This is a genomic window from Acerihabitans arboris, assembly GCF_010131535.1.
GTDB lineage: Bacteria > Pseudomonadota > Gammaproteobacteria > Enterobacterales > Enterobacteriaceae > Acerihabitans > Acerihabitans arboris.
In genome coordinates this window covers 1-56,222 of record NZ_WUBS01000023.1, presented here as the reverse complement: position 1 = coordinate 56,222, position 56,222 = coordinate 1, and the positions used below count along the sequence as shown (strand labels likewise).

The window sequence follows — 56,222 nt, the reverse complement described above, 5'->3', positions numbered from 1 at the left end:
ATACGGAGGAAGAAGTTTAGCCAGTGTGGCCGCCTTTCGCTCCGGTGAAATGCGCTTCATATCGCGTCCCCATCGCCCCATTGGAGTTTTTGATGGGGGTGACATCTATCCTGACACTAGGGGTATAGCGGATCATCCCATCAATAAAATCAAAGAGCTCCTGCCATGGAACCTCGACATCCCTGCTGAATAACTGTCAATACGGTGCTGGGCAGCCGCTTACGATTATTGTTTGGTCAGTACTATTTTGGGTGTGGCCCCCTAATCTGCTGATTTATGTTAGTAGGGCGATAGGCTGCTTCGATAACGGGATAAGATGGGGCGTTTTCATTTTTGTTCCGCAGTGGAAAAACGCACACCAGGAAAACGTCCGCACCCCCTCTATGCTCCTTCAGAATAGTGAAGACAAGTGCATTGAATGGTCTTCTTCCTGACAAAATTAAACGTTTGCCGTAAGGCTCGTTTCCAGCGCTTTCAATGCCATGCAGAATCTCATCGCCATTTCTTCTGCGGTTGGTTCGTCGATATTCAGTGGAGGAGAAAAAGCCAATGTATCTCCACCTTGTGAACGGATGATCAGTCCCTGTTTAAGGGCAAATTGCTCAAACTGCTTTCCAACCTGTTTGTCCGCGGAGAAGGGCGCTCGGGTGGATTTATCAGCAACTAATTCCACCCCTATCATCATGCCCGCGCCGCGAATATCGCCAACCAACCCGGAGTTTCGTGTACCTTCGATTAAAACATCGCGTAAATGATTACCAATGTGGGACGCGTAATTGGGTACATCCATTTCTTCATATATGTCCAGAGCTTCGAGTGCGATAGCAGACCCGACAGGATGCCCTGAATTTGTGAATCCATGCCCAAAATTGGTACCGTCTTTATTTATAGAAGCAATAGATTCGTGAATACGAGGGCTAATCACAGTTGCACTGATGGGGAAATGGCCCGCGGAAAGTCCTTTTGCCATGACCATCATATCTGGTTTCATGTTCACTGTTTGTGAACCAAACCATTCACCCGTTCTTCCAAACCCACAAACGATTTCATCAGCAAGAAGCAAGATATCGTAGCGCTTAAGGACGTTATGGATTTGTTCAAAATAGCCAGCGGGTGGCACAATGACTCCCCCTCCCGCGTTGATCGGTTCCGCAATGAAGGCGCCGATATTTTCAGGGCCGTCATCAAGGATCATTTGCTCCAGCTCATTTGCCAGCCGTTTAGCATATTCAGCTTCGCTCTCGCCATTTAATAAACCGCGATAAATATCCGGGCAGGAGGCATGAAGTATGCCTGGCAGTGGCAAGCCAAATTCACGATGCATGTGAGGCAAGCCAGACAGCGAGGCAGCAAAGATGGTTGAACCGTGAAACGCTCGGTTACGCGCAATGATTTTTCTTTTACCGGAATTGCCTCTTGATTTGTGATAAAGCCAGGTTAGCTTCACCATCGTCTCGATACCCTCTGAACCCGAGCTTGAGAAGTGGATATGGGCATCGGAAATCGGAACTATGCCTGCCAGACGAGAAGCCAGCTTTGCGGTGGCAGCCGGCGTCTTGTTGCCAAATGTATGATAGCACCCAAGACTCAAATATGCCTTTGACGCCGCTACGGCCAGACGATCGTTTTTAAATCCCAAAGCGGCGCACCAGAGACCCGCTGAACCATCCAGATAACGATTACCGCTTTCATCAATGATCCAGGGGCCTTCTCCGCTCGTAACAATCAATGGGCCTTCATTCTGTAAATGCAGAGGATTACCCTGCGAGTGAAGGTGGTGGTGGATATCCTGTCGACCTGTTTCGCTAATTAAATAATCTTTATTGTGTTCCATAATGGTTGTCTCGAGTTCTTTAATGAAATTAATTTCGTGAACAATGGGGATAATAATGAAGACCACATAAAAGTGTGGTCTTCACCGTGGCTTTAGTAAATCGAGAAGGGAAAATATTTATCGTTAATTTTCTTATAGCTTCCATCAGAAACAATTTGCTTAATTGCAGCATTGAATCTGTCACGAAGCTCTTGAGAGTCTTTTCGGATGGCTACAGCAAACCCATTGCCGAAGTATTTTTCACTCTTAATATCTCCGCCAACAAATTTACAGCAGGAGCCATCCTGCGTTTTATTGATGAAGTTATACAGCATAACCATATCCGAAAATGTTACGTCAACGCGGCCTGAGGCGAGGTCACGATTGGCGTCGTCTTGGGTTTTGTAGGATTTTATTGTTGAGTCTTTATACATATCATTCAGGTAGACTTCCTGAGTGGTTCCTGCCTGGACAGCGATGGTCTTGCCGACGAGGCCTTTAGGTGAGACATCCGTTATTGTGGTATCTTTAGGAGCAATAAATCGTGAAGGAGTATCATAATATTTGTCTGTGAAGTCGATCTGTTTCCGCCGAGCCTCGGTTGCGCGCATAGATGAAACAATAGCATCATACTTACCTGCCAATAGGCCTGGGATCATACCACCCCATTCCTGTGTGACGAATTCACAAGATGCATTCATTTTGGAACAAAGGTTATGGGCAATATCAACATCAAAACCAGCGAGCTGACCTTTTTCAATATAGTTGAAAGGAGGATATGCACCTTCAATAGCAATCCTGATTTTAGCTGAATCCTGCGCATTTGCATTAAAAGCAACGAGCGCGAGGACGCTGGTTGTTAAAACTGTCGCGATGATTTTTTTTGTGATTGAATACATGGCCAACCCCGGGTTATGGTTAAAAAATAGCAGGCCTGACATATTTCATGTCAGCCGGCGCGGTGAACTGCGTGTAGTGATATAAGCCGCCTTTTGTTGTAAAAAATTAGTGTCTTAATATCTGCGATAAAAATGACTTTGCGCGATCCGTTTCAGGATAATTAAAAAAATCAATTGGTGGATGATCTTCTAATATTTTACCAGCATCCATAAATATTAAACGGTCAGCCATTGACTTTGCGAAGTTCATCTCATGCGTTACGCATACCAGCGTAATGCCGGTTTTCGCAAGGTCAGTAATAACTTCCAGCACCTCAGCAATCATTTCAGGGTCAAGCGCGGAGGTCGGTTCATCTAATAACATGAGTTTAGGACCCATGCACAGCGCCCTGGCAATGGCAACACGCTGTTGCTGACCGCCAGATAATTGACCTGGATAATGATTTGCTTTGTCCTTAATTTTCACTCTTTCTAATAATTCAAGCGCTGTATCTTTTGCTTGCCGTGGACTCAACGTCTTGGTTGTAACAGGTGCAAGCATACAATTTTGCAGTACTGTCATATGAGGGAATAAGTTAAAGTGTTGAAATACCATACCACAGCGTCCGCGAACAGTATCTATATTCCGGTGCCCGACAGATAAGTTGACGCCGTCAACTATAATTTCCCCCTTTTGAAAAGAATCCAAACCATTAATACAACGCAAAAGAGTAGATTTACCACTACCTGAAGGGCCACAAATGACAACTCGTTGGCCTGCATTAATGGACAAATGTACACCGTTCAGAGCATAAAATTTACCATACCTTTTTTCAACGGACTCAAAGCGAATAATGGGTTTTTTCTGATGTATTGTATTCATGATTTTCTCCCAATGATCAGGACAATTTAGTGCACAGTAACACGGTTGACTTGCTCAGACGATTCACCCTTCTCGGATGGAATCGGATTAAAATGCATATGCTTACTTAAACGTCGTTCACAGATAAGAAGCAAGCGGCGTACGGTTTCCACAAGCACTAAATAAAGTAAAGCGGCATAAACATAAATCTGAAAATCAAAAGTTCTCGAATAGGCTGTACCTGCGGCAGTGAGTAGTTCAGGTACAGTAATAATGCTTGCAATAGATGATGCTTTCAGCATTAAGACGACTTCATTCCCAAGAGGCCGCAGAGCAATAAGCGTTGCTTGTGGTAAGGCTACACGAATGAAGTGAGTCCAGCTTGAGATTCCCAAGGCGAAGGATGCTTCCCATTGGCCTTTCGGAATAGCCTGTATGGCACCTCGCCAGATTTCTGCTTGATAAGCTGCCGTATTGATTGAGAAAGCTAACACCGCGCATGTGAATGAATCTCGAAAGATCCACCATACATGCAGTCCTTCTAACTCATGGCGAAATTTACCAGCGCCGTAATAAAGAAGGAAAATCTGAGCAAGCAAAGGTGTTCCTCTAAATAGATAAGTATATCCGTCAAGGATGTTACGCATTACTTTGTTCGAGGATAGCTTTCCAGCGGCAATGGGGAGCGCCAGCAATCCACCGATAATTACGGAGATCAGGACCAGCTGCAATGACTTCATTAAGCCAAATAAAAGCGATGGGCCGTATTCAGATATCAGTTCTAAGCTCATTTGCTACCTGCTAAAAATGGTCGGTTCGCGCGTGTTTCGAGTCGTGCAAATACGTGGCCCGAAATTATGGACAGAAGCAGATATATAGAGAATGTTAAAAGGTAAAACTCAAAAGCTAAACGAGTTGAGCTTACGGCGAGATTAGTTACGCGCATCAGGTCTGGCAAAGCAATGAGTGATACAAGAGCCGTATCCTTTAACAGCATCATCCATAGGTTGCCTATACCAGGCAGTGCAACTCTCCACATCTGTGGAAGGATGACATTTTTATAGGTGTGCCATAAAGATAATCCCAGGGCATGGCTGGCTTCCTTTTGCCCTCGGGGTATTGCATGCATGGCTGCTTTGAATACTTCGCTAGAAAATGCGCCAAAAACTAAGCCGAGTGCGAGCATTCCGGCGAAGAAGGCACTGATCTCAACCGTTTTGTTCCAACCTATCAATGACAACAGAGCACTCAGGCCAATTTGACCACCATAGTAGACAATAAAAATTGTCATTAGCTCGGGTAGGCCACGAAATACCGTAGCCAAAACGCTGGCGCCAGTCGCTATCAGATATTGGTGAGAATCCTGTCCTTTGGCCAGTAGAAGACCCAGTACTAAACCAAATGGCAGCGTGCTTAACGCTAATTTTATTGATAGCCAGGCACCTGCAATCAATTGCTCGCCCCACAGGCCATCAGTCAGTAATCGGAAGAATTCAGTCACAGGTGAGGCTCCTAAACCATCAGTATTGAAGCGCGTTGGCAGACCGTATTTCCATCATTGATATATCAATATATCGCGGCAGTCAAAACAAATTTCTGACCCGCCTCATACGAGAATTTGTTAACAAAAAGGTCACTTATAGTTCTGATAAAACTCCATTAATAGATATTTTAAGCGGGTAAATTGCATAATGTTTGGTTTATCATGTTGATAAATGATCATTATTTAATTATAAAATTCTGCAGGGAATGAAATGAAAGTTGTATGTTGACTTTCTCTGAACAGAGTTGCCCTTAGAGGGAGCTAAAAAGGAGCGAAGCTCACGTCATTACTGCGATGAAAGGGAGGCAGAAAAGAAATTGAGAGGTAAAACCGCGTTAGCCTTGGATTTAAGGTCGCGTTTTACTGGAAAAATGGAGTAAGGAATCACTAAGCGCCCATTTTCTATTATCAGAATTTCATATGAGCCATATGCCATGCTCCATCTGACCCGCCCTCAGGATCAGATACAACGCTCAGTTAGTGGTGTCGGATTTTTCATTATCAATTTCATTGCTCTGCCAACTGGCTGCAAATTTCAGAGGAATGAGATATTTCAGCGATGAATGAGGACGGCATTGGTTATAGTCCCGTCGCTATTTGCATGTTTCGTCCCATCCTGGTCACCGATTACGGTTTTATCAGTTGCAGCATGACTGGGGGAAGCCGAGGCCTATGTTGCAGACCGACCCTGTAAAATTAACTTAGCTGTTAACACGCGGGCTACTCACGCCGATGCCACCCCAGCCAGGATGCGGAGCATAACCAGAGGCGGCCCATTCTGCGCTGGGCTGGATGACTCCGTCCGAATTCGCCCAAAAATCTGCCGGTTGCCAGAATATGCAGCCAGACTGAAGCCTGTTATTCCTGATTATGACTAGATCAGGTTCGGGGCCAGGGTCATGCATTTTTAAAGCAACGAGATTTGAGTCAGTAATCAATTGAACACATCTGTAGAGTAATGCAATATACTGGTATATTGCATTGAGGTTGATGACAACGTGTGTCGAAGAGTGAAAATGGTAGATCGTAAAGACGCTGCAAGTACGTCCTTGTAAGCTCGAGCCGCGCCAACCTTCGCGCGGACGTTTTACTCGTCTGTCCCATTCTCACCGCTCTCGTTCCATAGATAGGTTTGTCACAGTCTGAGTGCAATATACTGGTACATTGCATTATCTGTTTAACGCGGCATGGAATGGTACAGCCTTGGACAACATTCTTGATTCTGAATCCTCTTTGGGAAAAATTCTGGGTGAAATTAGTTTCGATGAGAAACTACCGAAATCGACCCAAGCCTACGAAATTATCCGAACGGCGATCATTTCGATGAGGCTTATGCCTGGGACAGTAATACTGGAAAAGAACATTTGTCAGTATTTGGGCATATCTCGCACGCCATTACGAGAGGCGCTTCTTGAGCTTGCTTCTGAACGGCTAATCATGGTGAAACCTGGCGGAGGTACATTTGTTACTAAGATTTTATTATCTGATGTGCTCCAGGGACAGCTCATCAGAGATACCATGGAGATGCGCCTGCTCAGATTAGCGGCGCGTACTTACACCGCGCAATTTGAATCGGATTTCGAGTTGGCGTTGTTCAAGCAAAGGAGCGCGGCGAAGAGAAAGAACGCTGAAGAGTTTTTCTCTCTCGATAACGAGTTTCACCAACTAATCTGTCGTTGCTCGGGTTTTCCTGAAGCATGGCGTGTTATTCATAACGCCACTGGCCAACTTGATCGTGTAAGACGATTTGCATTCCCACTTCAGGAAAACTATGACGAAGTACTCAAAGAGCATGAGAGTATTTATAACTTTATCAGGATGAATGATGTTGAGAATGCGGCGGCGGTTTTTCAGGTCCAACTTGATGCAACATTTCCGACTTTGGAAATTATATCAAGCAATCACCCTGAATTAATTGAAGGAAGTGCAAGCATTGACGATATACGTTAACCATGGGTATTACCAGAATGGACTGTCCCAAAACGTGGACATATCCTGTCCTCACGATGAGGCCAATTCAAAAACCTCGGGACTGACGCCGCCCAGATGGCTGTGCCGGCGGGCGCGGTTGTAGAACACTTCAATATAATCGAAGATACAACTAAAACTGGAGTACGTTTGTTGCATATAAGGATATTGGCAATCCGCATTCTACTTCTCCATCGGAAACTTCACGCTATGTGTAATAAACAGACCAGGTTGTTTGAGGCCCCCGCATCCGTTAAGGCAAGGCGGCCCATTTCGTAACCTGGCCCAACTTTGCAACCTCGTCGAGCAATGCCTGCGCTGACGGGCTAAGCGATATTTTGGCGAGCCAACTCACCGTCGCGCTGAGCGGGAACGGCGTAGGTTCAAGTTCAAACCATCGTACTTCGGGAGGCAAGTTACGGATCAAGGGAGGGAACAGCGGAATGATGGCCACTGCCAGTTTACGCCGGACCAGTTCGATACAAAGCGCCAGCGTTCCCACCGGATAGTGAACATCAATATCAACGCCCCCCTCGACTGAGGAGAGATAGTCAAACAAACGTTGCCGGCTGACGAAATTGTCGAGGATCGCGCAAGGCAACCCCACCAGAGTGGAGGGGGAGAGCGTCCGGCGATCAACGGCGAAACAGTCTTGATAAGCAATCACCCCGAACTGTGAGTGAAACAACGTCTCCGATTTCAAGCGCAGTAACGGCGTGGATATGGCATAAGAAACCAGTAGCTCCAGGCCGCCCAGCTCAAGCATGGAGAGTAATTCGTTAGCGCCGCGAACAACGACCCTGACCCTGAGCCTGGAATGGGCGTTGGCCAATCGCGCCAGCAATTCTGGAATCACCGTCGGCGCTAACGATACCGTGGCGCCGATGACCAATTCCCCGGACAACTCCTGCGAGGCGCTAATTGAATGACCCAACTGCTGCGCTTCACGTAGCAGGGACAACGCGCCGGGGAGAAAGTTTTTCCCAGTTCATCCGTTTCAGGACCACAGGGCCAGCAACGGCGCGCAACAAGAAATGGTGACCTGCGCCACAGAGATGAATTAGAAGCCGAGTATCACGGAAGAAGCATAGAACGTCAGCAACCGGGCAACGGCAAGCCTAAAACCGGCCGGCTGTGGGTCTATGTGCGTGACGACCGGAATGCCGGTTCGGTACTGCCGCCCGCGGTGTGGTTCGCCTACAGCCCGGACCGCAAGGGTGCTCATCCGCAAATGCATCTGGCCGGGTTCAGCGGACTGTTGCAGGCGGATGCGTATGCGGGCTTCAATCCGCTGTATGAAGAAGGCCATATCCGCGAGGTCGGCTGCATGGCCCATGCCCGGCGTAAAATCCATGATATCCATGTGCGCCATCCGTCGCCGACCACCACCGAAGCCCTGCGCCGGATCGGTGAACTGTATGCGATCGAAGCCGACATCCGGGGGCGTCCGGCCGAAGAACGAAGGCAGGTGCGCGAAGCGCGATCCCGACCGTTACTGATGGGCCTGGAGAGCTGGATCCGGGAAAAGTTAACGACGTTATCGCGCCAGGCCGATACGGCGAAGGCGTTCAACTATCTGATGAACCACTGGCCGGCGTTGTGCTACTACGCCGGCGATGGCTGGGCGGAGATCGACAACAATATCGCGGAAAACGCGCTGCGGGTGGTGAGCCTGGGCCGAAAAAATTATCTGTTTTTCGGCTCGGACAGCGGTGGGGACCGGGCGGCGTTGATGTACACGCTCATCGGCAGTTGCAAACTGAACGGCGTGGAGCCGGAAGCGTATCTGCGCCATGTGCTGGCTAATATAGCGGATCATCCCATCAATAAAATCAAAGAGCTCCTGCCATGGAACCTCGACATCCTTGCTGAATAACTGTCAATACGGTGCTGGGCAACCGCTTACGGACAAAGCGTGCCGGTCTGAATCGGGCAGCCAACGTTCAAGGTGGATAGGTTGGTTGTTGGCGGGACTTATCAGCAATAGTCTAACCGATATAGCGCTCTTAGCGTTCTGGATCATCAAAGGAATGGTGATTTGGAATCCATTGTAAGGGGATCTATTGCGAGACGGCATTAACAGCGCTTACTGAGTAAACGTTGGGCTTCAGTCCTGATGTTCACTGGCGGGATGCCAGGTCCCGCAGCCGCAAGCGCCAGGGAGCGTGGGGCCGAAACTGCTCCTGCATCATGCGCATAAAGGTTCGGGTCCGTTCCGGTAATCCCGCGCTCTGGCGCGTCAACGCCACCACATTCGCATCGGGCGGCTTCCAGTCCGGCAGCAATGGCACCAGTTTGCCCTCCGCCAAGGCATCGGCGACATCCCATTCCGAACGCATGATGATGCCCAATCCTTCCGCCGCCCATTGGCGGATCACTTCGCCGTCATTGCTGATCAATACCGGCTGTGTGCGGATATTGACGGTGGTTCGCCGCTGCCGGAACTGCCACAGGGTGACATCTTCATTATTTTCATGCAGGGCGATGGTGGGCAGCATCGCCAAATCCCTGGGGTGTTCAGGCAAGCCATGGCGCTCGGCAAAACCAGGCGAGGCGCAGACGATCCGCCGGTTAGGCGCAATGTAATGGCTAATTAAATTTGACGAGCGCAGCTCACCGATATGGATCACCAGGTCGAAACGGTCGCTACTGGCCACCAGCGGCTGATCGGAGAGGGTCATCCTGATCTCCACATCCGGGTAACGCTGGCGGAATGCGGCGACCACCGAAGCGACGTAACGCCGGCCAAAACCAAACGGGGCATTAATGGTCAGCTTGCCCACCATCCCATGACGCCGGGCGTGAAGTTCCTCTAACAGAACGTTGAACTGATCGATGATGCCGATGCCGCGTCGGCAAAGCAGATCGCCTTCATCGGTGAATTGCAATTGCCGCGCCGAACGATCCATCAACTGGATGCCGAGTTTTTTTTCGAGCTGCTGCAGCCGCTGGGTCACGGCGGAAGGGGTCAGGCCGAGTTTGTGCGCGGTAGCGAGCAGACTGGCGCTTTCCCGGATCACCAGCAGGAATTGAATGTCGGATGAGTTAAGCATGGTTGAATCATAGAGTCATGAATATTAAATATCAATGAATTTCAAATGCCCTAGTATGAAGAAAAGTTTTTCTGTTACCGCTTCGACCAAGGATATCGTTATGCACTTGCAACAACTGGAGACACCTTGCGCTTTATTGGATCTGCCGCGGGTACAACGCAATATTCAACGCATGCAACAGCACATGAACCGGCTTGGGGTGAAATTTCGCCCTCATGCCAAAACGTCCAAATGCATAGAGGTCGTTTTGGCGCAACTGGCGGCCGGCGCGCAGGGTATTACCGTTTCGACCATGAAAGAGGCCGAGGTGTTTTTTTCCGCCGGCATCAAGGACATTTTGTACGCGGTGTGCATTTCCGCCGCTAAGTTGCCCCGGGCGCTGGCGCTGCGCCGCCAGGGCTGTGATTTGAAAATCCTGGTCGATAACGAACGGTCCGCGCTGCAGGTCTGCGAATTTGGCCGCGCTCACCAGGAACGATTCGAGGTCTGGATCGAGGTGGATACCGACGGCCATCGCGCCGGCATCGATCCCGCGGGCGAGGAGTTGCTGACGGTTGCGACGATGCTGCAGGAGGGAGGGTCGAAGGTCGGCGGGGTATTGACCCATGCCGGCTCCAGCTATGAACTGCATTCGCCGGAGAAACTCGCCGCGCTGGCGGAGCAGGAGCGCGCCGGCTGCGTGCTTGCCGGCCGCCGGCTCAACCAGGCCGGGATCCGGTGCGATAATGTGAGCGTCGGCTCCACCCCCACGGCATTCGCCGCCGCCCATCTGGAGGGCGTCAGCGAAGTGCGCGCCGGGGTCTATGTTTTCTTCGACCTGGTGATGCATAACGTCGGCGTGTGCGAGATGGACGACATTGCCTTAAGCGTGTTGACCACGGTGATCGGCCATCAACGGGAAAAAGGCTGGGTGATGGTGGACGCGGGCTGGATGGCGATGAGCCGCGACCGCGGCACCGCCAATCAGCAGCGGGATTTCGGTTATGGCCAGCCCTGCACGCTGGACGGCATGCCTATCGCCGGCTTCACGATGATTGGCGTCAATCAGGAACACGGCATTATTGCCCCCGATATATCGATGCAATCCATTGATATTACGCAAAAATTTCCTTTTGGTACGCAACTGCGCATTTTGCCGAATCACGCCTGCGCCACGGGCGCGCAGCACGCGGTGTTATACGCCTGCGATGCTGAAGGCGACGCCACGCCCTGGGAAAGATTCCAGGGCTGGTAAGTAGCATCGCCCACCGTTAACGGCAGGCGGGCGCCGAGTCTGCCAATCCGGTTTACCACTGGCCGTCGTCAGGCCAGTCCGCGACATCGGCGTATGGCAAGGGCGCCGGTACGCCGACGATGCGCCGCAAGCAGGCATTTCCGAACATCAGGGCGGGATATCCAGGCAGTGAAATCGAGGCTTTATTAATGATTTTTTAATTTTTCTTTGGGGGAGGCACCTATGCAGCACAATATAGCATCAAGCCCGGCGCAAGAATCTCCGGCGGGAAAGCGGATAAAAAAGGCCGGTTCCATCAATCCTTATGTTCTGTTGTTTATTATGCTGGCCATCACCGCGGCGGCGACATGGATTGTTCCTCCCGGCGAGTTCAACCATATATTACGCGACGGTGTGAAATTCGCCGTACCCGGCAGTCTTCACCCGGTAGCGCGCAGCGGCGTAGGCGTCGGAGAACTGTTTACTTTTATTGCCGACGGGATGGTCAAATCCGCGCCCATTATTTTCCTGATCCTGTTTACCGGCGGCGCCGTTAATGTGCTGGAACAATCCGGCGCCCTGAGCAACGCGCTTAATGCGATGGCGCGCAGGAAAGGCAGCAGCGATACCCTCATTATCATCAGCGTGTGCGCGGTGTTTTCGGTATTGGGCACCACCGGCGTGGTCATCAATTCCGTGGTGGCCTTTATACCTTTGGGGATGCTGCTGGCCCGCTCTATGAATCTGCCGCGCATCTTTGGCGTCGGCCTGATTTATCTGGGCACCTATTCCGGCTTTAATTCCGCCATCATCAACCCCGGCACCACCGGGCTGGCGCAACGCCTGGCGGAACTACCGCTATTTTCCGGCATGGGTTTTCGCCTGGCGGTATATATTGTTTTTGCCTTGTGCGCAATCGTTTTCCTTACGCTCTACGCCCGTCGTTGCCGGCGCCAGGGATTAACCAATGAAGACGATAGCCCGCAACAGCATATCGTGGCGACAGTGACGCCGGCCCATTGGCTAATACTGGCTTTTACCACCCTGGCCCTGCTGACGTTTATTTATGGCGCCATCAATTTCCAGTGGTCGGAGAATGAAATGTCGGCGATGTTCATCATCATCGCCATTGGCGTCGGCCTTATCGCCCGTTTCTCTGCCGGGGCCATCGCCGATAGCTTTCTTAAGGGTTGCGCGCTATTGATTCCCGGCGCGTTGATTGTCGGCCTGGCGCGAGCCATCGCGCTGGTTCTTGGACAGGGCCATATCCTGGATACCATCGTGAATGCCATTGCCGGCTTGCTGGCGCCGCTGAGTGAAATGTTCGCCGCCCTGGGTATGTTCATCAGCGCCGCGGTGATGCACATCGCCATTTCCTCTGGCTCCGGCGAGTCGGCCGCGCTGGTGCCGCTGTATGTCCCGCTGGGGGATGCGCTGCATATTACCCGCCAGGTAACGGTGGAAACCATATTACTTGGCGAGGGGGTAATCAACTCCGTCAACCCTACTTCAGGGGTAATGATGGCGGTGCTGGCCATTGGCCGCATCGGCTACGGCCAATGGCTGCGATTCGTCTTTCCCCTGACTCTGGTTTGGACGGTGGTGTCGGTTATTGCATTGATTATCGGCGTGGAGATCCAATGGGGACCCTTTTAACCGGCTGGACCGACATCGGGAGATGAGATATGGATAACACAATGACAAAAAACCAGCGTTGCGCAACCTTGGCCGATCTGGAGCCGTTGCGCGCTGAATTAATCGCGTTGCGGCGCCGGTTCCATCAGCATCCGGAACTGGCGTTTGAAGAGCAGCATACCGCCGGCACCATTGCGGCGCTGTTGACGGAGCATGGGTATCAGGTTACCACCGGTGTCGCGGGAACCGGCGTAGTCGGAACATTGCGCGCCGGTTGCTCCACTCGCGCCATTGGGCTGCGTGCGGATATGGATGCGCTGCCTATCCATGAGGAAAACACCTTTGACCATGTCAGCCGCCAGCCTGGCAAGATGCATGCTTGCGGCCATGACGGCCATATGACCATGCTGCTGGGCGCGGCGCAATACCTGGCTTCCACCCGCTGTTTTGACGGCACATTGCATTTGATTTTCCAGCCGGCTGAAGAACGGGGCTTTGATAGCGGCGGACAGCGGATGGTGAATGCGGGACTGTTTGAGCAGTTCCCCTGCGATGCGGTATTCGCCATGCATAACCATCCGGGTAAACCAGTCGGGCGACTGATGAGCCGCGGCGGCGAGTTTATGGCCGCCGGCGATCGGGTGTTCATTACCGTGCGCGGGGTGGGCGGTCATGCGGCCCGCCCCCATCTGGCCCAGGATCCCGTGGTCGGCGCCGCCAGTATCATTATGGCGCTGCAGACCGTGGTGGCGCGCAATGTGCCGCCGGACCAGACGGCGGTGATCACTATCGGTACGGTCCAGGGAGGCAAGGCGCTGAACGTGATCCCGGCGGAGGTCAAGCTGGGGCTGAGCGTTCGCAGTTTTGATCCGGCCATCCGTTCGCTGCTCCGGCGGCGCATTACCGATATCGTGCAACTCCAGGCGGCCAGTCTGGGCCTTAGCGCCGAGATTGATTATGTGGAGGGGTACCCGGTGGTCAAGAACAGTGAACGGGAAACGGCTTTCGCGCTGCGGGTTGCCGCGGAGCTGGTGGGTGAGGAGAACGTAGACGGCAATATGGATTTACTTACCGGCAGTGAGGATTTCGCCTATATGCTGCAGGCCCGTCCCGGTTGCCTGGTACGCATCGGCAATGGCGAAGCGCAGATCGATAAGATGCTGCACAATCCCGGTTATGATTTCAACGATGAAAACCTGGTGACCGGCGCCGCCTACTGGTCCCGGCTGGTTGAGCGATTCCTGCCCGCCGGCGGGGCGCAATAAATGAAAAAGGAGTTAACTATGCCTGAAGAAAAAACGACCTTACTGCACAGTATTATGACGCTGGAGGCGCCGCCGCCGGCCGGCCATTATTCCCATGCGGTGAAAACCGGCAATCTGGTGTTTGTTTCAGGCGTGTTGCCGGTGACGGTATCGCCCGAGGCGGATTTCACCGCGCAGGCGCGCGCCGCGCTTGACCTGTGCCAGCATATACTGGCGGCGGCGGGATGCGGCTGGGCGCAGGTCGCTCAGTGCACGGCGTATATCGCCGGCGTAGAGCACTGGCCCACATTCAATCATATCTATGCGCAATATCTGCAGGCGCATAAACCCGCGCGGGCCATCATCCCGGTACCGGAACTGCACCACAATTATTTGGTCGAGATCCAGCTGACGGCGGTATGTGGATAAACCCCCCTGTCTTGTGCCGGCCGGATAAGCCACAATGGCATGAGGGCGAGCAGTATTAACCGGTTTAATAGTGAATATGTTGATTTCCGAGATGGTGACCTGTTTTATTTTGGGCGTTGGTTTGGGTATCTGCGGGGGGATGTTGGGCATCGGCGGTGGATTGATCGCCATTCCGGTGCTGGGCCTGTTTTTTGGCATGGATCAGCATCTGGCGCAGGGCACTGCGTTGATTATGGTGACCCCCAATGTGATGATCGGTTTCTTGCGTTACCGTCAGCGCAACAAAATCGATCTCCGCCAGACGCTGGTGCTATGCCTGTACGCCACCGTCTCCGCATGGTTCGCCGCGCAAATGGCGACGGCTATCGCGGGAGAACGGCTGCAAAAATTCTTTGCCGCCTTTTTGCTGGTGCTGGCGGCTTATTATATCTGGCAATGGTTTAACAGCCGGAGCCACCCGGCTGCCGCACCCGCTAAATTGTCGGCGAAATTCCTGCCTGTTTTGGGGGTGGCGAGCGGGTTTATGTCGGGCATTTTCACCATCGGCGGCGGGCTGGTGGTCGTGCCGGCCTTGGTGATGCTTTTCGGCTTTACGCAGACCCAGGCGCAGGGGATTGCCTTGGCTTTGGTGGTGCCCGGGGCATTGGCGGCGTTGTTTTCCTATGCTCATGCCGGACAAGTGGACTGGATTATCGGCTTGCCGCTGGCTGTCGGGGGTGTGGTGAGCGTATCCTGGGGAGTGGCGTTGGCGCATAAATTACCCGTCCTATGGCTGAAGCTTGCTTTTTGCCTGGTGCTGATTGGGGTGGGGGTGGTGATGCTGGTGGCATAGAAAAATCATGCCCAGGAATTGACGTGAGATAGCCCATATCAGGACTAGGGTAGGGACACTCCTTGAGCCGATGGTGGCGGGATGGTTGATGCAACGTTTTTCCTGGGGAGCAACCATGCGCATCGTTGCTTGTTTTATTTTGATATCCAGGGTGCTTGCCGAATGTTTTTTATTATTAATGCTGCCAATCCTTGTTCCCATTCCCGCGTCATGTTGGCTTTCGCTAGGACGATTATTTTCGCGTAAAATCATTATCTACCCCTCAATCGGCCCATTGAGTTTACGCCAGGCCGGGCCGCAGTCCAATATGGTGATTACGTCAAGCGCCTCAAAGCAGGCGGCGGTATAGCCCACCAACAGAGAACCGCCTTTTTTGTGCTTTTACTTAAAATTGTGACATACATCTTTTTTTTGAAACTGTTACGCGTATACAGTTACGCGTAACAGTAAATAAAAAAGAGGTTTATGTGAAAAATTTATTTGATTTAACCGGAAAACGCGCTTTGATCACCGGATCAGCCCAGGGCATTGGGTATTTGCTGGCCCGCGGATTAGGCGAATATGGGGCGGAAATTATCGTAAACGATATCACCCAAGAGCGGGCGGACGAGGCGGTGGCCAAACTGCGGGCGCTAGATATTAATGCGTCTGGCTGTGGTTTCAACGTCACCGCTTCGGCAGAAATAGTGGCCGCCATAGACGACATTGAATCGCGAATTGGGCCGATTGATATTTTGATTAACAATGCCGGCATTCAGCGCCGCTATCCTTTCGTCGAATTTCCTGAGAGCGAATGGGACAAGGTGATTGATGTTAACCAGAAATCGGTATTTTTGGTCTCGCAGCAGGTGGCGAAAAGAATGATGGCGCGCCGCAACGGCAAGATTATCAATATTTGCTCAATGCAAAGCGAACTCGGCCGCGAAACCATTACCCCCTATGCTGCGTCAAAAGGGGCTGTGAAAATGCTGACCCGCGGTATGTGCGTTGAATTGGCCGCTTATAACATCCAGGTTAATGGCATTGCCCCAGGATATTTTGCCACCGACATGACCAAAGCGCTGGTGGAGAATAAAGAGTTTTCTGACTGGCTATTTAAACGCACCCCTGCTGCTCGCTGGGGCAATCCCGAAGAATTAATCGGAGCCGCCGTATTTTTATCCACGCCGGCCTCGGATTTTGTCAATGGCCATATTATTTTTGTCGATGGCGGAATGCTGGCGGCGGTATAATCGGCATAGTTAAATATTTGATCAATTAATAGAATAATGGCTGACTGCGTCGGCCATAAAATCAATATCTTTGCACTGAGGAATTGGCACTATGCTAAATAAGAAATTAGCTGTCCGGCGCTGGTGGTATTTAATGCCGATCATATTTATTACCTACAGTTTGGCCTATCTTGACCGTGCAAACTTCGGTTTCGCCGCCGCGTCAGGCATTCAACAGGATCTGGGGATCACCAAAGGCGTATCTTCGCTGATTGGCGCCCTTTTTTTTCTCGGCTACTTTTTCTTCCAGGTGCCGGGCGCGATTTATGCGGTTAAGCGCAGCGTAAGAAAACTGATATTTTTCAGTTTGATTCTCTGGGGCATTTGCGCCGCCGCCACCGGTTATGTCAGTAATATACCGATGCTGTTGGCAATTCGGTTTACGCTAGGGGTGGTGGAAGCGGCGGTGATGCCGGCGATGCTGATTTACATCAGCAACTGGTTTACCAAGGACGAGCGTTCGCGGGCCAACACCTTCCTGATTTTGGGCAACCCGGTTACCGTGTTGTGGATGTCTATAGTGTCGGGCTATCTGATCAATGCGTATGGCTGGCGTGAAATGTTTATTTTCGAAGGGCTGCCCGCGGTAATCTGGGCCGTTTGCTGGTGGGTCCTGGTCAGGGATAAGCCGTCGCAGGCCAGTTGGCTGACCGAGCAGGAAAAGGCCGATTTGCAGGCCGCTATGGATCGTGAGCAGCAAAATATCAAACCGGTGCGAAATTATGGCGAAGCCCTGCGATCACGTAATGTCATCATGCTGTGCTCCGTCCATGCGTTGTGGAGCGTCGGGGTCTATGGTTTTATGATGTGGATGCCTTCCATCATTAAATCCGCCGCCGCCGTAGATATCGTCGCGGTGGGATGGTTATCGGCATTACCCTATTTTGCCGCTATTGTCACCATGCTGGTCGTCTCGTGGTTGTCCGACAAAATGCAAAATCGTAAAGTGTTTATCTGGCCGTTATTGCTGATCGCCTCCGCCACTTTTTTCATGTCCTATATGATTGGCAATGAGCATTTCTGGTGGTCCTATGCGTTGCTGGTGGTCGCCGCCGCCTGTATGTATGCGCCGTACGGTCCGTTCTTTGCCTTGATTCCCGAATTGCTGCCGAAAAATGTCTCGGGCGTGTCAATGGGGCTGATTAACAGCGTCGGGGCGTTAGGCGCATTTATCGGCGCTTGGCTGGTCGGTTATCTTAACGGATTGACTGGCAATCCCAGCATATCCTATGGTTTTATGTCGAGCGCCCTGCTGATTTCTGTGATCATCATGTTTAATGTTCGCGCGGTCTCACAGCCTTCCGGCTTACCACCCCGCGGTAAACGCTTCGCATCATGATCCACGGCCCCCATGGCTTGGTTCAAGCAGGAGACGCATACGTTAGCTCATTAAAACCGGCATTTTACTTAAAGCGGCGGCGCATAAGCGCCGCCAGCGGCGGTGAAAGCTATGCCGCCATCCATTGCACCCGTATTCATAGGCATCCCAGATGAAGTTATGTATAATAATGCATGCTTTAATCACGGGGATAAAAATGAAAGGCACCAGGATAACGCTACAGGACATTGCCACCTTAGCCGGGGTGACTAAAATGACTGTCAGCCGTTATCTGCGCGATCCGAACCAGGTCTCCGAAAAAAGTAGACAACTAATAAGCAAGGCCTTGGAGGGGATAAATTATATCCCTAACCGCGCGCCGGAAATTCTGCTCAACTCACATAGCAAATGTATTGGCATTCTCATACCCTCATTCAAAAATCAAATCTTCTCCGATGTGTTGGCGGGGATTGAATCCGTAACCTCAGCCCATAGCTATCAGACTATCATTGCGAACTATGATTATGAATCGAAAATTGAAGAAGAAAAAATCATCAACCTGCTTTCGTATAATATTGATGCCATTATTCTGACTGGTAAGGAACATACCGAGCGTACCCGGCAATTTCTACGTATGGCAAATATACCTATCGCGGAAATAATGGATATAACCGAGGAATATCTGGATATCCAGGTGGGTTTTGACAATGAAAAAGCCGCTTATGATATGGCGCAGGCGATATTGGAAAGCGGCAAGAAAAATATTGTTTATGTTGGCTCAATGGCCGATCCCCGCGATGCCAGCCGTTATCGCGGCGTCTGCCAGGCCCTGGAACAGGTGGGCAAAACGCCATTGCAATTGTTGCCCAAAAGCATCTCATCGATAGCGCTCGGCAGTCAGCTGTTTATCCGCGCGCAAAGGGAATTTCCCGGCGTGGATGCATTATTTTGCACTAACGATGATTTGGCCGTTGGCGCCCTGCTGGAGTGTCAGTCGCAGGGGATCCGGGTGCCGGAACAGATGGCGATTGTCGGTTTTCATGGGTTGGATATCGGCCGGGCCAACGTGCAAAAATTGGCCAGCGTGATCACACCCCGCTTTGATATAGGCAAAACCACTGCGGAACTGTTGTTGAAAAGATTAGCGGGGAAATCAGTGGTGAGAAATGTTGATTTGAACTATCAGATTTATTTCGGCCAGACATTATAATATTGCTTGAGTGATGCCTGCAATAATATAAGGGCGCGGATAGCCCATACGCAGCAGCATCTGCCAACTTACAGCGAGGCGCTGCAGGCTGGCGCGCGCGTGGCTATAACGCTCAGTAAAAGACGGGCGCATAACGGAAGCATCGTGCAAGGTGCAAGTTCATAGGAAAATCCACGACGTCCACATGGGGCCCCAACGGATCTGACCACGGAATCGCCAAAGCGTAGTGGTGAACTGTATGTCATTGACGTAGATATTCGAGGCTCCTAGGTGGACGAGAGGCTGGCGAAGAGGAATAAGCAACAGTGCCGCTGATGTAGCCGTTGTATGACGGGATCCCGGCTCAAATAAGTAAACTGTCACGTCACCCGGATGTGGCAAAGGCGTCAGTATATCGGCTTAAACTGTGGGAGGGGTTGAACGAACGCTGCCGTAGTGGCTGAATGCATACCGACAATAATATCGCAGAAAATGCCTTGCTCTGAATTGCTGTAGGCAGAAACATGGTGTTGGACGTGTGGCAATCCTGTACATGCTGATCGGCACATGAAGGCTGAGCGGGGTTGACCTGGAGGCCTGGCTGAGTCATGTAATCGGTAATCTAGCGTACTGGCCTGCAAATAAAGTAAATGAACTAATCCCATGGAAAGTCAGCCCAAAGTCTTGATAATCGTCAGAAAGGTTGACCTACCTGAGTCACTGACGAATGAATTCACGGCGAACGGTTCAGCAGTTGGGCAGAAATGAAAGAAGACGATGTTTGGTGATTTATAAGGGATTATGATCGCTGGCATCGTCACAGTGCTTATGGTGGCTTCAGTCCGTAACAATTTTGAAACTAAATTTTTGCTTAGAGCTGTGCACATTGCTTTGAGTAAAATCATACTCGGCTTTTACAAAATCAAGCACCTTCAATTATCATAAATATATATTTAAATTTATTGTAAAAATCAACGGATGAATAATATGATAATGATAACTATCATCAATAAAATAACCACTAATTGTATGTAAGGAGTATAATAATCCATCATCAGTCACCAACTGAAAGCTCTAACTTGATAGGTTAACAATATGGTTATCTTGGTTCAATAACTTAATGGTAAGGTTTGTGTAATGTTTGAAAAGAAAATTACTAGGTTGTTTTAGCCATTAGGCTTACTTGAAGTTTTTATATGATGAAATGGTTTAGAAATCTCTAACTTAAATTTACATCACTTTCTGAAATAACAAATAAAATGTTATTGTATCTGTGAAAATATAGTGCCGTTGCTTATTTTAATTTAAACATGGTTTTATTATAAAGTGATCTTTAACATTGGGTTGTGTGAAATGCAAATTAGTGTTATTAGCACATCCATGAAAAAGTACATTGGCTCAGTTATTCATATTTGACGGAGATTACCATGAGGATCAGTAATATAGACATAACATTTAATTTATTACTACATAGTAAAGAGCAATGAATTATATATATTTTAACGAAGTAGCTGAAACCGGATCGAATTGTAGCGCCGCCGTTCGCCTACATATTGCAACATCAGCGATCAACCGACAGATCTCCTTGCTGAAACATATATTTGGCATCATGCCGCTGGAACGTAGTAACACCGGTATTCTCGGCAGGCATGATGTTGGAACGCTATACGTGCAAGATGTTTCGCGATCTGGAGCGCATTAGAATCTGGGCGGCTGCTGCTTAAGACGATCTTGGTGTGTACCATCCTTTGAGCGCTTACGCCGGGTATAGCCATGTCGCCGCCAACCTACACTACAGGCTATATCCGTTTGTTAACAGCCTTTCGCTATTTTGATGAAATAAAGACAAAAATTACGGGTTATTTACACTTATTGAGATTGGTAATCGTTATCATTAATGCTAAATTTTCGCTATCTCCGCATTTACAATAACTTACAAATAGCGATCGTTTCGGTTGCTTTTTTTAGCAAGGAAAGGGTGTCTTGACCTGATGAAAACTTACCGTAAATCCAGCCTCGCGACCTGTGTCTGCGCGGCATTGATAAGTGTGGTTTATTCCGCCGCCGCCCAGTCGGTAGACGAAAAAACGGCTGCAAAACAAGAAGCTGAGGATACCCTGGTGGTAACGGCGCGCAGGCAGACGCTACAGGCGCCGGGCGTATCCCTTATTGATAAAGACGAGATCAAAAAGCATCCGCCGCAGCGGGACGTGTCGGAAATAATCCGCACCATGCCTGGCGTTAACCTGACCGGCAACTCCACCAGCGGCCAGCGCGGTAATAACCGCCAGATCGATATTCGCGGCATGGGTCCGGAAAATACTCTGATGCTAATTGACGGCATGCCGGTGAGCAGCAAAAATTCCGTGCGTTACGGCTGGCGCGGCGAACGGGATTCACGCGGCGACAGCAACTGGGTGCCGCCGGAAATGATTGAACGAATCGAGGTTATCAGGGGACCGGCGGCGGCGCTGTACGGCAGCGGCGCCATGGGCGGGGTAGTGAATATCATTACCAAACCCGTGGAGAAGGAATTGCACGGCAGTTTTAACAGCTACTACAACGTGCCTGAACATAAATCCGAGGGTGCCACCAAGCGCTTTAACGGCAGTATAAACGGTGCGCTGACCGACAATCTCAGCTTCAGGCTGTATGGCGGCTGGAGTAAAACCCAGGCCGATGCCCAGAACATTAATGACGGGCATCAGTCGCTGCGCACCGGTACCTATGCCAGCTCGCTGCCCGCCGGACGGGAGGGCGTGCGCGATAAAGATATCAATGCCGCGCTGCGCTGGGAATTCCAGCCGATGCAGGCGCTGGAATTAACGGCGGGATACAGCCGTCAGGGCAATATTTATGCCGGTGACACGCAAAATACCAATACCAACCAGCTGGTGCAGAAATATTACGGCAAGGAAACCAACGTGCTTTATCGCCAGAACGTTAGCCTGAAATACACAGGCGCCTGGGATAGCGGGGTGACCACCACCAACTATATCCAGTACGAGCGTACCCGCAACAGCCGGCTGAACGAGGGCCTGGCCGGCGGCACCGAGGGAATATTCAGCACCACCGATGAAGGTTTCTCCACCATTACCCTGGGCGACATCAATGCCCATTCGGAGGTGAATATTCCTTTTGACTGGCTGTTCCAGCAAACCGCCACTTTCGGTATGGAATGGAATCACCAGGAGATGAAGGATCCCACCTCCAACACCCAAAGTATCGGCACCGGTGGGGTGGACGGATTGTCTTCCAGCGGCCGCAGCCCGTACGCTTCCGCCAACCTGTATTCGCTCTATACCGAAGATAATGTCGAATTAACCGGCTCGACCACGCTGACACCCGGCCTGCGCTTTGATTACCATTCCATTACCGGCAGTAATTTTAGTCCGTCCCTAAACCTGTCGCAGGAAGTGGGCGGAGATTTTACCGTTAAAATGGGCATAGCCCGGGCCTATAAAGCCCCCAATTTGTACCAGACCAATCCCAACTATCTGCTGTATAGCAACGGACAAGGGTGCTATGCCAGCACCAGCAGCTGTTATCTGCAGGGTAATGCCAATCTGAAGGCGGAAACCAGCGTTAATAAAGAGATCGGCATTGAGTATCATCATGAAGGGGTGCAGGCCGGTTTAACCTACTATCGCAATGATTACCGTAATAAGATCGAGGCAGGCTATGCGGCGGAATACTCCAACGGTACGTCCGATGTCTATAAATGGGAAAACGTGCCGAAAGCCGTGGTGCAGGGCCTGGAGGGAACGCTGAATTTCCCGGTGACGGAAAGCGTCGCGGTTAAAAATAACCTGACGTATATCCTGCAGAACAAGAATAAAACCACCGGCGATTACCTGTCCATCATTCCTGAGTTTACCGCCAATTCCACGGTGGAATGGCAGGCGCGGCCGGATTTGTCGGTGCGCGGCAGCATGACCTGGTACGGCAGGCAAAAACCGAAAAAATACAACTATAAAGGCGAAGCGGCGAGCGGCAGTGAAAAACGCGAAATCAGCCCTTACGCGTTGTTTGGCACCAGCGCCACCTATACAGTCAATAAATATGTCGATGTGACAGGCGGTATCGACAACCTGTTCGATAAGCGTCATTATCGGGCCGGCAATGCGTCCACCACCGGCAACTCAACCACCGGCGCCTATATGTATGGCGCCGGCGCGGCGACCTACAATGAATCAGGCCGCACATATTACATGTCGCTGAATACGCATTTTTGACCGACGCTTTTTACCCATCCCTAGGGAAAACCATGTTTTCCCTTTTTATTCATACAGGAATTGCAACTCCCTCAAAATCCAGGATCGCCTGATCTTGCCACGATAATTGCTGAAATCGTATTGTGCGGGTAATGACAATTCGGTAAGTAATACGTTAAAGAAACGATGTATTTCTGAAAACCCCGCCCAGTCTGATGAACCTCCTTGTTCAGCCATAGTCAATTCTATGATGTTGCTCTTTAAGTGAGGGAATCCCATTGGCTTCTTTCATGCGTAAATAACACTCTCAATGTTAGTAATTCGGGAAAATGTCGTTAAATGGCAATGAAATATCTAGTGCTTGGGGCGCTGCTGTTTGGTAGCGCCACTGTATACGGTGCGGACGGCTTTGTGGTGCGTGACATCAAGTTCGAGGGACTGCAACGTGTCACCGTGGGGGCAGCGCTGCTCAGCATGCCGGTTCGTGTTGGCGATACAGTCTCGGATGAGGATATCGGTAGTACCTTGCGCGCCCTGTTTGCCACCGGGAACTTTGAGGACGTGCAGGTACTGCGCGACGATAACCTCCTGATCGTCAAGGTGAAAGAGCGGCCGACCATTGCCAGCATTAGCTTTACCGGCAACAAAGCGGTGAAAGAGGATGTGCTGAAGCAAAATCTGGAGGTCTCCGGCGTGCGCGTCGGCGAATCTCTGGATCGCAATACCTTAACTTCCATCGAGAAAGGATTGGAGGACTTCTACTACAGCGCAGGCAAATACAGTGCTAGCGTAAAGGCGGTGGTGACGCCGCTGCCACGTAACCGGGTGGATGTGAAACTGGTGTTTACAGAAGGCCTGTCGGCCAAAATCCAGCAGATCAACATCGTCGGCAACCAGGCGTTTACCGCCGACCAACTGATCTCTCGTTTCCAACTGCGCGACAATGTGCCATGGTGGAATCTGATAGGCGATCGTAAATACCAAAAGCAGAAGCTTTCCGGCGACCTGGAAATCCTGCGCAGTTTCTACCTGGATCGCGGTTATGCCCGCATGGCCATCGACTCGACGCAGGTTAGCCTGACGCCTGATAAAAAAGCCCTCTATATCACCATCAATATCACCGAGGGCAGCCTTTACCGCCTGTCCGGCGTGGTGGTCAATGGCAATATGGCGGGGCACTCAGCTGACATTGACGCACTGGCCCAGGTCCATCCCGGCGAACTGTACAACGGCGCCGAGATCACCCGCACGGAAGAGAGCATCAAAAAGCTGTTGGGGCGCTATGGCTACGCCTATCCGCGCGTGGCGACGACGCCTGAGATTAACGACGCCGATAAAACGGTCATGCTGCATATGAGCGTGGATGCCGGCAACCGCTACACGGTGCGTAAAGTTATTTTTGAAGGCAACGCTCTCACTAAAGATGAGGTGCTGCGCCGTGAGATGCGCCAGATGGAAGGTGCCTGGCTGGGCAGTGACCAGGTGGAGCTAGGCAAGACGCGCCTGAACCGCACTGGCTTCTTCGAAACCGTGGATGTGGATACTCGGCCGGTGTCTGGCTCGTCGGATCAAGTCGACGTGGTGTATAAAGTCAAGGAGCGCAACACCGGTACCATCAACATCGGCGTAGGTTATGGCTCCGACAGCGGCGTCAGCTTCCAACTGGGACTGAGCCAGGATAACTGGCTGGGCACCGGCAATACCGTGGGTTTTAACGGCACCAAGAGCGATTCTCAAACCTATGTTGAATTGTCGGCCACCGACCCTTACTTTACCCTGGACGGTATCAGCTTAGGCGGCAAGATTTTTTATAACGATTACGACGCTGACGATGACGATCTCGCCGATTATAAGTTGAAAAGCATCGGCCTTGGCGGCAACTTCGGCTTCCCGGTAAGCGAAAGCAATACGCTGAACCTCGGCCTGGATTATGTGCACAACAGCCTGTCGGATATGGAACCGCAGGTAGCCATGTGGCGTTATCTTTATTCACAGGGCCTTGATCCGAAAGTGGTGACTAAAGACGGCGACAGCGAGGCGGCACTGCGCGCCGATGACCTGTTCGTCAACCTGGGCTGGAGCTATAACGATGTCGACCGCGGCTTTTTCCCAACCGCCGGCAGCCGGGTTAGCCTGAACACCAAGATCACCCTGCCGGGCTCCGATAACAGTTATTATAAAATCACCTTTGACGCCAATCATTATACCAACCTCAGCGATAGCGGTAGCTGGGTGTTGATGGAAAGGGCCAAAGCGGGTTATGCCAACGGTTTCGGCGGCAGCGAAGTGCCGTTTTATGATAATTTCTACGCAGGCGGATCCAGCAGTGTGCGGGGCTTTTCATCCAACACCATTGGTCCCAAATCGGCTTATTATCGCTGCAACGGTTCTGAAACGTCATACAGCGACTGTCCATTGGAAAAGTCGGACGATGCGGTCGGTGGCAACGCCATGGCGCTGGCCAGCCTGGAATTATATGTGCCGACTCCGTTCCTAAGCGAAAAATACACCACTTCCGTGCGCACCTCGTTGTTCGTCGATGCTGGAACCGTTTGGGATACCGAGTGGGAAAATACCTATCAAACGCGTTCGGCGGATATTCCCGACTATGGCGATCCGATGCAAATTCGCGTTTCGACGGGGATTTCCCTGCAGTGGCAGTCGCCTCTAGGGCCAATGGTGTTTTCGTATGCACTGCCGGTTAAAAAATACGAAGGCGATTCGGCGGAGCAATTCCAGTTTAATATCGGCAAGACTTGGTAATCACGGCTGTTAGGACGATAAATACCCTGCGTGATATATACTTATGTATATTTTTGCACGCGACATATAAAGAATCTGGGAATTACGATTAATTTACACTTGCTTAACGTGTCGCATGAGGTAATTATTTAAAATGGCGGTATAATAAAAAAAGAATACTTAGGATAAAAGTATTCTTGTGCTAGAAAATAGTAAATGTAGTTCTTCCTTTGGGCTGTATCCAATACAGCCCTTTTTTTATTCTGCTATTAGCGCCAGTCATTATCTGCGCCTTAAGGGTTTGTGCTTAACGCGTCTGGCAGCTAACATCATAAGGGCCGGTTTTTTTCCGTACTGAGTCTGCTCCAGGGCCAGCTTCAGCGATTAGGGTTGTTTGGGTAATAATTACCCGTCAGGAACTTTACTTCTCTGAAGGATTATATCATCAGAGTTAGTACTAACAGTCAGAATAGGTTCTGAGCAAAAGTCTTACCCTGAAATTGCGAAGAAAGCAGAAGCGATGAAAAGCAGGCCAGATTGGGGCACCGAAAACCTGAGAGAGGTCCAGGCCTTTAAGGCCGAAATGCGAGGATGTTTCAACGTGGCCAGATGCCTTAACTTTATTAGCTGGCCGGATATACGAACGACAACGTAAGGGGCAAATGGGGCAGCGTCGAACCGGCATTACGGTTTTCATACTCACAAAGTCACAGTCGCCCTATTTTTGCCTTGCCGTTGTCCGATAGCAGGATGTCTCGGCTCCGGCTTCCAGCCATTGGTATTAGGGGTGATAATCAGGTGGAACTGAGGATGGATCCTCATTGCTGTCCCAGGCATATGACTGTGGTATTTTGTTCCCTTTGGCGTACATACACTGTAAATAGACCACGTTGTATTGGTCCTGCAGAGAATCTTGCGCATCACCACCCTTGCCGCCGGCTACCGCAGCTCCTGCGAGAAGTCCTCCACCCGCACCGATTACCGCTCCATCAGCTGTACCACGCGGGCCACCTGCTGAGCCTATCATTGCGCCGGCGGCGGTGCCAATGGCGGTACCGGCTGCAACGGTGGCGACACTCCTGTTATTGATGGAGGATGCTTCACCACTGAGTGAGCTGTATGCTGTGTTTTTGCAGATGACATCATCCACTCTGAACTGGTCGTAGGTTTTGCCGCTGCCAGGCAGTGTCATCACGGTGGGCGCCACCGGAGTTGAAACACATCCCATCAGTACGATCCCTGCAAGCAACGGAATTATAATCGCGTAAGATTTGCCCATCTTTACTACCTCTTTATTTTGAAGTATCAAAAACAATTTTCATCCAGCCTTTAGGGCATTTTTTTATATTCGGGTAATACCCGACAGGTTTAGGACAGTAATATCTGTAATGGGAGCTTTTTTCTACCCATACTTGAGGTGGCGCGGGCGATATGTAAATAACGTGGGGCGATGTTGGCGGATATAAAACAATAGTAGGTCCCCATGGATCAAATGGTGGATCCCATGGAGGTCCAATCTCGGATCTTGATCGATAGGGCTCTGCATTCGTTGATAAATAGAAACCAGTAGCCAGTATCAGACCTGCAACTGAAAATATTTTCTTGATACCTATCATGTTTCTCTCCTTAGATCACCACGAAGGGAGTAAATTATATTCTTGATTGCATTACATTTCCTTCAGGACGGATTAAAGAAAACGATAAGAATGTTAAGTAAATTTTGCCTACGCGATGTTACTATGACAATCTTAAACGTTAATAGCTCTGGTGCCGGGATGATACGAAATAATAGTTTCATAAAGTGTAATTATTATTTTAATCATTCCTCTTTTATGGAATGAAATATACTGTATATACGCAGAATGTGGAATGTGTCCTAATGGATAAACCTATCAATTATTTTCACATAAAACACAGGATGGCGATGATAAAGCACTATCGTCGCGCATCGGGTGAGATTGGCAGTTCTTTGTTCTATTGAGCCATGATACCAACTGCTAAGCGACACCATTAGCCTATATCAATTTGCTATCGCTTTAGCTTTTCAATCGTTGCCCTTTGTTATTTGCGGGTAAACAGATGAGAAATGATGTCGTTGATTGTTTCTGTCAGCAGCAATTTAGGGACGCTATCCTCCTTTGCCTGAGTAGCCGCGCGTACAGACAACCCGTTGAAGATAATGGTTATTATCTCCATGCCGATACTTAGCCGCTTAAGATCCTCCATGGAGGTGGCTTTTCCTTTGGCGATGAGTTGTTCGTCGAATTTTGCGTCGATAGTTTTGTTCGATAGCTTGATTAGCCTGGAGATGCTCGGGTTTCGCGCCGCTTCTGCGGCCATTTCGAGCCACAGACCAACGAAATCTGGCGCAGTGTGGTGCTCGACCATTTTCGCAGTATGGCGGGTCAGAGTGTCGACCAGTTGTTCATCCGCAGGAGATGCGGCAATGTTGTTTACCAATTCAATCAATGAATTTTCCTGTTGTGCTACCAGCGCTTCGACGATCGCTTCCTTGTTGGCGAAATGATAGTAGATGTGCCCGGGACTCATGCCAGCGGCCTTGGAAATCCGGGCAATGCTGCAGCCATGAAACCCTTCTTCTCTGAAACATTTTGCCGCGGCGTCCAGTACCTGTTGCCTGCGATCCCGGTTTTTCCCCGGGGCTTCATTATCTTCAATGCCAATCATTTTTTGTTCTCCGGTGTGTACTTTGCGCGCGTAGCCTTGCAAATTCCATTTTAGTATGAATATACTAGAATGAACATTCTAATTCATTGAGGCTTCCAAGTAATGTCTCTTTTTTATCGTATCACCCCGCCGATTTGGCCCGTGCTACTGGCGTTATTGTTGGCCGGCTGCGACCACCCCAACAATCAATCTGCGGTCGTAATTCCCGAAGTGGGTGTTATTACGCTTACTGAATCGGATGTCGCGTTAACCACCGAACTACCCGGCAGAACATCTTCATATCGGATCGCTGAAATCAGACCGCAGGTCAGCGGCATTCTTCAGCGACGTCTGTTTGACGAGGGCAGTATGATCGATGCGGGTCAGGTATTATATCAGATTGATGCCGCGCCTTACCGGGCTACGTTGGCGAAAGCGGAAGCGAGCCTGGAGTCCTCACGTTTGCTGGCTCAGCGCTACGAGCGGCTGGTAAAGACTAATGCCATCAGCCAGCAGGATCGCGATGACGCCCGCTCGTCATGGCTGCAAGCGCAGGCGTCGGTAGACTCTGCCCGTATTGATCTCGGTTATACAAAAATCATCGCGCCGATCTCGGGCCGCATTGGTCGTTCATCCGTGACGCAAGGTGCCCTGCTAACGGCGAACCAGACGGATGCTCTGGCGACCATTCAGCAGCTCGATCCCATCTATGTTGATATCCCTCAGTCATCGACGGCACTGTGGCGCCTGCAGGACGACCTGTCCGCCGGTCGACTGAAACGCAGCGGCGATCAGATGGCAGAAGTACAGCTGCTGTTGGACAATGGAACAGAATACCCCTACACCGGGCGCCTCAAATTTGCCGAGGTGACGGTGGATGAAGGCACGGATTCGGTGATTATACGCGCCCTGTTCCCCAACCCGGAGGGACGGTTGCTTCCCGGTATGTTCGTTCGCGCCAGACTGCAGGAGGGCGTGCGTGAACGGGCGCTGCTGGTGCCGCAGCGCGGTATCACGCGCAGCAGTTCCGGCCAAGCCACAGTGCTGGTGGTGGATGGCAATCATAAGGTTGTATTGAAGGAGGTGGCGACGGAACGGGTTGTGGGCAATAGGTGGCTGATCAGCTCCGGGCTGGCACTCGGCGACCGGGTGATTATTGACGGAGTGCAGAAGGCGATACCAGGCAGCGAAGTCAGGGTCGTGGACGCGAAGCTGGTAGCACCAGACGCCACAACCATCAAATCTCAGCTGCAGTAAGGAGCCGCTATGTCACGCTTTTTTATCGACCGGCCGGTGTTTGCCTGGGTCATCGCTTTCGTCATCATGCTGGTGGGCGTACTGTCCGTCAAGAGCCTACCCGTTAACCAGTATCCGAATATCGCCGCGCCGGCGATAGCCATTATGGGGAGCTATCCCGGCGCTTCAGCGGATACGGTGCAGGATACGGTCGTGCAGGTGATCGAGCAGCAGTTGAGCGGCCTAGATAATCTGCGCTACCTGAAATCCGAAAGCAATTCAGACGGTTCGTTTACCATCACGGTAACGTTCCATCAGGGCACCGATCCTGACATCGCCCAGGTACAGGTCCAGAACAAGCTTTCACTGGCGACGCCGATGATCCCCGACGAAGTGCAGTCGCAAGGGATGAAGGTGGTTAAATACCAGGTCAATTTCATGCTGGTCGTCGGGCTGGTGTCCACAGACGGACGTATGAACAGCTTCGACTTGGGCGACTATGTGGTGTCGAACCTGCAGGATCCGCTGTCGCGTATCAACGGCGTGGGGGACTTTATCGTACTGGGGTCGCAGTACGCCATGCGCATCTGGATGGATCCGGCTAGGCTCAATGGTTATAACCTGACGCCGCTGGATGTCAGTTCGGCGATACAAGCGCAAAACGTGCAGGTTTCCTCCGGACAATTGGGGGGACTTCCCACCGCGGACGGCACACAGCTCAACGCCACCGTCATCGGCAAGACGCGCTTCACCAGAGCGGATCAGTTTGAAAATATTCTGCTCAAGGTACAGCCGGATGGTTCGAGGGTACTGCTGAAAGATGTTGCCCGCGTGGGCTTGGGCGCGGAGAGTTTCTCCATTCAGTCAAAATACGGCGGGGACAAGCCCAGCACCGGCATCGCGCTGCGCCTGGGTACCGGCGCCAACGCGCTCGACACCATCAACGCGGTAAAGGCAAAGGTGGATGAGCTGAAGGCGGGATTCCCGCCCGGCGTGGAGGTGGTTTACCCCTACGATACCGCGCCGTTCATCAGCGAGTCCATCGAAAGCGTGGCGCATACTTTGCTGGAGGCTATTGTACTGGTGTTCTTGGTGATGCTGCTGTTCCTGCAAAACTGGCGTGCGACGTTGATCCCCACTCTGGCGGTGCCGGTGGTCCTGTTGGGCACCTTCGGCGTGATGGCGGCGTTTGGTTTTACCATCAATCTTCTTACCATGTTCGGGCTGGTGCTGGCTATTGGCCTGCTGGTGGACGACGCCATCGTGGTAGTGGAAAACGTAGAGCGACTGATGGCGGAGGAGCATCTCACTCCACTGGAGGCCAGCCGCAAATCTATGGATCAGATCTCCGGCGCGCTGGTGGGCATCGGACTGGTGCTGTCGGCGGTGTTCGTGCCCATGGCCTTCTTCGGCGGCTCCACCGGGGTGATTTACCGGCAATTTTCCATCACCATTGTGTCGGCGATGGCGCTGTCCGTGCTGGTGGCGCTGATCTTTACCCCCGTATTGTGCGTGGCCCTGCTGCGGCCGGCAGGGTACGGGCAGCACGGCGGTAAAAAGGGCTTCTTCGGCTGGTTCAACCGCAAGTTCGACAGCGGTGCGGCGCTCTATCGCCAGGGCGTGGTGAAAACCCTGAATGCGCCCAGGCGGGCGATGATGTTTTTTGTGTTGATTGTTGCCGTTCTGGCTGTGCTGTTTCCCCAGATCCCTACCTCATTCCTGCCGGATGAAGATCAGGGTCAACTGATGGTGCAGGTACAGATGCCGCCCAATAGCAGCGCGGAGCAGACGCAGAAGGTGTTGACGGATGTCTCCGACTATTTCCTCAACCATGAGAAGGAGCAGGTGTCATCCATGCAAGTCATCAACGGTTTCAACTTCGCCGGACGAGGGCAGGGTTCGGCGATGGGATTTGTGCAGATGAAACCCTGGGCCGAGCGTAATGGCAGCGTATTTGATGTGGCTAACCGGGCCATGGCTTATTTCAGTACTATCAAGGAAGCCAACATTATCGCCTTTGTGCCGCCGGCGGTTCCGGAGCTGGGAAACGCGACCGGCTTCAACCTGTTTCTGGAGGATCGCGGCGGCAACGGCCACGAAAAGCTGATGCAGGCGCGCGATGAGTTCCTGGCCGTGGCGGCACGGCATCCCTCGCTGCATATGGTGCGGCCCAATGGTATGAATGATGAACCGCAGTATCAGGTGTTGATCGACAACGAAAAGGTGCAGGCGCTGAAGCTGAGTTTGTCGGACGTTGACAGCACTATGTCAGCCGCCTGGGGATCTAGCTATGTCAACGACTTCAACGATCGTGGCCGCGTTAAGAAGGTCTATATCCAGGGGGTTGCCGGTGCACGCATTTCACCGCAGGATTTCGATAAGTGGTATGTGCGGAACAGCGACGGCGATATGGTGTCGTTCGCGTCCTTTGCTACCGGTAAATGGGTCTACGGCTCGCCGAAACTGGAGCGTTACAACGGCCTGCCGGCGGTCGAGCTACTGGGTGAACCCGCGCCGGGCTACAGTTCAGGCGAAGCCATGACGTCGGTTGAGGGGATTGCCGCCAAGTTGCCGGACGGATTCCATATTTCCTGGACAGGACTCTCCTACGAGGAGCGGCTCTCCGGCGCGCAGGCGCCCGCGCTGTACGCGCTCTCCCTGCTCATCGTTTTCCTATGTCTGGCGGCGCTGTATGAAAGCTGGAGCATTCCGTTATCCGTCATGCTGGTGGTGCCGCTTGGGATAATCGGGGCAGTTGTCGCCACCCTGTTGCGCGGCCTGGGCAACGACGTGTTCTTTCAGGTCGGCCTGCTGACCACCATCGGACTGTCGGCAAAAAACGCCATCCTGATCGTGGAGTTCGCGCGCGATCTGCACGAGAAAACGGGCAAGCCGCTAAAAGAGGCCGCTATCGAGGCCGCGCGCGTACGCCTGCGTCCGATCATCATGACGTCGCTGGCGTTTGTTATGGGGGTGATGCCGCTGGTTATTTCCACGGGGGTCAGTTCCGGCAGCAAACACGCTATCGGCACCGGGGTGGTGGGCGGCATGCTCACTGCCACCGCGCTGGCGATTTTTTATATTCCATTGTTCTATGTCTTGGTGGCGGGATGGTTCAGCCGAAACAAAAAAGCGCGTTCCGCTACGGGCGCCGATGAACAATCGGCGAGCTAGACGCCACGTCCGGCGTTATGCGGAGGTGCCGGGCGATATGGCCCTTTGGGCGTCTTCGCCGTCAACCATATCTCCATCGCTGAAAGAATGATAAGGAGGCGAACAAGTGGCAAGACGAACAAAGGCCGAGGCACAAGAGACCCGCGAACAGATTCTGGATGCGGCGGAACTTTGTTTTCGCGATGTTGGTGTGGCGCACACAACACTGGCGATGGTAGCGGCGCGGGCCGGTTGTACCCGCGGAGCGATTTACTGGCACTTCGGTGAAAAATACGAATTGTTAAGGAAAGTCGTTGAACGAGCCCATATTTTGTTTTACGCCGAACTCCAAACAAAGACTCGGAATGCCGAACCGATAGCAGCTGTACACAAATTCCTCCAGCGGAGCTTAGAAGATCTACAGAGTGATAGGCATCTTAGAAACGTGATTGAGGTTGTACTTTTTCGCGGCGAATGCCCCGAAGAGATAAGCAATGAATTTGCTATGGGAAAGGATGGCGCGGAAAAATTGCTCCTGTTACTGCTCTGCGCCTTCGATGCTGGAAAAGCGCGGGGTGAAATCAAGACTGGCATTCCGATGGAGACGCTGGCTTGCCTGGCCTTTTTCGTATTCACCGGCGCGCTAAGAACGTGCATTTTTATGCCAGCGAACAGTTGGATGGTAAAGGAGGGGTTAACAGCACTAAATTTAATATTCGATATAGCCCATGGAAATACGGAGGCATGTAATGAATGTCTACGACGTGATTTTTGATCTTGTAAAATGGATAGAGGCTCGCCTGAATATACGTCTTTCAATAGACATGGTTGCCGTTAAATCGGGTTACTCTAAATGGTATTTACAGCGCTTATTTAAAGATATCACAGGATGCGGGCTAAGCTCGTATATCCGACGCCGCAAGCTGTCCATGGCAGCACTTGAATTACGGATGACATTCACGCCGATTTTAGATATCGCACAAAAATATAATTTCAATTCTCAAAGGACTTTTATACGTGCCTTCAACCATTATTTCCGACAGTCACCGGAGGCATATCGTAACTGCGATGAGTGGGACTGCTCATTACTTTATCCGCCATGCCTGAAAAACATCTACCCCGTTCTGCAACCTGCCGTTGTTTCACTACCCCACCGGTTGCTTGAGGGAGTAACCCATTGCTATCGCTGCCTGCCGGAGAATATTGACCAGTTCGATATGGAAATTCGAAATGATTTTTGGTTTCGTCACTTTAAACACGTTACCGATTTTCCCTGGTGCATCTACGGGCTAAGTGAACTCGGTCCTGATAAGAGGATGACTAACATGCTCAATATAACCTATATCACAGCGGTAGAGACTCCAATACATCTTTCCAGTGGAAAAAAAAGAACCGCAGTTAAGCTGGAGGGAGGAGATTATATTCGATTCGATTACGCAGGCACGACGGAAGGATTCCAACCGTTTATTATCGCTGTAAATCAGCATCATCTCCCCAGATTGGGGGTAATGCGCCGTAAAGGTTCAGATATTGAGCAATATTACTTTTGGGAACGGGGGAAATCTTCGTGGCGCACGAGCTTTCTCAATTGCAGTTATTTCATTCCATGTGCAAACGCCAGTGCTGTTGATGTGCGACTCAGAGATGGATTTGAAAAGATGGGGCGGGCATTATAGAAGGATCAAATCCATGTTAAAACAGTTTATATGTATAATTTTATTCTAACTTTTTAGGAGAAGAGCATGAAATATATAGTTACGGGAGTGGACGGAAAACTGGGTGGCCGAGTTGCTGAAATTATGATAGGTAATGTATACCCCGGAGAGTTAATATTCACTTGTCCTTTCCCAGAAAGGATCCCTGTTGTAATAAGCTCTCGTTGGGCGCGTTTGGGTATAGAATTGCGGCCAGCCAATTATGAAGACCCGGAACAAATGAGACAATCATTTACAGGTGGCAGCCGGTTGTTCATGGTCTCGGGGGTGCTGATAGGCGAAAAACGGATAAGGCAGCACAAAAACGTGATAAGCGCCGCCGTGGAAGCGGGGATTGAACATCTCACCTATACCTCTTTTCTCGGCGCAACGGATCCGGCCTACGCGCATGTCTATGTAACGCCCGATCACACGGCGACGGAACTATACCTGCGGGACTGCGGTTTGGATTTCAATGTCATGCGCAATAATCTCTATCTGGAAAATTATCTTACCACTTCGGTGATGCTGGCCCTGCTATCGGGGAATAAATGGTATACGACGGCTGGCGAGGGCAAGGCCACTTATATCGCTAAGGACGATAGCGCCCTGGTTGGCGCAGCGTTATTGTTGGGCGCTGGTGAAAAGAACCGCGCTTACAATATTACCGGTATTGAATCGGTATCGCAACGCGACCTCTGTCAATTGGTTAGTGATGTTTCTGGCATCAATATTGAATACTGCCCTGTAGAGAAGGATGCGTTTTTCGACTATCTCGATTCCATTAATATTCCGCGCGATACCGAGCAGGATTTCTCCAAATCACCGGTTCCCTGGTGTGGTAATGATATGGTCACCAATGAAGCAAGCATCGCCGAAGGGCTGATGGATGTAAGGTCCGATGATGTTTTCAGTCTCACCGGTAAACAGCCGTTCACCCCGCGTGAACTGCTTCATAAATACAGCTATATCTGGGAAAAGAGAATTACCCATTGGAAAGATATTCTGTAACCTGCAGTCGAGAAGATGAGTAGAATGCAGGCTCGCCATCTGAATTTGTCATTATTAACAATACCGGTTTGCTCAGTGAGGGCAGACCGGGGGTTTATGGGAGCTTGTGCGCGTTGTTGAACAAATTTGCGTAAAATTCACGAGGACTTCTTTGAAATACGTAAGTCCAACATACGTTTAATAGAGAATTTGATTGGGTGGTTTCATTTGAGACCTTATTGTGAGCATATAATCGACAATATGAGAAGGCGTTTAGTTGAAGGCTCAGGTCAGCTTTCCTATCTACCGGCAGGTCAGTCTATTATAGGATACGTTACTAAAATGCCCGGCGAATGACCGGTGCGGTTGCTATCATAACTTAAAAAAATTCTACCGCAAGGGCACTTAAAGCACAATCTAAATATCCATATTAAGTAAGATAATATTGACTGAATTTACAATGGAGAACATGGCAATGGTTGCTCCAGGTAACACTCTTTTAGAGCTAGCTCACTTTTCGTGGTGTGCGCAGGTGGCTGTTAGACTTGCTTTTGGGGAGGGAAGGATCTGCTCCCAGCTTGACGAACATCTCTTTTTGTTAAGTTGGATGGCCACCGCGCAAAAACAGAAACGTTTTCCAAAATCGATTGCAATGGATATATCACTACTCATTGCCTATGCTAGGCGATTGGGCATTAGAGCGAATCTAATTCAACAACTTCGCGCTATTTATATCGTCGGTATGAGTCCATTAGGTGAACCTACAGACCAGACCCGGTTCAATTGCGTGATTGAATCATTGCGTTCGTTAGGGTGGCAGGATTTTAGCCTATCTCCAAAAGACTGGGCGGCACCTTGGCAGATTTGTTTGCCTCCGACTTCAAAAAAGAATGTTCTGTTTATTGAACAAGGGGCAATGGATAAAGTATTTGATGCTAATGGCACGCAAATTGCTGTTCTTCAATTGTGTTTGCTCGGGGAAGTGAAAAAAGTCGCGAAACTATTTGAAGAACGAAATTTTTATTACAGTGATGTTAATAAAACAGGCCCTTATCACCTTCTTGTTATTAATACATCACCTATGGATGAGAAAATAATCTAAGTTCTAATATGGCAACGAATGCAGGTATCCTATTATGGCTACAACAAAAGATTGGCTAATGCTACTACGTAGATGCCGAAATATCGATAGTATGGAGCGAATTTTTGATAAAAATAAACATGGACTCACTGATGATAATATTGAAATATTTAATAGCGCAGCAGATCATCGACTCGTAGAATTTACCATGGGTAGGCGATAAGGTATCGGCCCCGGTATGGCGGTATATCAGATGATTGAAAATACAATATTCAATTTAATACATAAGTTGAATGTAATCAAATGCTGTATAATTATCGTGAGTTGGTTTATTTATATGTATTGATTATATAGAGTTGTTTTTTAGTGAATTAACATTCAAGCACATTAGATTGAGACTGTCTTGTGGTTTAGCCTCTTAAATTCAATACGACGTTGATAAAGGCCTTCACTTATGCGACTAAAGACAATTGTGGTATTCATTGATATATCGCCAAATAGCCAGGCACGAATTGATTATGCAGTAAAAATCGCACACCGACATGATGCTCATCTTACCGGAATTTATATCGCCCCAACACATTGGGGAGCTAGTCCGTCTGAGTCCTTTGCTATTGGCAGCGAGGCAATCACAGCGGTGACAAAATTTCATCGCGACCAAGAGCATGAGACCTCAAAAAAGGCCATGGAAATTTTTAACACCGCCATCGATAATGAAAAAATCAGCGCCAAATTTCACATTATCAAAGACAGCGATGCCGACCAGAGGTTAAGACCAATTTTATTATATGCGGACTTGATCATCGCAGGTAACCCAGGTACTAATGGACTGCCGAAAAACTGGTCGGCTGAGACGATATTACTCGCTATCGGCGTACCGTTTCTTCTAGTACCCAATGGATGGCAGTGTCAATCAGGGGAGATCGGCGCACGGATACTGCTCGGTTGGAATGGTAGCCGTGAGTCGCGCCGGGCTATAACAGATTCCATGCCTTTTATGATCGAGGCTCAGGCGGTGTCAGTTGTTGAAGTCGATCCGGGAAAAAGTGCACCTCATGGCGACTCTCTCGATACGGATTTATTACTTTATATCAGCAGGCATGGCGTAAAGGTCACCCTCGACTCACTATTATCACAAGGTCGTTCCATAGCCACCGTGATCATGGAGTATGCGGAAGAGCATAATATAGATTTCATTGTCCTAGGGGCTTACAGTCACAGTCGGTCGAGCGAAATTATCTTCGGGGGCGTGACGCGATCGATCTTAAAGTCAATGAGTGTTCCCTTGTTGATTGTGCATTAGGCGAAATAATTTCTGAATAATATATTTATCTTATCACTGCTCATTATCTCTTTATGCTCATTGATATTAAGAGATGATCCATATAGGCCAAACTGGGGGAGCAACCTGGCAGACCCTGAACTGATAATCGCTCAATATAGTCACGCGAGTGTACCATCATAGCGTCCACAGTTGTCTTCATGGAGCGTTAAAAAACAATCGATGTAGTTACGATCAAGACAGAGATTCTTGGCGAATACCACGATCTCTTCAAACAGCGATTAGAACTTTATAGAGGTACATCCTCTCGTTGGTGATGGGCTTCTCATCCAATAAACATCCTGAATCAAAATTTACTTTCCTTCTTCTGATTCAGATTAATGACTAAAAGTATTGTGGAAAGATATTCGATAATTTGAGTGTCAAATTAGCTAAAGATATAAACATACTGGCTATAATCTTCGAATGTGATAGGGCTCATGGCCCAGGGCGGCCATGTTAAATTAAACTCACTACTCATAATTACGAGCCGCATTGAGATGACCAAAGGAGGTTTCAAATAAAAAAATGCATAGTTATATAGTATGGATTCTGCATGAAAAAGTTAAATGACTACTGATGAATCCAATTTTCGTAGGAAGGGATACAAAGTAAATTACGGGCATAGCACTGAAAAATTTATAAAAAATTATGGCGAGGTGAAACTTATGACAACTCATTCTTATCTCGAGTTCAATCGGATAGAGAAGCGGTTTCCCGGGGTAAAAGCTTTGCAGGATATTAGTTTTGTCTGTAGAGCTGGACAAATTCACGCGCTGATGGGGGAAAACGGAGCAGGCAAATCAACACTGCTCAAAATACTCAGCGGAGATGAGTTACCATCCAAAGGTGAGATCATTATCAATGGGCAGCCAGTACACTTTGTTAACACCGCCGATGCCATTGCTGCCGGTGTCGCTATTATTTATCAGGAATTGCATTTTGATACCTGAGATGACAGTGGCGGAAAATATTTATATTGGTCAATTACCGAACACTCATGGGCTTATTAGCCGCGCTGCTCTCAATCGTCAGACAAAGAGCCAGCTTACCCATCTTGGATTGGATATTGACCCCGAAACCCCCTTAAAGCACCTTTCCATTGGACAGTGGCAGATGGTGGAGATCGCCAAGGCCTTGGCCCGCAATGCAAAAATTATTGCATTTGATGAACCTACCAGCTCGCTATCTGTACGTGAAATTGACCAATTATTTGGCGTTATCAGAGAGCTACGAGCAAAGGGGTGTACCATCTTGTATGTATCCCACCGCATGGAGGAAGTATTCACGTTGTGTGATGCAATAACAGTTTTCAAGGATGGTCGTTACGCTTGCACCTTTGACGATATAACGCAAGTGAATAATGATAAACTGGTACAAGCGATGGTGGGTAGGCATTTAGGCGACATCTATCACTATCAGCCCCGGCCTTTGGGAGCCGTTCGCCTACAGCTTGATGCTGTCCAAGCCCCAGACGTGAAAACTCATATTAACATGAGTGTGCGGCAAGGGGAGATTGTCGGGCTATTCGGTCTGGTGGGGGCCGGGCGCAGTGAACTGATGAAAGCTCTATTTGGTGGGACCCGCATTACCAGCGGCAGAGTTTTGCTCGATAACCAGCCGATAACTATTCGTTCACCCATTGATGCTATCCATCACGGAATAATGCTATGCCCTGAAGATCGCCGGGCGGATGGTGTAATTGCGGTTCATTCGGTGAGGGATAACATCAATATCAGCGCCCGGAGAAAAAACATTAACGCGGGCTGTTTGATTAATGACTCTTGGGAAGAGAGTAATGCGCGTCAACATATCCTGGCATTGAATATTAGAACACCTAGCACTGAACAACTGGTGATGAATCTGTCCGGTGGCAATCAGCAGAAAGTCATTCTAGGGCGCTGGCTATCGGAGGATATGAAAGTCATTTTATTGGATGAGCCAACTCGCGGTATTGATGTGGGCGCCAAACATGAAATCTACAACATTATTTATTCATTGGCTGAACGAGGTATTGCTGTTTTGTTTGCCTCCAGTGATTTACCGGAAGTATTGGGTTTGGCGGATCGTATCGTCGTGATGCGTGAAGGGGCAATATCTGGCCAGCTTACACATGACGAAGCCACAGAGGTAAAAGTATTGTGTCTAGCCATGCTGAATACAGCCACCAACAACCATGAAATCACCACTGAGGTGATGTGATTATAGAGGAAAAATAAAATGTTGCTTCCTTCTTTACCATCAATTAAATCTAAGCATAATATTGGGTTGACCCGAATCTGGGATGCTTACGGAATGCTGGTCGTTTTTGCCGTTTTATTTGTTGCCTGCTCTATTTTTGTACCCAATTTTGCCTCTTATATCAATATGAAAGGGCTGGGACTGGCAATGTCCATGTCCGGTATTATAGCGTGCGGTATGCTGTTCTGCCTGGCCTCCGGAGATTTCGATTTGTCCATAGCCTCGGTTATTGCCTGTGCCGGGGTCACTACTGCAGTGATCATTAATAAAACGGACAGCTTGTTTGTAGGAATTTTGGCCGGGCTGATGGTCGGAGTTATTTGCGGTCTGATTAATGGTCTGGTGATTGCACGGCTGAGAATTAATGCGTTGATCACCACGTTAGCCACCATGCAAATTGTACGCGGACTGGCCTATATTTTTTCTGATGGTAAAGCGGTTGGGGTTGCAAAAGAATCTTTCTTTATTCTGGGTTCTGCCAACTGGCTTGGCTTACCAGTGCCTATTTGGCTAACCATCATTTGTATGGCGGTATTTGGTTTCCTGCTGAACAAGACCACATTTGGCCGTAATACGCTCGCACTTGGTGGTAATGAAGAAGCCGCGCGGTTATCCGGCGTTCCGGTAGTCCGCACAAAAGTGATTATTTTTGTACTTTCCGGTTTGGTCTCGGCCATCGGCGGCATTATTCTGGCTTCGCGAATGACCAGCGGTCAGCCGATGACCTCCATTGGTTTTGAAATGACCGTTATTTCCGCGTGCGTGCTTGGCGGGGTGTCGATGAAGGGCGGGGTAGGTAAAATATCATACGTAGTCGCCGGAGTGCTGATTTTAGGCACCATAGAAAATGCCATGAACCTGCTTAATATTTCCCCCTTTACCCAATACGTGGTGCGAGGAATTATTTTGCTGGCAGCTGTCATTTTTGACCGTTATAAACAAGCAGATCAATGTACTATTTAGCCTATGATAATGCTACCAAGAGGGATATTACCCCCTTGGTAGACTTGACTTATTATACACTTATTATTAAATATATGGTGTGCCTTGATATGAATATGGGCCATTGACTTGGCATAAAAATGATAATTGTACTTATTATACCCAGTACGGAATGTCATATCTCATCATGCTGATGAAACTCACGTTATTATATGAAAAATGATTCTATATAATCATGGCGACCGAAACGGCTGATTTGGAAGGAATAAAATGGCAGTAACGCAGTTTAGTGCCGAATCGGAATAAGATATTTACAATGAAATACATAATTACCCAGGGGGTGTTGTTTAGGTTGGGGGTAGAAGATCTCGATATCTTGCCCCTGACGGCGTGTTAAACCCAGGTTCGACATAGCCGTACCATAGATAAGAATAATAAAATCCTGTAGACCCTCGGCAGTCCCGTTATAAGTAAATTGTGCATAGATTCCCCTTTTGATTACAACAGATTGCCCTTTCGGGAAATAGTCCGGCAGAAAATCAGGTTCCTTTGCTGTCGTGTATTGAAAGATCATATCCCGTTCTCCTTTACGTTTTTTTTCGCCTGGTACCAGGCAATTGAGTCCATAAAGTACCGATGGGAGCGTTGTTGCCTTATCAAGATACTTATGCCATATATGCGGTCTTACGTCGTGATGGAAAAAATCGTCAATTTGTTCCAATGTACAGGAATAACATTTAGTTACGCCGACCAAGTGTATTTCGGGCATGATGATGAAATCGGGTTTTGGTAAACTGGCAGCGCCTAGGCGTATTGGCGGACAAAACCTTGACAAAGGCCAGTCCGGAGCGCAGCGGTAGGATCCTGGCGATTGTGCAAATTGCCGTTTAAAGGCACGGCCGAAGATTGGTTGTGATTCGAAATGATAGAGAGTTCCGATATCTTGAATGGGTCGACTTGTTACGCGTAATGCCAGGGCGGCCATGGATAATCGCCGCGCTCGGGTATAGGCGCCTAGGTTATGTCCGGTGGCGTATTTAAACATGCGCTGCAGATACCATTTGGAAAAACCCGCCTTCGCCGCTACATCGTCAAGTGATAAGGGCTGATCCAGATTATCTTCTAACCAATCGAGTAAGGCGTTTATAATATTTGATTGAGGGGCGGCCATGATTTCTCCCACGTTAAATTTCCCACGCTATTTTTCCGAATATTGTGCGCTTTAGCTCCCAGCGGAATGATTCTTCCTGAGCGGCAGCCGGTGAAAAGCGAACGATAAATAGCTGGGCCGCCGCCATCATCGCGAGCGAACCCGTGAACATAAAGAAAAACAGTTCAGGATCGGTGTCTCCGATGTCTCCAGAATCACGCGCTTTTTTAACAATGGGCAACAGCATATTATGGAGCGGTTTGATCAAACGCTCGTAAACATATTCGGACCGCGCATTATTTTGTGCTATTTCCTTAACCATAAATTTGGCCATAATTGGTGTATCACAGATCAGATCAATAAGCTGCTCCATCACATGACGAAAAGTCTCGCTCCCCGTTCGGGCACCACTATTGTTCTGAACCATAGTAAATATCACGGGAACAACCTGAGCAGAAATATGGTCAATGACCGCCTGCCACAAGCCAAGCTTCGATCTGAAACTATAAGAAAGCAATGCAACATCAACATCCGCCATTGACGCAATCTGGCGCAGGCTCGAACCTTCGAAGCCATGTCTGGAGAAGATATGCAGCGCGCTTTCCAAAATCACATCGGACTTGGGGGCTTGTGTTTTAAACGGTCTACCCCTTCGCCGACGAGATTTTTCGGCTGTGTTAGTCATTTCAGCCCTTTTCGTGAAAACAGGTTTTGCTGATCTTAACACTTGTCTGGCTTTATATTCAGCGAGCGATGAATTAATTTATTTTTTGAAGCAATAAATGGTTATGCTGGCTTTGACAAATCATAACCCGAGTCCGGTGGAATATATCCGTAGTCACAAATCAGGTCATGGATGAAGGTCAAGACTATAGAGCCTATTTTAAGGCTTGGCGTGAGGGGGAGGGACTTATCGACGTACGTCAAAGGCTTTTGGCGCGGTGGTCGCTCTGTGGCAGGATCCGATTTTTGCAGTTTCGCACTGAACCTGGCCTGGAAGTATAGGTAAATAAACGTCCAGGATCAGGGATGCAGATCAAAAGATGGACACTACCTTTAAAAATTCGACAGGTAATTAACAGGTCGTTCTGAGGAAACACTGACGGATGGCCTGGCTGGCCTAGATTATGAGAATGGCCCGGATATCATTGACATTGGTCAGCGTGGGACCGGTTTTAATGAGTTCATCCAATGCGGCAAAAAAGCTATAGCTATCATGCTCCGCCAGCATCTTTTTACTGTCGAGACCTATCTCATGCGCCCGCGTCAGGATATCAGGACTGATAAGGGCGCCAGCGGCATCTTCGGTGCCGTCAATGCCGTCGCTGTCGCCTGCTATCGCCCAAATGCCCTTTTCGCCGCCTATGGCATTAGCAAAACCAAGGAGAAATTCCGTATTGCGTCCTCCCCGTTTCGCGATACCATTGCCAATAGTCACCGTTGTTTCACCGCCTGAAAGTAGCATGACCGGGGCTTTGACCGGCTGGCCATGGTACTTTACCGAACGGGCTATGCCGGCCATGAAAATTCCCAATTGCGAACTTTCTCCTTCCAGCGCATCCCCCAGGATAAACGGGGTAATACCATGGCTTAGCGCTACTGCGGATGCCGCTTGAAGCGCTTTCGTCGGTGTGGCGATAATGCGTATATCAACATCAATATCATCTGCGCTAACGGCTTTGCGCGTCTGCGCTACCACGCGCGCAATATTTTGCGGCAATGCAATATGGTAGCGTTCAAGGATGCTCGATACCTCTGCAGGCGTGCTGTTATCGGGTACCGTTGGCCCGGAGGCGATATCCGCTGGATCGTCACCTGGAACATCGCTGATAACCAGGGTGACAATCTTGGCGGGACGTGCCGCCAGCGCCAGCCTGCCCCCTTTGATATCCGAAAGATGTTTACGTACCACATTTATTTCTTTTATGGTGGCGCCGCTATGCAGTAACGCTTTATTCACGGCTTGTTTATCGGCCAGCATCAGTCCCTGGCGCGGCAGCACCATTAGCGACGATCCTCCGCCGGAAATCAGCGCGATGACCATATCGTCCTGAGTAAGATCTTTTACCGATTCAAGGATCAGCAGAGAGGCCACTTCGCTCATTGAGTCTGACACAGGATGTGCGGCCTCAATAATGCGGATCTGTCGCGTCGGCACACCATGGCCATAGCGCGTCACCACCACACCGGAGAACGTCACATCTGGCCAGGCAGTTTCTATGGCGGCGGCCATAGCAGCGGAAGCCTTGCCGGCGCCCACTACGATACATTTTCCCCGGGGCTTTTCCGGCAACGCATCCAACAGCACGGCGTGCGGATCCGCGCTTTTTATCGCCGCATTGAACAGTTCCCTCAATATGCTACGCATCTGCTTTTCAGTCCATGTCGCCATCTTGCCCCCTAATCAACTCTTGATGATAGCGGTGATAACTGCTTCAGTCACTTCAAGGGTAGTTGCCTTGCCGCCCACATCAGGCGTCTTGATGCCGGCTGCGCAAACCTGGTCAATTGCGGACATAAGCAATGTGGCGGCTTCTTTTTCACCTAAATGCTCAAGCATTTGCGCCGCGGTCCAAAAACTGGCTATTGGGTTGGCAATGCCCTTGCCGGTAATATCGAATGCCGAGCCATGGATAGGTTCGAACATGGACGGGAAGCGGCGTTGCGGATCGATATTCGCGGTTGGCGCGACGCCCAGACTACCCGCCAGCGAGCCCGCCAAATCGGAAAGGATATCCGCATGCAGGTTCGTTGCGACTATGGTGTCCAGGGATTGCGGGTGCAGAGTCATGCGCACGGTCATGGCGTCAACCAGCATTTTATCCCAGGTGACATCAGGAAACTCTTTCGCCACTTCTGCGGCGATCTCATCCCACATCACCATGCCGTGTCGTTGGGCATTGGATTTGGTCACGACGGTCAGAAGTTTGCGCGGCCTGGATTGGGCCAGTTTAAACGCGTAACGCATGATGCGCGATACGCCGGCGCGGGTAAAAATCGCCACTTCTGTGCCCACTTCTTCCGGCAGGCCGCGATGTGCGCGGCCGCCATGGCCGGAATATTCGCCTTCTGAGTTTTCACGCACGATCACCCAGTCGAGATCACCTGGCCCGGCGTTGCGCAGAGGAGACTGGATACCCGGCAGAATTTTGGTGGGCCGCACGTTGGCATATTGATCGAAACCCTGGCAAATGGGCAAACGCAATCCCCAAAGGGTGATATGGTCCGGCACATCCGGCGCGCCTACCGCGCCAAAATAAATGGCATCGAAGTTTTTCAGCGTTTCCAGCCCATCGGTCGGCATCATCACGCCATGTTTTTTATAATAGTCCGAGCCCCAGTCAAAATGTTCGATGGCAAAGCTGACGTTGCCGAGGCGTTTTTGCAGGCTTTCCAACACGCTGACACCCGCTGCAATCACTTCGGTACCAATGCCGTCTGCCGGAATGGCGGCGATTTTGTAGTTACGCATGGCAAGACTCCTTTATCGGTTTATTATTTGTATGTAGAAGAGCTACAGATTTTTTAATGACTTTTTTTTTGCACATTGATGATATTTTTTCCTGAAGATATCCCCCAAGATAATTAACCCTCCGAGTATTGCTTTTTCAGAATCATGTTATTTCCATCACAATATTGTCAGCTGATATCAATATTTGACACATGATAACTATCATTATGCATGAAAAATGGTTAGTATCATCTTCATCTGATTATGCAAAAATATGATATAATCGAAAAAAGGATAGATTGTGGAACTCCATCAGCTTCGTTGTTTCATTGTTGTTGCCCAAGAATTACATTTTGGCCATGCTGCGCAACAGATGAATATGCTGCCGTCCGCATTGGGCCGCTATATCAAATTACTGGAGGAAGAACTCGGCACCCGGTTGTTAAGTCGCTCTACGCGTAACGTTTCGCTCACTCCCCATGGCAAGATATTTTTGGAGGAAGCACAAAGAATAGTCACACTCTCCGACGAACTACTCGAACGTTTTCAGAATATCAGCCGGATTAATGCAGGGCGTTTGCGTATTGGGGCCATTGACAGTGCCGCCGTGGGGTTAATTCCGCATATTCTGCATATATTTTGCGATAATAATCCAGGAATTGAGATCCAGATCATGGAGGATAAAACAACAAAATTGCTTCCGCGGCTTAAATCCGGAAGGCTTGACCTGATTTTTATCCGGCCCATGGAACAGATGGATGAGTCATTGGAAACCTATTTTTTATTCTACGAAGATATTGTGCTGGCCGTTGCAGATACGCATAAACTTGCAACGCTAAAAGAAATACACATTGATAATTTGCTCGATGTTCCATTGATTGTACCCGAACGTAAAATCCGCCCGCATAGCCATGATCTTACCCTGAAACTATTTGAGCATACCACATTCAAACCTCGATTAATTCAAATGGCTGATGAAAAACAAACGATTATTAATATGGTCGCGGCGGATCTCGGGGCGGCAATCATGCCCCGGTGGGTGTCGAGAATGTCCATACCGCATGTAAAATTCATTCCACTGGCAAAAGAGTATGAAAATATCAGAAAAAAACTGCCGATTGCCGCGGTCTGGATTAAAGACTCCCGTGATGAAGCGCGGGACAAAATGCTGGTCATCTTGAAAAACGAACTGGCCAAGATTGCCGAGGCCTATTAGGAATACGCCGGCAAGCCGGCATATTCGCCCTGTTATTACTGCAATGCCCTGGCGGGTAATGCTGAGATGGGATTGACCAATCGACCAATCCTACTGATATCGACTTCTATCACATCCCCTTCTTGCATAAAAAGCGGTGGCGTGCGTTTTTTCCCCACACCACCCGGCGAACCGGTAATAATTACATCCCCCGCGGCAAGGGGACTAAAGCGTGATATGTACTCTATCAGGCAGGCAACGGAATTGATCATATTATGGGTAGAATCATTCTGTACCAGGTAACCATTCAGCCAGGTATTGATGGTCAGATCCTGTGGATCAGTTATTTCGTCACTGGTTACCAGCCAGGGGCCAAAGGCACCGGTTTTGCGCCAGTTTTTGCCCGAAGTGAACCAGGTATACTGCATATCCCGTACTGAACCGTCCATAAAACAGCTATAACCCGCAACATGTTGTAACGCATTATCCCGCGAAACGTTGTCCGCAGGTTTACCGATCACCACCGCGAGTTCGCCTTCATAATCAAACTCATTGCTTGAAACAGGCTTGCAAATCCCTTCTCCGTGGGCGGAGAGAGAATCAGGGAAGCGCACGAACAGCGTAGGGGCATCAATGGTTTGTTCGAATTCAATTCGTTTTTCCAGGTAGTTCATGCCGACACAGAAGATTTTATTGGGCTGCTCGATCACCGGTAAAAAATGAATATCATTCAGATGAAAATCGGGTTTTTCCAATGTCATCTGGGCTAATTCCGGCAAGGCATCGCCTGCGATGGCTGATTTAAGATCCGGAAAATACGCACAGTAGCGTTTACCGAGATCGTAAACCCGCTCTCCCTCAACGCGTCCCCAGGTTTTTTCCCCGGTATGGGGATGAATGAAACTTAATAATTTCATGCCAAGACCTATAATTTGATTATTTAATAAATTTAATTTGTTGGTTAATTTCTTCTATGACAGGCAGTTTGCGCTGATTAAAGATCTTTTTATTCTCCTCAAACAGGTTATTGCCTTCAGTATCGATAGAAATAATTAACGGCCCGAACTCTTTTACCCGGCTGACCCAAAGCGTTTCCGGCATTCCCAGGTCGCGCCACTGCGCGTCTTCTATCTCTTCCACGCTGGTGGCAGCCAATACCGCGCATCCACCGGGAAATACGGCATGGACAGCTTTATGAAGACGGCATCCTTCTTCGGTATTTTTTCCCATCCCGCCTTTGCCAACGATCAATTTCACGCCGGTGTGTTCGATGAATTCCTTTTCAAATTTTTCCATACGCATACTGGTGGTTGGGCCAATGGATATCATTTCGAACCGTCCCTGATCTTTTTCAACCACAATGGGGCCGGCATGGAAAATGGCCAACCCCTTCAGATCCACCGGCAATTCACGCCCCAGTTCAATGAGCCGGCGGTGCGCGACATCACGGCAGGTGACCAGCGTACCGGTGAGGTAGACGACATCGCCGACTCGGAGGGAAAGCAGGTCTTCATCTTTAATTGGCGTGGTTAAGACTTTTTTCATAATACGGCCCCCTCGTGTGACAGGATTTCATAGGCAAGATCGGCGGTAAAATGAATGGCTCCACGGCGGTGGGCCCAGCAGCCCGTTGACACGGCTACACCAATGGTGGAGGGGTGACGCGCCGACGATTCGATGTTGACCCCCATAACCGAACAGTTACCACCCAGTCCCTGCGGCCCCAGCCCCACTTTATTCAGTCCATCTTCCAGTAATTGCTCCATTTTTGCCGCATCCGCATTGGTGTGGTGCGAAGTTACGGGGCGCAGTATGGCTTTTTTGGACAAGCGAGCGGCCGTTTCGACGGAAGTGGATATACCCACGCCAACCAGTAGCGGCGGACAGGCGTTAATGCCATAAGAGGTGATAACGTCGAAAACGAACTGGTTGACGCCTTCATAACCCTGCCCGGGCATCAGCACCTTGGCAGCTCCCGGCAGAGAGCAGCCGCCCCCGGCCATATAGACTTCTATGGTGCAACCGTCATCATCGGGCGTTATGTCCCAGTCTAACCAGGGAATACGCGAGCCGGTATTTGTGCCGGTATTTTTTTCAATAAACGTTTCAACCGCATTATGGCGTAGGGGGGCGTTTTTAGTCGCCTCAAGCGTGGCTTGTTCCAGAATGTCGGCTAATTGTCCCAAATACGGGAAATTGGCTCCCGCGGTAATGAAATACTGGATAACGCCAGTATCCTGGCAGCAGGGACGGTCTAGCTTGTCGGCCTGCTGCTGGTTAATAAACATTGAGTCATAAACTACCTTCGCCAAGGGACTGTTTTCCTGGGCGCGCAGGTCTTCCAATTTTTTAATAACGTCGGTGGGCAGGCGTTTGCCGACATAGCCGGTAAAACGCGTCATCACATCGGTTAGTATTGTTACTGCATTCTGGGCTGATACTGTTTCCTGGTTACTCACAAAGACCTCCAATTACTCATTTAATTTTATTGGGAATAAGCGCTGCTTTACTTTCTTGTTGCCGACGCCTGAATTCAATCAAAAGTGTTAACAATGCTGAAACAACCAACATGCCGGCGACGCAGTAAAGGGCAGTGGAAAAATTCCCTGTACTCTCTTTCAGCCAGCCAATAAGCGCAGGCCCAGCAAATCCGCCTAAATTGCCAATTGAGTTAATCGCAGCAAGCCCCGCTGCCGCCGCAGGACCGGATAGGAAAAGTGAAGGGATGCTCCAGAGCGGTGGTTTACATGAGGAAATCCCGATGTTAGCCATAATCAACGCTACAATTGCCAATGGCAATGCATGGGCCGAGCCGGCAAGAAAAAATCCGATGCAAGCAAACAAGCAGGCACCGACCACATGCCAGGTGCGTTCTTTGGTTTTATCAGAATGCTTTGCCCACAAAATCATCGAGATAGCAGCTAAAGCTGATGGAATGGCGTTAGCAAAGCCGATCTGCATGGTACTCAAGCCAAAGGACTTAATAAATTGTGGCGACCATATATTCAGCGAGTAAAGCCCTGCCGACGTTCCAAAATAAACTATCGCCAAGGTCAGGACACGGATATCGGTTAACCCTTTCCAGATACTGGTTTTTACCGTGCCAGTATTTTTTTGTTTCTCACTAGCCAGTGTGTCGATTAGCCATTTAGTCTCTTTTTCGGTTAACCAGCGGTTTTTTTCAGGTCGATCGTTTACATAAAAGAAAGTGAATATTCCCATCAGGCCTGCGGCTATGGTGCATAGCAGGAACATCAGTTGCCAGCCTTTTAGCCCCAATGCGCCGTTGGTGCTCAGGATTGCGCCGGCCAGCGGCGACCCAAGCATTGCGGATATGGGTGCCGCGGCCATAAAAAAGGCAATAACTTGAGCGCGTCGTTTGATGGGGAACCAGGTACTAAGGTACAGAATTATTCCAGAGAAGGATCCCGCCTCCGCTACGCCCAATAGAAATCGGAGTATATAAAATCCTCTAACGGTTTCGACATGAATCATGCAGGCTGTTATTATGGCCCAGGTAATGAGAATTCTAGCGAGCCAGATTCGGGGGCCAACTTTTTGTAGTATAATATTGGATGGTACGTCTGTGATGAAATAGCCAAGAAAGAACAGTCCCGCCCCGAGACCGAAAACCGAGTCTGAGAAACCCAGCTCCTGGTTCATGGTGAGTGCGGCGAAACCGATATTTATTCTGTCAAAGAACCCGATGAAATAAACAATCATGACGAAAGGTACAATCCGCCATGTTATTTTTTTTAAAGTCATTTGCTCGATGTTTTGATTCATAAATGATTGTCCGATTTTTTATTAATAAAATGACATGGCCCACTAGCTTACACAAGTTTGCAACTAAGTTTCACGGACAAATATGCGCCGTCTTGTAATCAATATCATCCCATGGCGATTATATAAAAATATTGAATAATCCCTTCACGAAAAAATTTTTGATAAAAAAGATCACTGATCACTATAATTATACTTTTGGATTATTAAATTGAGAGATATATCACACAATGAAATTCGATAGAAATTTTGCCAATCACGGAACAATGTGTTTTTTTGCGAGGAACGTCAAATAGTACACCTGCTGGTATAGTATCCAACGGGGTGGTTAAATGACGGGGGATCCGCTGTTGGTCTGCCAATAAACGTTGGAGCAATCTTGAGTTATCATCGATGGCGTTGGGACAATGCTACCCAGCGTCCGCCCTGTCGATACAATGCAGAGTAACAAATTGAAGTAGGGTAAGTGTCGTTAAACAAGACGCCGGTTTGTTGCCGGCGTCATTCATATAGTTACAAACCTCATAAATCTGGTCTCATAAGTCAGTCGCCCGACCAGTTACCATGCAGGGACATCCTTAAGCGGAAAGGTATGATGATTCTCGCTATGGGCCCATTGGTCCAGTGTGCCGTGTCGAGAATCACCAAATCGGAGCTTCGTGTTCTAAGGTCATTCATCACGCAGACCACCCAGCCATCTCCTTCTGGAGCCTTGCCGTGGCGCGGAATAAAGATCGGTTCCTGAAAGCACTGGGCGTCGCCCGGATACCACATCTCGCAGTCCCCGGTCGTGACGTCGATTCGCGCCAACTGATTGAAGAACTGGAATGGCGGCGCGCCTAACGTTGCACTATTAAACGGCAGTTGCGGGTCGTAGGCGAGGGTGAAGCCGTAGCGGTAGGGTTTGCCGCTATAGCGCTCATCGCAGCGCGGGAATTCGCAAGGGAAGGGGCTGCGAGTCAGGATTTTCGGGATGACATGCGCGTCGCCGCTATCTAGATCGAACGTCCAGCGCATCAGCGCCGCTTTCAGGGATTCCGGCGGTGGGACAGAGCCATCTTTTTGTGGAAAAAAATAGAAGACGTTGCCGCTGGTTACCGGCATATCGACGAAAATTTTGTTGCCTTTTTCATAGGCGTTAAGGGTATGGCCCTGGAAGCCATTGGCCGGGCCGTAAAACCAGCGTACATCCGCCGCGGACCCGTTGCGCGGCAGAATGCCGAACAGCTGGGGCAAGTCCGGCTGCCATTGGAAATGCTGTCCACCGCTTTTCATGCGTTCAAGGTCAGCGGTCAGCGGGATGATAGGGAAAACCACATAGTGTGGGGTAACGGCGAAGTCGTGGATCATGGCGGCATACGGCGCCTGAAGCCAGATCTCCCGGATTAGCTTGCCTTCGTCGCTGATTTCGAAATAGGCGATGTCGGGGGTGGCCTCGCCTTTGGCTTCATAGGCAAAACAAAGCAGGGCGCCCGTATCAGGATCCACTTTCGGATGAGCGGTAAAGGTCGCCGAGGTAATTTGTCCGTGGAAGTCCCATTCGCCGAGCGTCTCCAGCGTGCCAAGATCCATGGCCCAGGGCAACGCGTCTTCTTTCATGGCCAGCAGCACACCATTGTGCTTGATGACGGTGGTGTTGGCGGTCGTATTATTGTCGGCCGCCAGCGGATCATTAGTGTAGGCATTGCGGTAAATACCGTTTAAAGAACGGTGCTCGCGGCGCTGGGCTTTTAGACGGTCAGTTTCCACGTAACGGCGTTTCAGGCTGACATTGCCGTTCTCGAAATGAAAGGCGCTGACGATGCCGTCGCCATTGAAGAAGATGTCGTTGCCGAGCATAGGCGGATAATGCGGGTCAGGAGCGACCTGATAAAAAGTCCCTTTGATGGCTTCGGGGATCATTCCTTCTACTTCAAGGTCGATGATGCTGGTTTCGACACGGCTTGGTTGATAAAGGCCAGTGAATTCAGGGGTGTTGGGGAATTGCAGGCTCATGCAGGTGCTCTCCGTTGTTATGGTATGTCAAAAATGGTGATTAGTTGTTGATGACTTGGCGCCGGGCCAAAGCCAAGTAACAGCGCGATGAAGCTGTTGCCGGTAAAGCACATATCTCGGTTGGCGTCTTTTTTATTAACTGAACGAATGCGTATACTTTATCCATGATCTGGAACAAAGGTCAACATATCTGTACTATATCGTTCATAAAATGAAGAATTCGGGCAAGAATGATGCGCAAAAAAACAGAGGCACGGCGTTTAAATTTTGTGATGGCCGCAGGTAAATTATTTATGGATCATGGCTTTGCTGCGGTCACTATGGAATCGATTGCGCTTGCGGCGGCAAGTTCCAAGGCAACGCTCTATAGCTATTTTTCTTCCAAGGAGGCGTTGTTTGAGGCTTATGTCGTTGAAGCAGGTAAAGGGCTGGTGGAGCGTTTGCTGGATGCGCCGACGGAAAGTCAGGAGCTTGTCGTTATTCTGCATCGTCTGGGCATAAGCTATCTCGAACTGGTGACCCAGCCGAATATTGTGGCGCTGAACCGCCTGATTATCGGTGAAGCGGGGCGCTTCCCGGAACTGGTTCGTTTGTTTTACGGGCTGGGGCCGAAAAAGACCTTGTCTCATATTGGCAAAGTCATGAGCGCGCTGATGGATAGAAAGCTAATACATCAGAGTGATGTGCGAACGTTATCTTTGCATTTTAAAACATTGTGCGAAGCGGGCATTGTAGAGAGAGTTCTCTGGGGATTGGATCCTATGCCGGTAGAAGCAGCAGTGTTGGAAGCGTCGGTCGCCGCTGCTACCCAGGTATTTATTCGACTTTACGCCAATCAATAACAGCGTAAAGAACAAGCGATGTCTGTCATGGGCTTTTCAAGATGCAATCAGCCCCTCTATTTTACCCGGAGGTTTGCTTCTTTCAATGCTAAATGGCAGAAGCATAGTGGGGCATAAAATCAGGACATCCATTGATATTATCACGGGACAACGTTAACAGTCATACTAAGTCCGACTGACGCTTACGGAAGCTATCAATGTCATATAACCTCATTCAAAACGACGTATCTGTCATTGAGGATGTTCTGAGTGTTTTTCAGTAAAAACTGAGTTAAAAATATTGAGATAAATTTTACGCAGTTCCTCCGTTGAGAATTTCTTTTCGACCAAAAAACGGGTATCAGAACCCGATGCCAACACTGTGAACAATTCAACGCGCGCGGCTATCTCTTGCGGAGTAAAATGAGGATATTTTTTTCGTAATGAGATATTTAACCTATTGCACGATTCTCTATCTGCGTCTTTAAAAATCCGGGAAATATTTAGATTGCGGCTGGCTTCGGCAGTTACTTCGAGCATAAGTATTTGATCAATCGCAAATTCACTGTCAAATTTCCCCATGTCACGCTCAGCCAGCATTTGCGCAACCTCTTCCACATTGAATCCACGAGCTTCAAGAACTTCAATTCGATGGTAAACGATTTCTTTCACGATGGCTTCTATCAATGCCTCTTTGCTCTTGAAATAACGATATATTTGCCCCACGCTGAGGTCGGCAAAATCAGCTAAGATAGCCATGGATGTGCCATGAAATCCATGATTTTTAAAGCATATTTTTGCCGCGTCAATGATTTGGCGGGTGCGCAAGACCTCTGTCATAGTCGGTGTTTTTGATGCCATCGGTAGTCTTCTCATCCTTTATTTCTGCCATTATTCTTTTCTAAATCTTTACTCTTAAAATATTGTTGAGCCTAATATAGCATGTCATCATGAGAATGAACATTCATTACCAGGTGGGTTGAAATGGTTCTTCACAGGTTTTTTTTAATTGTTTTGGCAATATTGGTTACAGCTTGCGATCAGCATTCAGGTGGAATGCAGGGAGGCATGGGGGCACCGGAAGTCGGTGTTAAGACATTAAAGGCCCAAACAGTTACCCTGACAAGTGATCTCACGGGCAGAATTACCGGCAGCATGAAATCGGATGTCCGGCCTCAGGTTGACGGGATTATCAAAAAGCGTTTATTTACCGAAGGGGAGGAGGTTAAAGAGGGACAGGTTTTATACCAGATTGATCCGGCTAGTTACCAGGCCAGTTACGATGAAGCAACGGCACAATTAAAAAACGCTATAGCAACGTTGAAAAGCAGCAAATTAAAGGCCGAACGTTATGTCGCCCTGGTCAAAGAGAATGGCGTGTCCCGGCAAGATGCCGATGATGCGCTGGCAACTTATCAACAGAATGTGGCTTCGGTGGCACAGTACCAGGCTGCGGTGGAAAGTGCTCGTATCAAGCTAGACTATACAAAAGTCAAGGCTCCAATCTCCGGGCGCATCGGTATATCTTCTGTAACTCCTGGGGCATTAGTGACGGCCAGTCAGTCTGATGCGCTGGCAACCATCCGTGCGCTGGACCCCATTTATGTCGATCTGACGCAGTCGAGTACACAGCTGTTGAAATTGCGTAAACAGCAATCATTAACACAGCAGAATGGTGAAATGCTCCCTGTCAGCGTCAGGCTCGAAGACGGCTCGGTTTATACGCATATCGGCAGACTGGAACTGACTGAAGTCTCAGTGGATGAATCAACCGGTTCAGTCACCTTACGCGCGATTTTCCCCAATCCGGAACATGAGCTGCTGCCGGGAATGTATATCCGCGCGACGGTGAACAACGGTGTCATGGATAATGCCATTCTGGCCCCACAGCAAGGGATAACCCGTGATGTTAAAGGTAATGCCACCGCCTTGATAATAAATGGTGAAAATAAGGTGGAACTGCGCAATGTCACAACGGATCGGGTAATTGGCAATAGCTGGTTGGTTACTCAAGGCCTGCAGAGTGGTGATAAGTTGATTGTTGAGGGAACAGACAAGGTTCAGCCCGGCACGCTGGTGAAGGCCGTGGAGGTTGACGCTAAGACCAATTCGGCGGCAATAGCATCCGGGACTGGGGGAAAATAATATGCTGGCACAGTTTTTTATCCGCAGGCCGGAGCCTGTTTACGATTCTGTGTAAATGCCTTTTCTCAGAAGTGACCGTCCAGGCGGTCACCGAACTCGATAATAAAACGGCTCATCGCCATGCGCCAGTCCCTCAGCGGCATCGTCCATTTC

Annotated in this window: 46 protein-coding genes and 3 pseudogenes; 29 read left to right on the top strand and 20 right to left on the bottom strand. The window is 49.6% G+C overall.

The genetic code is table 11. The annotated features are described in order from the left end of the window. A partial coding sequence (locus tag GRH90_RS26085; RefSeq protein ID WP_218586286.1) for a hypothetical protein occupies positions 1 to 193 on the top strand: 193 nt, incomplete at its 5' end. 246 nt (positions 194 to 439) lie between these two features. On the opposite strand, the gene GRH90_RS24355 is transcribed toward GRH90_RS26085, so the two are convergent. From GRH90_RS24355 to GRH90_RS24335, 5 genes are all read right to left on the bottom strand, one after another. Then, positions 440 to 1,834 (bottom strand): aminotransferase, encoded by a 1,395-nt coding sequence (locus GRH90_RS24355; protein ID WP_162368571.1) that lies wholly within the window; start codon positions 1,832 to 1,834, stop codon positions 440 to 442. Positions 1,835 to 1,926: 92 nt separating this feature from the next. Next, positions 1,927 to 2,712, bottom strand: coding sequence for an ABC transporter substrate-binding protein (locus GRH90_RS24350; protein ID WP_162368570.1), 786 nt, complete (start codon positions 2,710 to 2,712; stop codon positions 1,927 to 1,929). A gap of 106 nt (positions 2,713 to 2,818) precedes the next feature. Continuing rightward, positions 2,819 to 3,574 carry an amino acid ABC transporter ATP-binding protein gene (locus GRH90_RS24345; RefSeq protein WP_162368569.1) on the bottom strand — a complete coding sequence of 252 codons (756 nt, stop codon included), beginning with the start codon at positions 3,572 to 3,574 and terminating at the stop codon, positions 2,819 to 2,821. Between the two features lie 26 nt (positions 3,575 to 3,600). Further along, the gene (locus GRH90_RS24340; protein WP_162368568.1) at positions 3,601 to 4,344 is read right to left on the bottom strand and encodes an ABC transporter permease; all 744 of its coding nucleotides are present in this window, start codon (positions 4,342 to 4,344) and stop codon (positions 3,601 to 3,603) included. After that, a complete protein-coding gene (locus GRH90_RS24335) occupies positions 4,341 to 5,054 on the bottom strand; it encodes an ABC transporter permease (protein WP_162368567.1) in 714 nt (237 codons plus the stop codon). Before GRH90_RS24335 ends, GRH90_RS24340 begins: the two co-directional genes overlap by 4 nt. Positions 5,055 to 6,299: 1,245 nt before the next feature. On the opposite strand from GRH90_RS24335, the gene GRH90_RS24330 reads away from it, so the two are divergent. Continuing rightward, entirely contained in the window at positions 6,300 to 7,046 is a 747-nt protein-coding gene (locus GRH90_RS24330; RefSeq protein ID WP_218586285.1) for a GntR family transcriptional regulator, read from the top strand. A gap of 271 nt (positions 7,047 to 7,317) precedes the next feature. Here GRH90_RS24330 and GRH90_RS24320 read toward each other — a convergent pair whose 3' ends face one another. Then, positions 7,318 to 8,025 carry a substrate-binding domain-containing protein gene (locus GRH90_RS24320; RefSeq protein ID WP_162368566.1) on the bottom strand — a complete coding sequence of 236 codons (708 nt, stop codon included), beginning with the start codon at positions 8,023 to 8,025 and terminating at the stop codon, positions 7,318 to 7,320. Between the two features lie 141 nt (positions 8,026 to 8,166). Here GRH90_RS24320 and tnpC point away from each other — a divergent pair. Continuing rightward, positions 8,167 to 8,940: pseudogene (tnpC, locus tag GRH90_RS24315) on the top strand (IS66 family transposase); the annotation flags it as partial. Between the two features lie 244 nt (positions 8,941 to 9,184). Here the strand turns inward: tnpC and GRH90_RS24310 are convergent. After that, positions 9,185 to 10,117 carry a LysR substrate-binding domain-containing protein gene (locus tag GRH90_RS24310; protein ID WP_162368565.1) on the bottom strand — a complete coding sequence of 311 codons (933 nt, stop codon included), beginning with the start codon at positions 10,115 to 10,117 and terminating at the stop codon, positions 9,185 to 9,187. A 100-nt stretch (positions 10,118 to 10,217) separates the two neighbouring features. On the opposite strand from GRH90_RS24310, the gene GRH90_RS24305 reads away from it, so the two are divergent. The 13 genes from GRH90_RS24305 to bamA all read left to right on the top strand — a co-directional run bounded on the left by GRH90_RS24305 (position 10,218) and on the right by bamA (position 26,225). Continuing rightward, positions 10,218 to 11,351: a DSD1 family PLP-dependent enzyme gene (locus tag GRH90_RS24305; protein WP_162368564.1), complete on the top strand. Its 1,134-nt coding sequence runs from the start codon at positions 10,218 to 10,220 to the stop codon at positions 11,349 to 11,351. A 222-nt stretch (positions 11,352 to 11,573) separates the two neighbouring features. Continuing rightward, a complete protein-coding gene (locus GRH90_RS24300) occupies positions 11,574 to 12,986 on the top strand; it encodes a YfcC family protein (protein ID WP_162368563.1) in 1,413 nt (470 codons plus the stop codon). 29 nt (positions 12,987 to 13,015) lie between these two features. Then, positions 13,016 to 14,230: a M20 aminoacylase family protein gene (locus GRH90_RS24295; protein WP_246236230.1), complete on the top strand. Its 1,215-nt coding sequence runs from the start codon at positions 13,016 to 13,018 to the stop codon at positions 14,228 to 14,230. 18 nt (positions 14,231 to 14,248) lie between these two features. Next, positions 14,249 to 14,638: a RidA family protein gene (locus GRH90_RS24290; RefSeq protein WP_178113361.1), complete on the top strand. Its 390-nt coding sequence runs from the start codon at positions 14,249 to 14,251 to the stop codon at positions 14,636 to 14,638. 76 nt (positions 14,639 to 14,714) lie between these two features. Next, positions 14,715 to 15,470, top strand: a complete 756-nt coding sequence (locus GRH90_RS24285) for a sulfite exporter TauE/SafE family protein (RefSeq protein ID WP_162368575.1) — start codon at positions 14,715 to 14,717, stop codon at positions 15,468 to 15,470. A gap of 88 nt (positions 15,471 to 15,558) precedes the next feature. Continuing rightward, positions 15,559 to 15,819 (top strand): hypothetical protein, encoded by a 261-nt coding sequence (locus tag GRH90_RS24280; RefSeq protein WP_162368562.1) that lies wholly within the window; start codon positions 15,559 to 15,561, stop codon positions 15,817 to 15,819. Positions 15,820 to 15,937: 118 nt separating this feature from the next. Beyond that, positions 15,938 to 16,702, top strand: a complete 765-nt coding sequence (idnO, locus tag GRH90_RS24275) for a gluconate 5-dehydrogenase (RefSeq protein ID WP_162368561.1) — start codon at positions 15,938 to 15,940, stop codon at positions 16,700 to 16,702. A 91-nt stretch (positions 16,703 to 16,793) separates the two neighbouring features. Further along, the gene (locus GRH90_RS24270) at positions 16,794 to 18,080 is read left to right on the top strand and encodes an MFS transporter (RefSeq protein WP_162368560.1); all 1,287 of its coding nucleotides are present in this window, start codon (positions 16,794 to 16,796) and stop codon (positions 18,078 to 18,080) included. A gap of 196 nt (positions 18,081 to 18,276) precedes the next feature. Then, positions 18,277 to 19,269, top strand: coding sequence for a DNA-binding transcriptional regulator IdnR (idnR, locus tag GRH90_RS24265; protein ID WP_162368559.1), 993 nt, complete (start codon positions 18,277 to 18,279; stop codon positions 19,267 to 19,269). A gap of 553 nt (positions 19,270 to 19,822) precedes the next feature. Further along, positions 19,823 to 19,936 (top strand): transposase domain-containing protein, encoded by a 114-nt coding sequence (locus GRH90_RS26765; protein ID WP_162368574.1) that lies wholly within the window; start codon positions 19,823 to 19,825, stop codon positions 19,934 to 19,936. Between the two features lie 795 nt (positions 19,937 to 20,731). Beyond that, positions 20,732 to 20,950 carry a helix-turn-helix domain-containing protein gene (locus GRH90_RS24255; RefSeq protein WP_246236229.1) on the top strand — a complete coding sequence of 73 codons (219 nt, stop codon included), beginning with the start codon at positions 20,732 to 20,734 and terminating at the stop codon, positions 20,948 to 20,950. A 289-nt stretch (positions 20,951 to 21,239) separates the two neighbouring features. Next, on the top strand, positions 21,240 to 23,483 hold the full coding sequence (locus GRH90_RS24250; protein WP_162368558.1) for a TonB-dependent siderophore receptor: 2,244 nt from the start codon (positions 21,240 to 21,242) through the stop codon (positions 23,481 to 23,483). Positions 23,484 to 23,801: 318 nt separating this feature from the next. After that, positions 23,802 to 26,225 (top strand): outer membrane protein assembly factor BamA, encoded by a 2,424-nt coding sequence (bamA, locus tag GRH90_RS24245; RefSeq protein WP_162368557.1) that lies wholly within the window; start codon positions 23,802 to 23,804, stop codon positions 26,223 to 26,225. 760 nt (positions 26,226 to 26,985) lie between these two features. Here bamA and GRH90_RS24240 read toward each other — a convergent pair. The 3 genes from GRH90_RS24240 to GRH90_RS24230 all read right to left on the bottom strand — a co-directional run bounded on the left by GRH90_RS24240 (position 26,986) and on the right by GRH90_RS24230 (position 28,892). Beyond that, positions 26,986 to 27,519: a glycine zipper family protein gene (locus GRH90_RS24240; RefSeq protein ID WP_246236228.1), complete on the bottom strand. Its 534-nt coding sequence runs from the start codon at positions 27,517 to 27,519 to the stop codon at positions 26,986 to 26,988. Continuing rightward, the gene (locus GRH90_RS24235; RefSeq protein WP_162368555.1) at positions 27,497 to 27,820 is read right to left on the bottom strand and encodes a hypothetical protein; all 324 of its coding nucleotides are present in this window, start codon (positions 27,818 to 27,820) and stop codon (positions 27,497 to 27,499) included. The genes GRH90_RS24240 and GRH90_RS24235 overlap by 23 nt, the downstream gene beginning before the upstream one ends. A 445-nt stretch (positions 27,821 to 28,265) precedes the next feature. Beyond that, positions 28,266 to 28,892 (bottom strand): TetR/AcrR family transcriptional regulator, encoded by a 627-nt coding sequence (locus GRH90_RS24230; RefSeq protein WP_162368554.1) that lies wholly within the window; start codon positions 28,890 to 28,892, stop codon positions 28,266 to 28,268. Positions 28,893 to 28,994: 102 nt separating this feature from the next. Between GRH90_RS24230 and GRH90_RS24225 the strand changes: the two genes are divergently transcribed. The 10 genes and pseudogenes from GRH90_RS24225 (at position 28,995) to araH (ending at position 41,550) form a co-directional block, all read left to right on the top strand. Continuing rightward, on the top strand, positions 28,995 to 30,128 hold the full coding sequence (locus tag GRH90_RS24225) for an efflux RND transporter periplasmic adaptor subunit (protein WP_162368553.1): 1,134 nt from the start codon (positions 28,995 to 28,997) through the stop codon (positions 30,126 to 30,128). 9 nt (positions 30,129 to 30,137) lie between these two features. Then, a complete protein-coding gene (locus tag GRH90_RS24220) occupies positions 30,138 to 33,281 on the top strand; it encodes an efflux RND transporter permease subunit (RefSeq protein ID WP_162368552.1) in 3,144 nt (1,047 codons plus the stop codon). Between the two features lie 106 nt (positions 33,282 to 33,387). Continuing rightward, a complete protein-coding gene (locus GRH90_RS26565; RefSeq protein ID WP_162368551.1) occupies positions 33,388 to 34,035 on the top strand; it encodes a TetR family transcriptional regulator in 648 nt (215 codons plus the stop codon). After that, positions 34,010 to 34,936 carry a helix-turn-helix domain-containing protein gene (locus GRH90_RS24210; protein WP_162368550.1) on the top strand — a complete coding sequence of 309 codons (927 nt, stop codon included), beginning with the start codon at positions 34,010 to 34,012 and terminating at the stop codon, positions 34,934 to 34,936. The genes GRH90_RS26565 and GRH90_RS24210 overlap by 26 nt, the downstream gene beginning before the upstream one ends. Positions 34,937 to 35,002: 66 nt before the next feature. Further along, on the top strand, positions 35,003 to 35,965 hold the full coding sequence (locus tag GRH90_RS24205; RefSeq protein WP_162368549.1) for an NmrA family NAD(P)-binding protein: 963 nt from the start codon (positions 35,003 to 35,005) through the stop codon (positions 35,963 to 35,965). 448 nt (positions 35,966 to 36,413) lie between these two features. After that, positions 36,414 to 37,046 (top strand): DUF2913 family protein, encoded by a 633-nt coding sequence (locus GRH90_RS24200; RefSeq protein WP_162368548.1) that lies wholly within the window; start codon positions 36,414 to 36,416, stop codon positions 37,044 to 37,046. 34 nt (positions 37,047 to 37,080) lie between these two features. Further along, a pseudogene (locus tag GRH90_RS24195) lies at positions 37,081 to 37,282 on the top strand (Hha/YmoA family nucleoid-associated regulatory protein). 197 nt (positions 37,283 to 37,479) lie between these two features. Beyond that, positions 37,480 to 38,328: a universal stress protein gene (locus tag GRH90_RS24190; RefSeq protein WP_162368547.1), complete on the top strand. Its 849-nt coding sequence runs from the start codon at positions 37,480 to 37,482 to the stop codon at positions 38,326 to 38,328. Positions 38,329 to 39,014: 686 nt separating this feature from the next. Next, a pseudogene (araG, locus tag GRH90_RS24185) lies at positions 39,015 to 40,548 on the top strand (L-arabinose ABC transporter ATP-binding protein AraG). 18 nt (positions 40,549 to 40,566) lie between these two features. After that, on the top strand, positions 40,567 to 41,550 hold the full coding sequence (gene araH / locus GRH90_RS24180) for an L-arabinose ABC transporter permease AraH (protein WP_162368546.1): 984 nt from the start codon (positions 40,567 to 40,569) through the stop codon (positions 41,548 to 41,550). A gap of 265 nt (positions 41,551 to 41,815) precedes the next feature. Here araH and GRH90_RS24175 read toward each other — a convergent pair whose 3' ends face one another. The 4 genes from GRH90_RS24175 to GRH90_RS24160 all read right to left on the bottom strand — a co-directional run bounded on the left by GRH90_RS24175 (position 41,816) and on the right by GRH90_RS24160 (position 46,151). Continuing rightward, a complete protein-coding gene (locus GRH90_RS24175) occupies positions 41,816 to 42,700 on the bottom strand; it encodes a helix-turn-helix domain-containing protein (protein WP_162368545.1) in 885 nt (294 codons plus the stop codon). 13 nt (positions 42,701 to 42,713) lie between these two features. After that, a complete protein-coding gene (locus tag GRH90_RS24170; RefSeq protein ID WP_162368544.1) occupies positions 42,714 to 43,364 on the bottom strand; it encodes a TetR/AcrR family transcriptional regulator in 651 nt (216 codons plus the stop codon). A 435-nt stretch (positions 43,365 to 43,799) separates the two neighbouring features. Then, positions 43,800 to 45,071: a glycerate kinase type-2 family protein gene (locus GRH90_RS24165; RefSeq protein WP_162368543.1), complete on the bottom strand. Its 1,272-nt coding sequence runs from the start codon at positions 45,069 to 45,071 to the stop codon at positions 43,800 to 43,802. Between the two features lie 12 nt (positions 45,072 to 45,083). Then, entirely contained in the window at positions 45,084 to 46,151 is a 1,068-nt protein-coding gene (locus GRH90_RS24160) for a tartrate dehydrogenase (RefSeq protein ID WP_162368542.1), read from the bottom strand. Between the two features lie 280 nt (positions 46,152 to 46,431). Between GRH90_RS24160 and GRH90_RS24155 the strand changes: the two genes are divergently transcribed. After that, positions 46,432 to 47,346 (top strand): LysR family transcriptional regulator, encoded by a 915-nt coding sequence (locus tag GRH90_RS24155; RefSeq protein WP_162368541.1) that lies wholly within the window; start codon positions 46,432 to 46,434, stop codon positions 47,344 to 47,346. Between the two features lie 35 nt (positions 47,347 to 47,381). Here the strand turns inward: GRH90_RS24155 and GRH90_RS24150 are convergent, their stop codons facing one another. From GRH90_RS24150 to GRH90_RS24130, 5 genes are all read right to left on the bottom strand, one after another. Next, positions 47,382 to 48,242: a fumarylacetoacetate hydrolase family protein gene (locus GRH90_RS24150; protein ID WP_162368540.1), complete on the bottom strand. Its 861-nt coding sequence runs from the start codon at positions 48,240 to 48,242 to the stop codon at positions 47,382 to 47,384. 19 nt (positions 48,243 to 48,261) lie between these two features. Continuing rightward, on the bottom strand, positions 48,262 to 48,873 hold the full coding sequence (gene ttdB / locus GRH90_RS24145) for a L(+)-tartrate dehydratase subunit beta (RefSeq protein ID WP_312857219.1): 612 nt from the start codon (positions 48,871 to 48,873) through the stop codon (positions 48,262 to 48,264). Next, on the bottom strand, positions 48,867 to 49,727 hold the full coding sequence (gene ttdA / locus GRH90_RS24140) for a L(+)-tartrate dehydratase subunit alpha (RefSeq protein ID WP_162368573.1): 861 nt from the start codon (positions 49,725 to 49,727) through the stop codon (positions 48,867 to 48,869). Before ttdA ends, ttdB begins: the two co-directional genes overlap by 7 nt. 73 nt (positions 49,728 to 49,800) lie before the next feature. Further along, the gene (locus GRH90_RS24135) at positions 49,801 to 51,111 is read right to left on the bottom strand and encodes an MFS transporter (RefSeq protein WP_162368538.1); all 1,311 of its coding nucleotides are present in this window, start codon (positions 51,109 to 51,111) and stop codon (positions 49,801 to 49,803) included. 540 nt (positions 51,112 to 51,651) lie between these two features. Beyond that, on the bottom strand, positions 51,652 to 53,103 hold the full coding sequence (locus GRH90_RS24130) for a carotenoid oxygenase family protein (protein ID WP_162368537.1): 1,452 nt from the start codon (positions 53,101 to 53,103) through the stop codon (positions 51,652 to 51,654). Positions 53,104 to 53,333: 230 nt separating this feature from the next. Here GRH90_RS24130 and GRH90_RS24125 point away from each other — a divergent pair, with 230 nt between their 5' ends. Further along, the gene (locus GRH90_RS24125; protein ID WP_246236227.1) at positions 53,334 to 53,945 is read left to right on the top strand and encodes a TetR/AcrR family transcriptional regulator; all 612 of its coding nucleotides are present in this window, start codon (positions 53,334 to 53,336) and stop codon (positions 53,943 to 53,945) included. A gap of 231 nt (positions 53,946 to 54,176) precedes the next feature. On the opposite strand, the gene GRH90_RS24120 is transcribed toward GRH90_RS24125, so the two are convergent. Next, on the bottom strand, positions 54,177 to 54,785 hold the full coding sequence (locus tag GRH90_RS24120) for a TetR/AcrR family transcriptional regulator (protein WP_162368536.1): 609 nt from the start codon (positions 54,783 to 54,785) through the stop codon (positions 54,177 to 54,179). A 123-nt stretch (positions 54,786 to 54,908) separates the two neighbouring features. Here GRH90_RS24120 and GRH90_RS24115 point away from each other — a divergent pair, with 123 nt between their 5' ends. Next, a complete protein-coding gene (locus GRH90_RS24115) occupies positions 54,909 to 56,069 on the top strand; it encodes an efflux RND transporter periplasmic adaptor subunit (RefSeq protein WP_162368535.1) in 1,161 nt (386 codons plus the stop codon). Positions 56,070 to 56,222: the final 153 nt, after the last annotated feature.

Bases quoted from the DNA above. Each gene is read 5' to 3' on its own strand.
- GRH90_RS24205 (WP_162368549.1), top strand. From the start codon at position 35,003: ATGAAATATATAGTTACGGGAGTGGACGGAAAACTGGGTGGCCGAGTT.
- GRH90_RS24190 (WP_162368547.1), top strand. From the start codon at position 37,480: ATGCGACTAAAGACAATTGTGGTATTCATTGATATATCGCCAAATAGC.
- GRH90_RS24125 (WP_246236227.1), top strand. From the start codon at position 53,334: ATGATGCGCAAAAAAACAGAGGCACGGCGTTTAAATTTTGTGATGGCC.
- GRH90_RS24310 (WP_162368565.1), bottom strand. From the start codon at position 10,117: ATGCTTAACTCATCCGACATTCAATTCCTGCTGGTGATCCGGGAAAGC.
- GRH90_RS24340 (WP_162368568.1), bottom strand. From the start codon at position 4,344: ATGAGCTTAGAACTGATATCTGAATACGGCCCATCGCTTTTATTTGGC.
- GRH90_RS24120 (WP_162368536.1), bottom strand. From the start codon at position 54,785: ATGGCATCAAAAACACCGACTATGACAGAGGTCTTGCGCACCCGCCAA.
- GRH90_RS24295 (WP_246236230.1), top strand. From the start codon at position 13,016: ATGGATAACACAATGACAAAAAACCAGCGTTGCGCAACCTTGGCCGAT.
- GRH90_RS24200 (WP_162368548.1), top strand. From the start codon at position 36,414: ATGGCAATGGTTGCTCCAGGTAACACTCTTTTAGAGCTAGCTCACTTT.
- ttdA (WP_162368573.1), bottom strand. From the start codon at position 49,727: ATGACGCGTTTTACCGGCTATGTCGGCAAACGCCTGCCCACCGACGTT.
- GRH90_RS24250 (WP_162368558.1), top strand. From the start codon at position 21,240: ATGAAAACTTACCGTAAATCCAGCCTCGCGACCTGTGTCTGCGCGGCA.
- GRH90_RS24225 (WP_162368553.1), top strand. From the start codon at position 28,995: ATGTCTCTTTTTTATCGTATCACCCCGCCGATTTGGCCCGTGCTACTG.
- GRH90_RS24290 (WP_178113361.1), top strand. From the start codon at position 14,249: ATGCCTGAAGAAAAAACGACCTTACTGCACAGTATTATGACGCTGGAG.
- GRH90_RS24235 (WP_162368555.1), bottom strand. From the start codon at position 27,820: ATGATAGGTATCAAGAAAATATTTTCAGTTGCAGGTCTGATACTGGCT.
- GRH90_RS24280 (WP_162368562.1), top strand. From the start codon at position 15,559: ATGCAACGTTTTTCCTGGGGAGCAACCATGCGCATCGTTGCTTGTTTT.
- GRH90_RS24175 (WP_162368545.1), bottom strand. From the start codon at position 42,700: ATGGCCGCCCCTCAATCAAATATTATAAACGCCTTACTCGATTGGTTA.
- GRH90_RS24150 (WP_162368540.1), bottom strand. From the start codon at position 48,242: ATGAAATTATTAAGTTTCATTCATCCCCATACCGGGGAAAAAACCTGG.
- bamA (WP_162368557.1), top strand. From the start codon at position 23,802: ATGGCAATGAAATATCTAGTGCTTGGGGCGCTGCTGTTTGGTAGCGCC.
- idnR (WP_162368559.1), top strand. From the start codon at position 18,277: ATGAAAGGCACCAGGATAACGCTACAGGACATTGCCACCTTAGCCGGG.
- GRH90_RS24270 (WP_162368560.1), top strand. From the start codon at position 16,794: ATGCTAAATAAGAAATTAGCTGTCCGGCGCTGGTGGTATTTAATGCCG.
- GRH90_RS24160 (WP_162368542.1), bottom strand. From the start codon at position 46,151: ATGCGTAACTACAAAATCGCCGCCATTCCGGCAGACGGCATTGGTACC.
- GRH90_RS24135 (WP_162368538.1), bottom strand. From the start codon at position 51,111: ATGAATCAAAACATCGAGCAAATGACTTTAAAAAAAATAACATGGCGG.
- GRH90_RS24210 (WP_162368550.1), top strand. From the start codon at position 34,010: ATGAATGTCTACGACGTGATTTTTGATCTTGTAAAATGGATAGAGGCT.
- GRH90_RS24115 (WP_162368535.1), top strand. From the start codon at position 54,909: ATGGTTCTTCACAGGTTTTTTTTAATTGTTTTGGCAATATTGGTTACA.
- GRH90_RS24220 (WP_162368552.1), top strand. From the start codon at position 30,138: ATGTCACGCTTTTTTATCGACCGGCCGGTGTTTGCCTGGGTCATCGCT.
- araH (WP_162368546.1), top strand. From the start codon at position 40,567: ATGTTGCTTCCTTCTTTACCATCAATTAAATCTAAGCATAATATTGGG.
- GRH90_RS24170 (WP_162368544.1), bottom strand. From the start codon at position 43,364: ATGACTAACACAGCCGAAAAATCTCGTCGGCGAAGGGGTAGACCGTTT.
- GRH90_RS24230 (WP_162368554.1), bottom strand. From the start codon at position 28,892: ATGATTGGCATTGAAGATAATGAAGCCCCGGGGAAAAACCGGGATCGC.
- GRH90_RS24350 (WP_162368570.1), bottom strand. From the start codon at position 2,712: ATGTATTCAATCACAAAAAAAATCATCGCGACAGTTTTAACAACCAGC.
- GRH90_RS24285 (WP_162368575.1), top strand. From the start codon at position 14,715: ATGTTGATTTCCGAGATGGTGACCTGTTTTATTTTGGGCGTTGGTTTG.
- GRH90_RS24165 (WP_162368543.1), bottom strand. From the start codon at position 45,071: ATGGCGACATGGACTGAAAAGCAGATGCGTAGCATATTGAGGGAACTG.
- GRH90_RS24355 (WP_162368571.1), bottom strand. From the start codon at position 1,834: ATGGAACACAATAAAGATTATTTAATTAGCGAAACAGGTCGACAGGAT.
- GRH90_RS24255 (WP_246236229.1), top strand. From the start codon at position 20,732: ATGAATTATATATATTTTAACGAAGTAGCTGAAACCGGATCGAATTGT.
- GRH90_RS24300 (WP_162368563.1), top strand. From the start codon at position 11,574: ATGCAGCACAATATAGCATCAAGCCCGGCGCAAGAATCTCCGGCGGGA.
- GRH90_RS24345 (WP_162368569.1), bottom strand. From the start codon at position 3,574: ATGAATACAATACATCAGAAAAAACCCATTATTCGCTTTGAGTCCGTT.
- GRH90_RS24305 (WP_162368564.1), top strand. From the start codon at position 10,218: ATGCACTTGCAACAACTGGAGACACCTTGCGCTTTATTGGATCTGCCG.
- GRH90_RS24130 (WP_162368537.1), bottom strand. From the start codon at position 53,103: ATGAGCCTGCAATTCCCCAACACCCCTGAATTCACTGGCCTTTATCAA.